The sequence below is a fragment of the Siminovitchia thermophila genome (assembly GCF_016909185.1).
Classification (GTDB): domain Bacteria; phylum Bacillota; class Bacilli; order Bacillales; family Bacillaceae_C; genus Siminovitchia; species Siminovitchia thermophila.
This window is the reverse complement of the sequence record NZ_JAFBFH010000014.1, coordinates 1-55,837: the sequence shown is the minus strand read 5'-3', so window position 1 is coordinate 55,837 and position 55,837 is coordinate 1. Positions and strand designations below refer to the sequence as shown.

The following is a 55,837-nucleotide window of genomic DNA, read 5'->3' as shown; positions in this document are numbered from 1 at the left end:
CAGCATCAGCGTCAGCATCAGCATCGGCGTCGGCATCGGCATCAGCATCGGCGTCAGCATCGGCGTCGGCGTCAGCGTCGGCGTCGGCGTCAGCATCAGCATCGGCGTCAGCATCAGCATCAGCATCGGCATCAGCATCAGCGTCAGCATCAGCATCAGCGTCGGCATCGGCATCAGCATCAGCATCAGCATCGGCATCAGCGTCAGCATCGGCGTCAGCATCGGCGTCAGCATCGGCATCAGCGTCAGCGTCAGCGTCGGCATCGGCATCGGCGTCGGCATCGGCGTCAGCATCGGCGTCAGCATCGGCGTCAGCATCGGCATCGGCGTCAGCATCAGCGTCGGCGTCAGCATCAGCGTCAGCGTCGGCATCAGCATCAGCATCGGCGTCGGCATCGGCATCGGCGTCAGCATCGGCATCAGCATCAGCGTCAGCATCGGCGTCGGCATCAGCGTCAGCGTCGGCATCGGCGTCGGCATCAGCATCAGCATCGGCGTCGGCATCGGCGTCAGCATCGGCGTCAGCATCGGCGTCAGCGTCACCGTCATCTAGACATTCACCAAAATCTAATGTAGTTCCTGTTCCGTGATTAGCAAATAGGTCTAGGTCAATGATTGCATCTTGAACTGCGAGACCTTTTATGTCAACATTTCCACAAACTTTTTCATCAACTTTTACACCGTTTACATTTACCGTCGTACCCGCAATTAATTTTAATGCAGCTACATCATTTACTAAATCAAGTGTTAAATCTGTAACTTGGTCTGCTACATTCGTTATTTCTCCAGTTAAACTACCTACAGTCGTTAATAATTCATTTACTAGGTTTTCGAGTACTCCTGCAACTCCTTCAACTGCAGGACCAAGTAAAGGTTTTAATATGGGATCTAAAATGGGGCCTAATAAACTGCCTAAAGCATCAATTAATTTACCTAAAGGTCCATCACCTAATAAAGGTGCTAATGCATCGCCTAAAAGAGGTAAATTATCTAAGTTTCTGGCAAGATCTAATATATTATCTGTATTGAGTCCGCCCGCTAATATTTTTATTTCCAAATTACCTAATGCTTCTGATAAGTCATTTAACAACTCTACTACAATTGAATCAATTGTTTCCTGTAAATGTTTACCTAAGCCATCATCATATTCAACCGTAATTGTTCCATCAGCATTAATCGTCACTGGAATATCTGCTTCTTTATATGATGTCAATGAATCTAATGAACTTTCTAGATTATTGAGTGCATCAAGTGCTGCAAGAACATCATCCAAACCGTTTACCTGCAGAATTCCAGGTGCGATATTTAATAATTCATTTACAAGTATACCGATTTCATTTGTTAAGTCTGTAACTGTCGTAGTTAATCCACCGACAGCAGAATAAAGTCCAGGCAGATTTTCTTTTGTAATCGGTAAAATATCAACCGTTACATCTGCCGTGCCCCCTTCTATCAAGTTCCCTGCAAGCTCGGGTGCGTAAAATTGCATCACAATGTTCGGATTAATAATTTCTGTATCAGCTAGTCCGCCAGAGGTCATTGTTAATGATAGCTCCGATGGCTGACCTGAAACTACATTAACGGCTCCTGAAAGTTTAACATCTGTTAAAATATTTACATTTGCCAAGTTTTGAGCATAGACAGCATTAGTGTTTAAACCAGGTAAACTTAAGGAATTTGCAAATGTGTTTACTGGTATGGTTAAGATCAGTGATGTCGCAGCAATTGTTGCTACTTTTTTCAACTTTTTCTTTCGATTAATAGCTTTTTTGTAATCAAAATTTCTTTTGCTCAAGAATTTCGTACCTCCTTAAATGTTTAATTTTGGTCCTGTACCCCTTGTGCAATCAATTCCTTATAATCTGCACCTCCGAAAAAATGTCGCTTTCTGTCCTAAAATGTGACATGTCTAATTTCGAAATAACATTACCAAATGCGAATGCTCAGATTTCGAAGAAAAATATAAGCAAAAACTATACAGCAAGCCCGAAATATAAAAAAAAGCGTACCAAAAGGCACGCATAGCGAATAGCAGTCTATTCCTGTTTTTTAACGAATAAAGAACTGCACCCCCATTATCAGGCACAGTTTAAACACTTAGAGGTGCTAAAAATAATAGAGCAGAAAAGGGATGCTGTCTGAAGTGAGAAGATATGTATATGTTGAGGATGAATTTTTTTCTCTGTAACTCAATGCCATTTTCACGATGGCAAGCTTTACGATAACCGAGTTCCTTATGGATGACATGAAAGGGATTTTTTTCTTCATCTTGTTCCCATTTGAATTGAATCAGTTCCGAAGCCTGTTCGTCACCATATCATGTAATCGTTGCTTCCTCGTCATTGATCGAATCCACCGAGACATTAGAAGAGCTTAGAACAGCTCCATCATTACTAATACTGTGGTCTTTCTCTGTTTGTTCGAGATAGAGTCATTGTCACTGGCAATGTATGAGCTAGAATCACACAACACAAAAATATTATGGATAAACAATAACCACAATAGCTTTTGCGTCTTGATTTGAAGAAAGATTAAAATAGGAATGCGATGTATTTGCTTTAAATCTTAGCATTTCATCTTTTTTAATAATGGTAGCAATTTGCTTTGCAGTGATTTCAATCTCGCCTGAAAGAACAAAAACATATTCAAAAAGTGCTTCGGTATGTGCTGGAGATTCATGTTTAATTTGCGGTTTTAGTTCAATCATAAAGGCTTCAAATTTTCTGTTTATATTAAACGGTATATAAGTATAGACCTTATAGCCTTCGTCGGCACTTAATGAATCCACATCTTCTTTTTTGATAACAAATGATTCCTCACTTTCGTCTTCCATCAATGATGAGAAAGATATTTTTAAACCATTTGAAATTTTCCACAGTGTTGTCACTGTCGGTGTAGATTCCCCCCTTTCAATCTGACCAATCATACTTTTACTCACATTGGTTAATTCTGCTACTTGATCCAATGTATATCCCTTCTCGATTCGAAACCTCTTTAAATTTTTTCCAATTATTTTATTAATTTGGTCCATTTTGCCATTCCACCTAATTCTAAAAATATTTGTACGTTATATTGAAATTATATTCATCATAACGCATACGCTATAGTATAATTTAGACAATATATTATATCAAGGAGAGGTACTTATGTCATATATAGCTGCAAATATACTTGAAACGATAGGTTTAACTCCATTAATCAAGCTGAGTCGGTATACAGAAAATGTAGAAGGCAATATTTTTGCCAAATTGGAGTATTTTGCACCCGGACTTAGTAAAAAAGATCGGATGGCTCTTGAAATAATTGAGAGTGCAGAAGAAAAAGGCTTGCTTAAAAAAAAGCAACCTGTCATTGAATTGACAAGTGGCAGTATGGGGACAGGACTTGCGATTGTTTGCAACTTAAAAGGATATCCCTTTATAGCTGTCATGTCTAGGGGGAATTCAATTGAACGTGCACAAATGATGAAAGCTTTCGGTGCTGAAGTTGTTTTAGTGGACCAACATCCAGATTCTGAACCTGGTAAAGTAACAAGCAAAGACTTAGATCTTGTTGAAGAAAAAACGCAAAAGCTGACAAAAAAATATAATGCTTTTAGAATTGACCAATTTACCAATCCAAGCAGTGTTGAAACAGGTGAGAAACGGCTCGGTCCCGAAATTATTGAACAGCTAGGCGATATAAAAATTGACGCTTTTGTTGATTTCATAGGTACAGGAGGGACTTTTATCGGCGTGTCAAAATCACTACAAAAAGCTTTTCCCCACATCAAATGCTATGGTGTTGAGCCGGTAAACGCACCATTTTATAGTTCAATCCAAAAGACAGATGGGAAACATATCATTCAAGGTGGTGGATATAATATTCCATTAAAGTTTATTGAAGAGAATAAAGAACTGATAAATGGATTTATTACGGTCAGTGATTGTGAAGTCACCGAAGCCACTCGATTATTAGCGTTAAAAGAGTGTATCTTTGCGGGGGATTCCAGTGGGGCAAATGCTGCGGCCGCATTGAAACTATTAAAAGGGGACTTGAAAGGGAAAAATGTTTTAATTCATATTCCAGACTCAGGAACTAAATATCTAAGCACTAATTTATGGGATATTTTAGATAAATAGACACGAGTCTTTATGTAATGGGATGAAAAAAAGCTTTTTATCCCTGTTTTATTTTTTTATTACTTTTCAAATTAAATGGACCGATTGTTGAATGATTACTGTATAAAACTTTTTTAAAAATTATCGAACTTTATTCAAAAGGATCATTCTTTAAAATCAATTATCAAACATTATTTCAAAGCAACAATAACTATTTTTATTCATATGGTGCCAGAATAAACAAGGATGCTGTAAACCCTTATATATGACAAGCCTTGCATTATCCCCAGGGGTGTTGGCAAATCTGACAAAGAAAAACATCCTTCACTCCATTTAACGAGTGAAGGATGTTTTTTACATAAAATTGTTTTTATTGCACAAACCCTTATGGTTCAGGGGGTTCGAGAGACGACTACATCATGCCGCCCCTAACATGCTCGCTTATATATATTTCTACTAAACTATATAATCATTGTTAAATCAAGAGTTTGTGATTCTTTAGTAAGGAATACTTATACCATTTTATACTGTTTAATATTTAATATGTTGTTGAAATGTTGTTGCACTTTATTTTTCTTTCTCTGCGTCTAAACAAACCGTCTCTTTTTGTTGGGCCATTCTTAACGCTTCTTCTTCAAATGCCAAATACTCTTCCCATTCAGCGAGCATTTTATCCTTCTTTTCCTGTTCCCATTCTTCCCGTGTTCGGAAACGGACGATATTTGTCAAAGAATACACCTGCTTTTTTATTATGTTAGTTTTCTTTGATTATAGATCATTCGAAACACATTTAATAGGAAAACAGGAAAACAAAGAACGCCCCTTATTATAGTGTGTTTGTCTCACAATGATTTACTTTTCAAAGACCGACCTTTGTCAGAAAATCCACTACATCCCTTTCATTCTTCCGCTCGAAAATCTACTTCTTTTAATTTCTCCGATTTTAACACCCATGTTTCCGGCTTATAATATATATTGGACCGGCTGCCACAAAACGGGCAAAATAATGCAAAATCATCTTCTTTAACAAAGGATTCCTTATCACAGGAATCGCAAGTAACGGTGATAACCCTCACGGCAACCCCCTCCCAACTTTTTTTCTCTTCTTATTTATAGGAACGATTTTTAGGAATAAAGGTTCCTGAAACGAAAAAAACACACCCAAGATCGGCGTGTTATATAACCTTTTCTAACGGTTTTTTCTCTTTTTATGCAATATTAACTCATTGATAATTAGAGCAACTGTTGATGGAGCCATAAAACACAATAAAAGAAAATAAATAATATGATACTCCACAAATTCTTTTTTATTGAGCATGACTAATAAAAAAGTAGAAATAAGAACACCCAACAACATAGGATAAAAATTATTATCTGGTTTCATTTTATCATTCCCTATACGATATTCCCTATTGCATCTGTCATTACAACTTTTTACCTTGTAGGATAAAGTCGTTCCTCACGACGACTATTTATATTGGACCGCCACCCCCTAAAGATAACAGAAGTATAAACATCATTATCAGCAATAAGGTTCTTTTCATATTACACACCCCCTTTTTCATCGAACCGATACCGCAGGCTACAAACGTTTGATTTCAGCTGCCAACCTCTTAGCTTCTTCCAATCTTTCAAGGCATTCAGAATGATATTGCTGACCATCAATTTTATGCCATGAACTTACCCCCTCGTTATTATTAAGGACGAGTTCCACGGTCAAACCATCTTTACTTTCTTTTCGAGCAACTAATCCTTCGACCTCACCAACATACATAATCGTACCGCTACTTTCTGACTCCAATTCCTCTCTTATTTCCTTGAAGTGTGTAATAATCTCTTTCTGATCTTCTGACAATGCAGACTTTGGAATAGCAACTAATGAATCATACACTTTTAATGTATTTGCTATTCTTAGGGCTTCGCTGAATGAGTCAACTTCCAATTCAACGATTTCTTCATTGGCATCCCATCCGGTGGTACAATACACTTGGAGTTTAAAACTTGTTATATTCATATTAATCGTCCTTTCTATTTCCCTACTGTTTAATAATAGGAACGAAGTACATTGGAATAGGTTCCCTTGCAAACAAAAAAACACACCGCAAAAGAGACGGTGTGTAAATGGTAAAATATCTTATTCAGATAAATAATGTTTAGTTGATAGTGAAGTGATTATCATGGTACGTATCCGCATTTCCCCATGAAAAATAGAGCAACTGCATCAGCTGCAATAGGACCTTCCCTGTGGTTAATTGGATTGCTAACACAACTAATCAAGGCTCTATCACAATTAGCACAACGTTTTGTCGAATGCTTTTTGTAACATTCGTCATGAATATAGCAGCAACCATCTACTTTATTTTTAATTGCTCCGCCACCACCCGCAGTACATGTTTTGCAATTACCACATTTTTTCCCACAATATTGATAGCCGCCTGGTAAACAAAAATCTCCAAAGGCTTGCGTACCGATAGTTTGACCTGCCGTTTCTAATTCTTTCAACAATCCATCATTATTATTTCTTTCCATAATACTAGACCAAGCAACAATTTGACTGTCCTCAACTTTTTCATAATTAGTAATTTCAAATGTCTTAGTATCCTGTTTAAATTCAAGTTGCTTAATAATTGATTGCTCTCCTTCTTGTTTAACAAGAAGTGCTTTTGCATAGTCTAAAATTCGTCCATCTTCAAAAGTTAGAACTCCATAAGTTAGGCTAACAAGACTATTAGAATCGTTCAACAGGTGAAGTTCAACTTTGGTTTTATTCTCGATTTCATAGTGAATGCCTTTGTGTTCAGTAAACACAAATTCTTTTTGAATGTAATTTTTTATTGCTACCTTGATCTCTTGGAACAACGACCTTGAATCAATAAAAGACATCCTATTTTCTAACACATCTTGTGACGTAATCCCCATACCAATAATTCCTAGTTCCATATCCATTTATAATCACTCCTTTTCTTTTGGGAAGTGTTATTCACTTCTTATTAGATAAAGTGAAGGATCTTCTTTTAAAGTAAATTTGCCAGTAAAAAGACTCCGCAATTAAACGGAATGATTTGATATAATTTCCTTGATAACAAAATCCTCAACAGCTTAATGATGTTGCAAATATAGCTCAATTCCTTACCCTGATAACGTATGGAATAATCGTGTTACTTAACTGGACGAATTGTAATAATCTCGAAGAGGTTTTTTGGAAAAATGTTCAGTAATACTGCAACAAATAGAAGAGTTAAACGTTATTTTAATGAAAGGGAGGTTTTTAGACTTGGATCTTTTAGTTGTGTATTTTCTTGGATTATTATTGGGAACTGTCGTTTTTGCTTTAACGTTTTACTTTTCCAAAGAAATGGATAACGGTAAGAGAAATGCCATACCATTAGTTATCGGTATATTAGTGATCTTAGGAGGATTATTAATTGGTGGCTTTGAGGGTATGCCCATTAGCTTGATGGGAGCAGGAATTTTTTCACTTTCTCTTTTGTTATTGATTGCGGGTAAAAGAATACTGGTAAGAAAAGCGATTTTTGTATTGGCCGTATTAATTCCATTGGGTGTATTTTCTTATACCACTCTATCATCATTCAATGACACTGAATTCGTCGTAGCTGCAAAGGATGGAAATTTTTCTCCTGACATAAATAAATATTATGATCACTTGCAGGAAAATACAGACATAAAAGGGTTTAAGATATTCAATTCTTATGAAGATGAAAAGGCAATTGTTCTTTCACTAGGGGGAGAGAAAAAAGGCAATAACATAGAGTTAGTGGGGGTAGAAAAAAGAGGAAAAAGAATAGATGTGACTGTTAGAACCTTTGAAAACAAATCGACAGAGAATAATCCAACAATCCTTATTTTCGCAAGCAAATTAAAAAATGACAATGAATTGATAGTTAAAGATACAGATGGCACGGTTTATAAGAGTCTGGAATAAAGGTGTAATATATAGTAGCTTGAATTGGGAGAAGTATTTAAGGAACTATTTTTTGTGCAATATCAGAAAAAACATTGGAGGGAAAAACCAATGAACATAATTGCCAATCAAGACAAAATCGGAACATCAAAGTTTGATCTTTTATTGTTCAAATCGTTTTATCTATTGAGTTTCAAAAAGTCCAAATGGCTGGCAGTAAAGATCGAAGAGATTAAAAAGGATTTAGAAACAATAAAAAAACGAAAAGTGTTTTAATGAAGTCGAAAAGGGACGTTGAATGTCCCTTTTATTCTTTAAACAAAAAACACATCACAATTCCACTTTTTAAAAAACTAACGGATTATTAGTAGTAAATCTATTGAATCAAAATATATTATAAAATAAATACTAAATCCCACACAAAATAGCACCAGAAAGATATGGACAATTTTAAAACCTCTTTGCTTTACTTTAATACCATAAATCAAATTAGCAATTCCCAAAAATACAAATAGAATAATGATCAATGAATTTAATAGATAGCTTACCAATAGTAAACACTCCTTATTCGTTCCGATTTTTAATCAGCTCGATTTCTCATTAGCACAGCAAGCACTTCATCTACCAAAAATGAATCAGTCATTTCTCCGATATGGCCCGCTCGATATGCCTGTGCCAATTCTATTAGCTCTTGCTTCATCACTTCCAACGACTTTGCTTTACTCACTTCATTCATCAGCCAACGAACATCATCCTCAGAAATATACAACATCGGGTTATCGTGGGAGTCGATGTAATCACGTTCCAAAACTTCCTTAAACCAATTCAGTTTTTCTTCCTTGCTTTTGTGAATTTGAGTCACAACCAAAACTCCTTTCCATACATCGATTTTTTAATAGGAACGATAAATAGATTGAAAAGTTCCCTATACAAAAAACACCCCTCAATGAGAAGTGTTTGATTTGTAGATATATTCATCATTATGGAGAATCGAAATTACTTCATATTGATCTTGTTCTTTCATGTATTTAACCGATACTTTATAAATCTTGTTATTGGATTCGATTAAGTTCAATCCATTTTCATATTTTACATAAAAAGCATCTTTGTTTCCTGTTACCTCTCTAACCTTTTTAGTTGCGGCTTTTTCATCGGGCAATAGCCATTCATCGACATTTTTCTCTGTTACTTCATATATCTTTGATTTATCCTTATATATAGCAACGACATACATCCCCTTGTCACTTACTTCAAAGGTGTAATTCCTTCCTTTGGTAATTACATTATAATAGTTGCCATTGCCTTCTGAAATGATAACAAAAGACGAATCTAGTTCATCAATAGCTTTACTGCCTATCATTCTTTGCGTTTCATCTCCTTTGAAACTAACCAAAGTATATGAGGTATAGGCGAAGATACCTGCCACCAAAAAGAGGATAAAAGGCAACAATCTTTCGCCCTTAAACCCTTTAATCACCGTTACTACAAACACAAAAGAAAAAACAACCGCTGAAAAAAATGAAAAAACTCCAATGATCGTTCCGATTAACGCAAGAAACCCTTCGTTATAAATTGAATACCTCAAAGTTCTCCCTCCCATTCCTTTGTCATTGAAATCACCTGATTCTAATGATAGGAACGTCTAATAGAGAATAAAGTTCCTTTCCAAACAAAAAAACACGCCACCGAAGTGACGTGTCTGTGTTGTATTATTGAATTTATATAGATGTTGCAGCTAATTCATCATCACTTGCTTTAAATTGGATCATGGCTTCTGCAACGTCTCTAACGCTCAAATCTAACGCACGGAAAATCTTGTCATAGGTTTCAGTCGAAAGATTGTCAAAGCCGCCTTCCGCACGGGAAATCGTTTTTAAACCGACATCTGCTTTATTGGCAAGTTCCTGTTGAGAATAGCCACATTGTAGACGACGAGCAAAAATGATTTTCGCATACACACGTGACAAACCTTCTAGGGATTCCTTTAAATCAGGATGGCCTTCTTTCAATAAAGAAGTAGTCATATTTAAAAGATTTTTAGCCTTTTTCATTACTCATCAATCCCTTCTAAATAGTGATCAGGATTATCTTTTACCCTTTCATACATTTGATATGTCAAATCCCTCATAACATTGGTTTCATCAACATTTGGAATCCTTGTTTTCACAAAGCATTTTACAAAAACGTAATTGGATTGACCTTTGTGTTCAAAAGGGAAGAACAGAAAACGTAGATGTTCATTGCCGTTCATGGCATAGCGCAACTCGTAAATTGGAACGACCCTTAGTGGCTTCACTAATTGATAAGACTTTGTTCTTTGTTCCCCATTAAACGTAATCGTAATTTCGGTCCGTGAATTGATTAGAGTATCTAATGGTTGTACGCTCAATAGGTTGAATGCACTGTTGAGAAACATTAAATGCAGCTTTGCGTCTTGGGACTCTAATGATTCCTCATAAAGCTGATTCAGAAAATCCCCAACAACGTCCTCCCCATTTTCATCATTGATCATTATTAGATTATGTTCTTTAATATTCATTGTATGCGTATTGTATCATATAAGACTCGAATTTTCTAACAAAATGCGCCTTATATGACTTACTCTTCCCTCCCTTTTATATTTCAAACGCTGTAAAAGCACCTTCGTCCTCAAAATCTGCAATATTTACAACTTTATCGGAAAAAGCATCGACCGATTTTCGGGGATTGCCGATAACAAGCGACAGCACATTGAACTTCTTTTCTTTCTTAGACTTGTTGAACTTATCCAGAAATTCATCACTTACCCTCGCTTCTCCATCAGTTACAAACACCACGTCGGCCTTTTCAAATCGACTTTTGTTAATAGTCGACAATGCTTGTTTCAAAGGTTTTTCAAAGTTCGTCCCACCACCTAAAAAATTGGTAGCGAGCGAAACCATATCATCAATTGAAATTTTTCCCTTTGGATATTCCTCTATATAGACTCTTGTTGAAAATCGGATTAAACAGAAGTCGCGCTTTTGTCGTTTAGCAATCGACATTAACGCAAGAGCAAATCCTTTTGACTGCATATCCAGACCTTCCATGCTTCCTGACTGGTCCAAACAAAGTACAATCGGCCCCTTGCCTAACACTTCATTCCCTTTTTGTTCGTATTGGAGAGTTTCACCTTCCACGAATCGGCGCATAAAATCCTTTTTAGTTTTCGGATTCATATACATGCCAAGTTCTACAGGCAGAAGTCGTTCCACGCTGTTTCCTAACGTTACACCGCTTCGATCTATGGATTCGGTATGTTTGGACTTTTGTTTCTTCCGGGCGATCATCTTCATTCGCCCTGCCCATTCAGCGACCCTCTTGACCCTTATATCGTTTGATAACGCTTCTGCAAGCTTAATTTGATCGCGCAGTGGAACTTTTTTGAGTTCCGCATTTTGATTCCCTGCACTAGCACCGCCTAACAACGACTTTACATCGTTCTTGATGTCGTTGGTCTGTTGCATCGCCTTTGCCATAGCCTGATTGAAGGAATATCCGTTGTTACTGAAAGCGTCTTGAATGTGCTGATTCAATTCAGATATGGCTTGGTTGATATTATCATCCTGTTTGCCATTCTGGTTATTCTGTTGCATCTTCTGAATCTCTTCCATCAGCTTCTGCATTTCCTCGTTCTGCCGCTTTTGTTCCTCAATCCATTCGTAAGTTTCCTCACCGAATTTAACCGTTCCAACTGCCGCTGTCAGATCGTCTAATTTTGTATGAACCCGATGATCCTCGAAATTTTCATCATTCATAATCCGTTCCATGATGGTTTTGTTCTGTTGCAACTTATCTGGAACTTCTTCTTTTAATACAGGATTCATTTTATAAAGACCCGCCCAGATGTCTCCAAGCAATTGTTCAAATCCTGGCATATCAGCTTTCTCATTTAACTGTCGCAATCCTTTCGACATGTCATATAAAGAATTGAAACGTCTTTTGTCAAAAGAGTCCGTATTCAAAACTGACTCATCTTTATAACGACTGAATTTAACCAAAGAAACCACTCCTTATTTTTAAAAAACACAAAGGCATCTGATTAACAAATACCTTTGTGTCTGACTTTATTCGAAATATGCATTAATCTTTTAAGCCATACACGGTTTGCTCTTTGTAAGCTGTAATGGTGCACTTGTTCACCTCTGCAAAATTGAACGCTTTATCTCTGTTCAAAGAAACATAAACAACTTTTCCAGTCTCGTTGTCGGTTACGACATAAACAGTCTTTTTCATAAAAACCCTCCTTTTCTTTATCTGTCAATCATTTGAAAATTAATTAATCGGATCAAGTACACTACTTGCGATTTCCCTATGGATAACTGTAACCCGGTCAATAGCTTCCTGAATCTGAACATTACGGTTTGGATTCTTCGCTTTCAGGTTTTCAAGTTCGCTTAACAGGGCTTTGACTTTCTTCACAGCTTCCAGACTAGCTTCAGTGGAAGGTGCTTGATTTAAGTTCGTCAAAATTTCTTTGGCCTCCTGATCTGCGTTTTCGATAGCTCGCAGCACAGTGTCTTGTGCAAGTGTTCGGACAATATTAGAAGTCAATTCTTTCTGATCCGGTGATTCCCATAGGGAGTTTTCAAGGAATACAATATCATCGGTGATGACATGCTGGCGTTGTGCAATTAACGCCTTCGCCTTTAAGACCGATAATGATTGCTTGAAACGTCTGTCGGAAGGACGAATGCCTTCATCTTTCAGATGGTATCGGATTTCTGCTAATTTCACATAGACTTCATCCGGTACACTCACCATTTCTGTGAAGAATTGCAGATTAACCAATTCCTCCATTGTAAGAGACGGCAACGGTTGATTTTGGCCGTTACCTTTCATCATGGAAATGAAGTTGTTGTCGTCCCCGATATAGTCTACTTCAAAGCGAAGCAGGAACCGGTCAAACAAAGCTTCAAGTCCTTCGCCTTCCTCCGGGTATTCATTACTAGAGCCGACAACGGACATAAGTGGAACTGTAATCGGATGACCATTGTTGTAGAAGACTCGCTCGTTAATCAGCGTTAGCAAGCTGTTTAGAATGGCGCTGTTTGACTTGAAAATCTCATCAAGGAAAGCAATGTGCGCTTCTGGCATCTTATTCGCCGTGTTACGCTTATAAACGCCGTTCTCCAAGTCTTTCAGGCTTAATGCTCCGAATAATTCCTCGGGTGTACTGAAACGAGTGAGCAACCACTGGAAATATCCCATACCTTGTACGATTTTTGCCAAATCCGCCGCCAGTGCCGATTTTGCAGTACCGGGCGATCCGATCATCAGCATGTGTTGTTTTGAAAGAAGTGCAATCAAGATAGCTTCAATTTCTTTCTCCCGTTCGAAATATTTCGCATTAAGCGCATTTTTTATATCTATCAATTTTGAGAAGTTGTTTGTCATTTTCATAAATCTCCCTTATAAATGTATTTTTAAAAAGACAAAAGGAAGTGCTTCATGAACACTCCCTCTTTTAATCAAATCCCTTTTTCTCTTTTTAATTCAGCCAACTCTTGCAATGCCGCGGACTGTTTCTGTTGATACTCAAAAAGTTCTTCTTGCATCGTTGCAAGTTTTTCAACAGCAAAAGTGATTTTCGTCAATGCAACCAATTCAGATGTTTGTTTTAGTTCCATTGATTTTTCCAATAGATCCAGTTCACGTTCTTTCAGGTCATTTGCTCTCTTAACTTCCTCCACCATAGAATCAAGTTTTGAAACGAATTTTGGAAAATCCGCTTCATAAAATTTTCTTCCCAACTTTGTCTGATAGAATTCTGGTCCATTTGACATGTTGATCCTTCCTTTACTTTTTTATTTTTAGCTTACTAACCCCTGCTGTAAAAGGCTTTTAAAGGCTTTTTGCTTACGCATCCTTGGCTTCAACACCGACATTTCTTCCTCGTTATAGCCAACGATAGTTGTATGCTTTCCTACAAGGATCGGGGACTTCAATACGGTTGGATGCTGCCTGAACAGTTCGATCAAACCGCTAATCGTAAGACCCTCGAAATCAAATCCTTGTGTTTCCAACTCTCGGTACGCCTTCGAACGGGTTGCCAAAATCTCTTCCACACCTTTGGTCGTATACCGCAGAATCTCATGCAATTGCTCCTTTGTAAGTGGCTTCCCTGGGAGGTATTGCTCCTTATAGGCAATCCCATTAGATTTCAAATAGTTTTGCACCCTTCTTACATATGGAGTGATCTCCAAGTAATAGAGTCTCGTTTTCATTCGAATCAACTCCTTCATCAAATTTTTAATTGAAAACTCATTCCATGTTTTCGATCAGTTTCGTCACTTCCGATTTAATTAGGAGAATTCTTTCCTCAAATTGATCGGCTTCGTTTTGAACGATGTTTTTATAGTTACGATAGTCTTTAATGACTGCATTCGCTTGATTCACTAAGTCTTTTACTTGTGATTTCCGCAAGTGCTCACTGGAACGACATTCTGATAGAATGTTTTCCAAGTGCTCGCTTAACTTCTTATTGACCATCTGTTGATTGTCATAAGTGTTAACGATTGGCACTTTGAATCCTTCGCTGTTTTCAAGGGAAGACGTGAATTTCACCAATTTGTTCAGTCCTTCGGTATGGGAATCTGGAATGAAATAAATCCCCCCATTTGGACGTACTGGCGTTGGAGCAAGAGATTGCAAGATCTTGCTGACCATGACACGTAATTGTTGAGCCGAATAATAGTCTTTATATACTTGGAACTTTTTTTCAGCTTCCTCGGACAATTCCCTTGCCATGTCATTTGACGTGACGAATGTCAGTGAATCATCTTTCTTATTCAGCGTGATGACGCCCGCTTGACTATCATAGTCCAACCGTTTTCCTGATTGGTCTACTGTTTCGACAACGATGTTGCGCTGTATTTGGTCCTTATCGGAAAACACTTCGCGGATAAGGTAATTTTCAAATACATTGGCTGTCGCCGTAGACTTTTTTGTTTCAATCTCTTTAGTTGCCCTCCTAAACGCATCACTTGAACGTATAGGGTTCGGCATCCAACTTTCTTCTAGGCCCGATTGTGTAAGGGTTGTTAGCAAATCATCCCGTTTGACGAGCTGCTTGCCAACAGAAAACCACATCAGGTGACCAAGAATTTCTTCCTCTCCAACATTTTGAACCGCAGTCACATTACCTAAATCAAGTGCCATATCAAACCATCCTCTCCATAATTAATTTTTAAAAAGAAAAAACGTATCCAAATAGCAATGGGCCATTGAAACACGTTTAATACCAAACCTATTTACCTTTGCATTAGTCAGCTTACATTTTCAGAAGCTCTTCAAAGTCGAGTTCTTCCGGTAGTGGCTGTTCTAAGCGAATGGATTTTAAAATTTCAAACTTGATAAGTTTCTTCAAATGAATAGAAACATCCATATCATCATATTCCGCATTACAAACATCACAGTAATTTTGAGGATAATTGATAATTTGGATTATCTGTTCTTTGCCACAAACAATTTCGGTGTGTTGTTTCGGTTTTTTACGGGTAACGGTTGTTTGTCCATTGCAATAAGAGCAAGTAATAGTAGGAACAATTCCCTGCATGTCGTTGACGGATTGCTTTACCATTTCGTCAATCGAGAGAGCATACAGGCTTGCTTTTAGCTTTGCGATTGTCTTTTCCCGTTCATCTAGTTGCACGACCAAGTATTTTTCTGTCATTGAAACCTTCTCCTTTTGTGTTTTTCTTCCCATCATTCCACGTCTTCGGGATTGCAGAAGCATATCCGCTTGTTGAATCGATCGTTCCATTTCCATGCATGTGACTTCGGATTGTATGCTGTAACGACCACCCAAAGATCATCGCTTACCATATCGAAAACGACATGGAGGGGGCGGAAATTACGACCCACATATCCAAGCAACACTATGGATTTTGACTTTGTTGTCTTGTTTCGTTCGATCACCCAACCGTAAGAAATGATTTCTTTCACATCGATTTCCGAAACGGATCGTTCCAGACTTCTTTTTTGAAAGTGCTTGTCGAAAACGACTTTTGCCTTTCCTTTTTTGATTTTTTCCAGAAACCGATCCAATTCCTTCTGACCGAGAGGACAGAACCGTTGTTGCAATTCTTCCCATCGCTCACGCTTTCGTTTACATTCATGCTGATTGTTGCATTCAATCGTCATTTTGTTCGCCGTATATGCAACACAGAAGGAAGACCCCTCTGTATAAACTGCATACAGAGGGCCTATCCTCCTTTCATGAATTTTGAAAACACAAAAAAGCCGATGAATCCCGAAGGAAACAATCGACTTTTTATATATTGACGCGCCGAAACGCGAAAATATCAAAACTTATTTAGTTTGCAAAAATGCAATTCCCACTCACTAAGAGTCCGCCTTCCATTTCTTTTTTGGAAGAATACAAAGGCGAAAAAATTTGTGTCGAATCTCCTTTTTTAAAAATAACAAAGGTGTGACGACTTCTACAAAACGAGTAGCTTAATGATAATTGTATACATACAGTGTAACAAATACACAGTTTGAATACAAGGGAAATTGAATCAATAAGGCGTGTTTTTTTATTATTACTCCCCCTTCAATAACTTCACATACCAGACATTATCAATATCGTTATCACTTATTTCCTTCAATTCTTCTTCTGAATTAATTTTCCCCCACCAACTGCCTGCTCCGTAAATTATTTCTTTTAGTTCAGGAACAAATATGGCTGGATTATAATGACGATGGATCGCTAACTCTTTAGTAGTCCGATTATGAGAAATTTGTAGACCAATATCAGCATCACCTAAGTAGATTCCTAAATACGTTTTGTTTCCATACTTTTCATTTACGGGTCTTACCTTTACCAGTTGTCCGCATTCGGCAGAAAAGGAATCTGTTCTTATACCTATATTGTCAGGTTGTTTTATTCCGCTTATTTCTAATGGATATTCAATATATTTTGATATAAATTCATCACAATCAATCTGCTTTGCTAATTCTTCATCTAAATTCTCATCAGGAATGGCTTCAAAATTTCTTTTACCTTTTTTACAAATCATCTGTAATCCCGAAAAGCCTAGTAATCTACAACGATCACAATTAATAATCCTAGTCATCTAATCATCCTTTCTATTGCGCCTAATATCCGGAATGTGACCTTATTTTCTTATATTGCCCAACAGCTCACTGTAATTGACTTCTTCTAAACCAATCCTTTGAAACGACCAATTTACAGTGGGTGAAACACCTTGAACAAAAACGATTCTGCTGCCGAATTTTCTATAAAGCCAGTCTTCTGCCCACAATTCATTGCTCCATCTTGCTTCAACAATAAGGTAGCCAATTTTGCTTAAACGTCCAGTTTCAGTCAAGTCAGGTCCGTAGCTAACCTTATAGGCCTTAGTGATGGAAAGTCTCTCTTCATGACCTTTTGCCTCTTCCTCGGTAAAGAATTTTCTTCCATCTTTGGTTATAAAAACTGTCACTTCTTTCTTTTCCACAGTTTTTCCTCCTTCACATATTCTTTCTTCTATGTAACAGGACGCCTTTCCGTAAAATAAGTTCCCAACAAAAAACACCCTTGAATAAACTTTCAAGAGTGTTTCATCTTCGAATTGTCCAGCAAGACTTTCTTGTTATTCCTTAAATGGGCATTGTGCTTGGTAAACTTGAACTATATCACGAAATTCTCTGGCTTTCTCATGAAATCCATCTATTTCAATTTGTTGTCTTTTGATTTTTTCAGCCTGTTTCCGTATAACTACAATTGTGAATGTCAATATAGTTGCTACAACCGTATCAAAAAAATCGGGTTGCACCTCTCCTATGACGACCTTTTCATACCCCTGCCAAATCAGGGTAATAATTGCGAAAATCAATATAGATTCAAAAAACAGTCTTAAATAGTTTTTTATTTTCTCTCGACCCTTTTTCTTTTGACAATCATCACAACACCAAAACGGAGAAGGTTTGTTACATGTTAAACAAATACCATCACCGATTATTCTTTTTTCCAATACAGTTTCATCCTTTCTATTTGGCCTAATAATCGAACTGTTCAATATTTCTGTTGTCGATACGTCATATCCCCCAACTCTTCAAAAGCACATCCCTTTTCAACCATTTCATCGTGACAAGCGCCACAACAGGCCCATTCAACCTCACATAGTTGTCCACCAGTTATTATGTTTTTCGCTTTGTTCAAAGGCTTTCCGCAATTGTCACAACGATTATGCTCACCATATGGTTCAGTTCTCTTGATGCCTTCAACAGTTGTTATATGAACATCAACAGTTAACATTTAAATCTCCTTTTTGCTCACAGTATTTGTCTTATATGCAACAGGACGCCTTTACATCAATTAAGTTCCCAAAAAACACTCCTGAAAACAAGTTCAAGAGTGCTTCAAAACTAGTTCATACTATATAACAATTAGGCAAAAATTGTTGTAAGTACCTGCTCATGCGGATAAACTGATGCGTCTATATCGGATTCCTCTATTCGTAAATTTGAAACATCCTCATCGTGCTGCTCATTAAGTAGTCCTCTTACATTCTTTTGTGTATGAGCAACAACAAGCGATCTAAAAAAGCCACCTGTGGCAATTCCTCCCATACTGTAAATTGCTTCAAATACTTTCATATCTTTACCCCTTTCTTTACTTATCAACTTTTTTTGTAAAAAGAGCAACGATTGCTGCGTTTTATGAGTCGAAATGTGTATCAATCTTCGTAATCAGTTAGGATCGTCAAGCATTCTTCAATTTCATCTTCATCTGCAAAACTAATATTTTCCAATGCTTCAATTACTTCACCCGGTTCATCAGGGAATTTCTTGGATACTTGTATATCGAAACACTTGTTGTCTCCTGTTTTTCCGAACTCGTCAGGAATCATCGTGTATGAGAAGGTTTCCCCTTTGTATGTGAGTTCTTTTTTTACTTCTCCATCAGGTGTATAAGTCAAAACGTATTTTGCCATTTCCATTCTCCTTTTCTATTAAGCATAATGTAACTTATATGTATCAGGACGCCCTTTCACCGATTAGGTTCCCAAATAAAAAAACACTCCAAAAAAACAAATTTGAGAGTGTTTTATTGATCAATATCTTATTACTCGCCACTACTTGAAACCAAAGTGAAACGTCCATCGAAAAATTCACGAGCTGGCCGGGTATGTGGAACATAACATTCGATAACACCGTCATTTGTTTCAACGTAATTTACCGCAATCTCCGCACCACCATCTCTGCTTAAAATACTAAAATGTTCAATCGTATATGTGCCGCCATTTTTATGTCGATATGTGTTCCCTGCAAAACGGTTGTGCAAATTCATTAATCGTTTGGTCAACTCTTCTTTCGTTAATCTTTGTGTGATTACCCAATCATTAACACTCATTTTCCTTAAATCTCCTTTCTGAACAATATTTGTCTACTGGATAACAGATTCGTTATGTTACGTGGCTAATCCACTTTAAAATCCTTTTCCTGTATGTCCATTTCACCTATAAATTGAATTGAATCGACAAAAATCCAACCTTTGTTCCATCCTCGCTCCGTGTAAAGACGGTCTTTAATTAATTGTTCGACAGAAGCTTCGTGCCACACCTGCACGACCATATTTCCAGTAAAAGTTTTCTTTTCAGGAGGGGGCGATAGATACTTGTACGTTGCCTTGTATATTAAATGCCCTTCAGGAATATCCCCGACAATTACTCCAGCTTCCAACAGCTTTACTCTTTCTTTAGCAGCATATTCTTTCAGATTTTCCTTCAAAATATATCCCCCCTTATTTCGCTTTTTGTGTCTACCCTTAACTAATCACAACAAAAAAAGATTATTTCACCATTATTCAATTCATGCTTTATGACATTAAGAAACTTGTTTATCCGTTCTAACATTAGATCATCTAGTTCCAATGTTTCTAATTTACTTTTTGCTCTATGGTAATCGTTCATTTTATAGATTTTAAAGTAATCATTGTTAGTTAAAATAATGTCAAATACTTCCGCGAAATCTACGCCTTTAGGATTTCCCATAGAAAAATTGGTATATGCTAGTAGATAATTCTCGTTTTCAATATCTTCATGTACAATATCAAATAATATATCTTCATTAATATCTTGCTCTTTTAAATCATTCGGAACTTTATATAATGAAATGTCATATGCCATTATCTTTATCCTCCTTGTTTCATAGTTTGATCGTTATGTGAATCATGGATTTTTTATATTTCTCTATTTCTGTTGACCCATTCGATTGCTTCAATAAGAAGGTTATCAAGATCTTTATTTTGATCTTCGTAAATACAACTCGCTTCAATGTCATTTGTGTCGACATCTAAATCAAAAAGTTGTATACACCAATTTTCACTTACTGTATATACGTTAATCTGATGGTATCTTCTTAGAGAACTAATCAGCCCTTCTGATTTAGCTTCTTTTTGTTGACATTTCGTCATACATCCCCAGGCAATTTTAAACGCTTCTTTTTGATAATCTGTCCAATTTCCCCAAGCGAAGCCTGCTTGAATAACTGTTTTTGCTTCTTGAATATTCAACACATCTCCCTCTTTCTTATCATTTAGTAACTTTACATAATTTGTCTTATATACAACAGGACGCCTTTCTATAAATTAAGTTCCCAACATAAAAAACACTCTTGAAAATAATTCAACTGTGTTTCTAAACGAGTTTCATATTATTAATCTTCCATACAATAATTGACTTTCACGCTCTGCCTGAACAGCTCCTTCTTTTTTAATGCGACATAAAAACTTTTCAAATACTTACCAACGACTAAACCGTATTACGTCTCATTTCATCATGTTAAAATTACTTAGAGGTGATAATATGTTTGTATCTCCAATGTTGCTGCATACTATAGAACAGCCTTTTGATGATGAGTCTTGGATAACAGAATTAAAACTTGATGGATTTAGATGTATTTGGACTAAGTTCAACAACAATGTCAAAATCTACACCCGCCACAACAACGAAATTACGTCATTGTTTCCTGAATTAATAGATTTACCAATCCCGGACGGAACAATCTTGGATGGTGAAATCATCGTAACTGACGAGCAAGGAAAACCTGACTTTGAAGCTGTAATGCAACGCTTTAAATCTAAAAAATCTCTTCACCAGATAACGTTTTGCGTATTTGATATTATTTACTGTTCAAATAGAAAACTAACTTGTACGCTGCTGGATCGTAAAGAGATTCTTGAACAAATCATTCCTGAAGACGATGGATTACTTACAAAAGTTAAATGGCTTTTCGGGAATGGAGTTGCTTACTTTGATCAGGTTAAAAATCACGATTTAGAAGGTGTAGTTCTTAAAGCTGCTACCTCTAAATATCAAATCAATAAGCGCTCTAACGACTGGCTAAAAGTCGTTCACTACAAATATGAGTATGTATACATTACAGGTCTGCGTAAAGATAAATTCGGGCTGCTATTAAATTATGAAAATGGCAATTACGCAGGTTTAATGGAGTTCATGCCGACTCCCAATAGAAAAGAATTTTACTCCGTCTACCGTGATTTCATTTCAAGTGAAAGCGATAAATTTATCTATCTCAACACCAAAATCAAAGCTAAAGTTAAATTTCGCAATTATACCAGTAAGGGATTACTTAGAATTCCGAGTTTTGTGGAGTGGGTATCATAACTCCACAAGTACATAAAAGTAATTAGTTATGATAATTTTACATCAGTAATATTTTCTATCGGAATTTGTTCAATATCATCATTAGTTGTTATGTGTAACTTCTTATTGATGATGTCAAATTTATTAATATGGCAATTCTTTTCAGTGATACTTCCGGCATTATATACAGATAAATGTACAGGAACATAATCTTCAATAGCGATTGTCAATAAATCATTTATTTCTATCCATTTCTGTTCATCCAAAATTGGCTTACTTATCAATTTTTTACTGTTGTTATGAGAAATAATCTGCTCCTTATGTTCTGGAAGCATCATTCGGCTTGATTCCCATCTTAAATTAAGTCCTGGAGTTAGCTTGCTGATCCTCATTTATAATGCCCTCCTATTTTAACGGCTCTTTCAGATGCTTGACCTGCTTTAGTTAATGACGAAGCTCTGTATAGTGCAGTACGACCATACTTACCCCAAACGAAATCAAATACTGAATTTAGCTTTTCTTTTTGTAAATAGTTATCAAACAAATCAATTTGGTAAATATTTGATGGTTGTAGGTTAGATAACGAAACACCTAGACTCCTGATCGGTTGTTTATCCCAAAATTGCTTTAGTAATTGAAATGCTGCATTAAAAATATCTAAATCGTAATTAGAAGCCACTGGTAAAGTTGTTTGGCGATGAAATCCTGTCGGGAAATCAAAACTTGCCCCACGCACTCCACATGATACTGTAACACCCATGTATCCCTTTTTCCTGCATCTTCTTGCTACTTCCGTACATAATTCTAATAGAACTATTTTTATCTCATCCATATTAGTGTAATCTCTAGGCAAAGTCATATGATGCCCTATTGCTTTTTGTTGATTGTGAGTTTTAACGGTAACAGGTGAATGATCAATGCCATTTGCTGTTTGCCATAAAACCTCTCCATTAATCCCCCAACGCTTTTTAAGCTGATCAACTGGAAATCTTGCTAGACCACCAATCGTATAAATACCCATTCCTTTCAAATGACGTTCCATTTTATTACCCACACCAAACATATTACCGATTGGCATTTTCCAAAGTTGGTCGATATTACTATGATCTAACCGAAAAATTCCTTCCTTATTTTTCTTTGAAAAATTATCACATGCCATTTTTGCGAGGATTTTATTGGGGCCAATCCCCACTCTTGCATAGACACCAGTGTCTTCCATAATCTTTTCTTGTACTTTTCTAGCGATTTCATATTGATTACCGAATAGTTTCTGACTATGTGTGACATCCATAAACTGTTCATCTATGCTAAAAGGCTCTACCAAATCTGTAAATTGTTCCATGATTTTGCTAATTTGGATTGATACATCAATGTATAACTGCATTCGTGGACGCACTACTTCAACATGTGGACATTTAAGCTTCGCAGAACCCAACGTCTCGGCAGTAGTTATCCCATATTTTTTTGCTAATGGACACGCAGCTAGAACAATCCCACTCCTGCGTTCAGGATCTCCCGCCACAATCACAGGCTTATCCTGTAAGGTTGCATCTCTAACTTTTTCTACAGAAGCATAAAAGCTCTGCATATCGACCAAGAATATTATCTTATCTTGCATCATGCTCCCATCCTTTTGCGTAATACATCTACGGATAGTATGTTATCGAGTCTAAAAGTGCGAATTTGTTTCTTTGTGTAACAGTAAGCTTTGATTAACGAGTCCTCGACTTTTAGCACCCTTATAATACGCTGTGATATATGATTTGATTTATTTATGTAGATAATAGCTAAAGGAGTTTTTAAATTCGCAGATCGCCTAAGTAACCCATTCATTACTATTTCCCTCCGAACATTTGTTTGTACTCATTATACCCAAACGTACGTTTTCTAATCAAGATAGTTTTGATTGGTAATAAATTCTTCTCCCCAATTAGCGTATGATTCGCACCCAAATTAAAAAAAGAAAAAGCAAGAAAAAAATGCCCAGGGTTATTATGCCTGTGCATTTTTTTCTTGTCCTATCCATTGTTCCGCAAACGCGCCCGTTAGTTGAACAAGGTTATCGGTCAACAACTAAAATTTTATTATCTTTAATGGTGTAGATACCATGTGCCATCCCTGAAAGCACAACGGTTTTGACGGCATGTTTTTCATTAGCAAATACCAATAAAAAACGGTCATCTAGATAATCAATTCCACCATTATCCCCTTTAAACTTGATATTCATTGAATCTTCAATTTGTTCATCCGATGTATAAGGTCCAAATAGATTGACTTGCGTCCATTTAAAATTAGTTAACCCTGTTAAATCAATTTGTGTTTCTCCCTTTTCTAAAAGGGAGTCAATTTCTTTAGCTAAATCCGTGTCTTGACTGGCTCGATTACCTAATAAATTTACAGCTAAACCTATAACGGCAATAATAAAAACTACATAAACTATTTTTTTCATAAGCCCTCCTAAACCTAATTTTTACATGCCTTATTTCAAAAGACGATCGATAGAGAGTGTAAGATTCCGAAAACAAGATTGTGGGTTCATTTGAAAACCTTTTTGCACTAAACTGGCCCGTTTGTTGAATAAGCCGTCATCTTATAATCTAATTTAGCACAAAATTCCTTGTTCCTTTCAACGTTTTCAGTGTACCGAACCCGTTAGAATATTTAAAGTACAGGATTTCCAGTTGGACGGTCGTATGGTAAGTGTTCATCTTAAAAAAGACAAATGGCACAATAAACGACTGCAACCAGGAACTATAAAGGCAGTACAAAAATATATCAAAGAATATAGGTTGCAGCCCCAAGATTATTTTGCAGGAAGGCGAAGGAAAGATGGGAAATTTGATGGTGTGAAAATTTCTGAAACCGCTTATCGCAAACAGCCGTGTTAATACATTGCTTAAATGCCAGTTCCTCCTACTCTAGTTTTTATTTTCATAGTAATTATTCCTGATATTACAAAACCTTATATCCTCTATTAAACACAAAATTTCCTCTGGAAGCTTGGTAAACAAAAATGCTTTTAAATCCTGTTCTATTGCCATTCTTGAAACACTTATATACGATTAATTGGTTGTGATTAGTATTTGTGGTAGAAAAAACATTTAATTGCTTATAGCTCTTACTGTGGTCATTAGTCTTTTTTCTTATCTCTTTTATGAATTCGGGATTAAGCGAGCGATTGTTGTCAGTCTCATTCCCGCTTCTTATAGAAAGTGTAGGCAGATGATATTTATTTAATGGAATCTGACTATTTGCGATTTCATAGGTATCAATCAACACCAAATTCAATTCATTGGAGGGATATTCCATATTTCTTTCGGTGACAACAACCGATTGGTCTACTTCCTTGACCGCACTATCTACGATAGACTCTGGAAATATATCATTCAAAAGCAATTTGTATTGTAGATATATTGGCACTCTGACTAAACTAACTTTTCCATAACCAAGTATTTTGCTAGCTAGCCAATAGACCCATAATGGATGATCATTATACTTATCTCCTGTGTTAAACACTTTATTTTTATTAATTCTTCTTATCAAGATATAAATAATTATGGATAAAATCGCACCACATACAATGGAAATAACTGTTTCATTTTTAATGATGCTTTTTATCGATTCATCAAACTTTGATACATCCGCACCCCAGAGAGAAAAAACAGCATACGCTATCTCCTGAAGTGGATAAAAGATTCCTACAATTGCCGGCGACAAAATTAAAAAACATTGAAACAGAACCTTATTCACTATCCATACTCCCTTACCTGAAATATTTTATTCATTATACACGAGGTATTAATTTTCTCCGCTTCTTCATTTGATTCTCTTTCCACTTATCATAAATAAGAGTAAAAATTTCTTTATCAGTTGCATATTCCTTCCTTGTCATAACATCTCTATATTCAACAATTTTTTTATGCAATGAACATTTTGCTACTATGCGGTTACAACCACATGGACATTTCTTTTTATTTCCCCTGTTTGGTTTTTGGCTTAATATATCTAGTAACTCAATGACTTGATTAATATATTTGAGATCAAAAACCTCCAAGTAATCTTGAATTAGTCCTTCTACCCCGTGATATAACTCGCCAAATACAAAGCTCCCTTTGCCTTGAAGTTTAAGTGCGATTGCATAAAAATATGGAATGACACATGAGCAAATAAATCCATCCAACGTGGGGTTATCCTTAATTTGTTTTCTTAGACTCAATGGTGATCCTAAACAAAGGGATGAATCGGAAAAAGTATGGAAATCCAAAGTTTTGGGAAATCTGTTTCCTACTTCATAGACAGTAGGTATTTCTTTTGGAAAACTCTTTGGAATGACAATTCTTATTAAGAACTTGTCCTTTATATTCCCATAAGTGTCATTCTTAATATCTAATGATAAAATACCATTCACAACATATTCGTTGGGATTTGAAGGAGCCAATGACATTTGAGGGTTATTTTCTAAGAACTCTTCTAATTCTTTAATCTTAATATGTATCACCCCAAGGCTTTGGTGGATTTTTAGGTAAACTTGTTGCAACCCGCTGCTTGTCATTGTTTGATTTGTATTTCTTGTTTAATAAACTTTGATCTATTTTCAAAGAGAACTTTTTATCCAAAATTACACTTGCTACTTCATAATCTGTTGTTTTCAATAGGTTGTTAAAATCAACTTTTGCTTGCAACAACCAGTTTTTGAAATTGCCTTCTAAATCTAATTCTTTGCCTTCTGGCGTTTCCCAACGATCTGTAAAATCCTCATTGGGGTTTACGGGATTAGGAACTCTTGGGAAACTTGAGTTGATATATCTCGGCATATTTTCCAAGAGATTTAACATGGCGGTTTCGAGATTTAATTCCCCATTATAAGCCCTTGCTGCCAATGTTGTTATAATAATAGAAATTGGCTTACTATCATTCTCTCCAAACATATTGTCCCGATGTCTTTTTAACAATTGAATACATCTTTGAAGTATAGTTTTTCGACTATACGTAGGAACGGGAGCTATTGAGGAACGATTGTATATTCCATATTCACCTGTTGTCATCCGGCTTTCAAACCATTTTATATATCCCTCTGGGTTACTAATATTCCAGTCTTCTGATATGATAGTGTAATTTTCAAGACGATCATCAGTAATGTTGATAGCAGCATCAACCATGGAAGTATTTAATAACTCATTATAATTATAGGCATCATGCAACTTTTGTTTGTAGTCCGCCTGCTTATCGCTATTTAATGGAATGCAAGGAACTATGTCTAAATGGAATTTAATATCATCCATATACTCCAATCTCCAACAGCGATGTTTTTCTTCTAACTTTTGCTGAATTCCTTTTGCAACTCGATAACTTTCAAGTTCAACACCAACCATTTCTTTTAATTGTTTTTGTGTATATAGTGATTTAAAATTCGGAACGTTAATCTTACAACCCATGTCTAAATCATATTCTTCTTTATCGGTTATAGGTTTAATTGTAGTACCTAATGCAAATGAGCCTTGTGGAAATATATCTATATCGACGTCTTTAAGAGAACTTTTTTCTCGACCGAACCAATCTCCCAACGACTTATATCTATTAACTGTTTTTTCTATAACATAATCGGGCAAATCTAGTTGTTCAATCATTTCTTCCAACACACTTTTTCTGTCCGCTACTATCGACATTTACATTTCCCCCTTCATATTGGTTAATGTTACCATTTTATTATACCACATATAGTATCACAGAATATAAGTTCCCACAATATATAGTTGGTTTTGCCCATAAAAAATACCACTTAATATAAATCTGTAAATATAAAAAACCGCCCGATTATTTTCAGGCGGTTTTCATTTGGATACTTTTGCATAAGTCCAGCAGTATTAAGTGTTACGATAGTACCTCACTTAGTAAAATCCAACTCGAACCTTTAATGTCGTCATTGTATTCATCCATACAAATGAACAACTCATTATTGCTCTTATCTTTACGGACAAAACCACCTTTGAGATTATGTTTGTTCAGATACCTCTTTAGAACCTCAAACTTCTTTGGAGAAAATTTGTCAATGTCCTCACTTTCTCCTGTCCTGCTGAACCCGCCCTTGGTTTCTATAATCCAAATTTCGCCGTCTTTCGACAGAACATAATCCGGGTAAAAGGACTTTTGTTTGCCGAAATTATCTTGGTAGACAATTGAAAAATACTCACTGCCTTTATCTCCGTTTTTGTATAACCACTCTATACTTTCTGCTTCCTCGCAATATTTCTCGAAGGATTTTTCGGAATCGGATCGAACTTCTGCTGATGATAGATAGCCAGAATAAACATTCCTATCGTATTCTCTCTGGACTCTATTCTCCCCGTCATATGTGAACAGGAACTCTTTCGGCAAATGAAATGGCGTTTCGATTATCCCGTTGAGTGAAAGCGTCTCTTGGATGTCCATGCTTGACATGGCTGACTGAATATCTTCTTTTAGTTTGTAGAAGTTGTTAATGACGAAGGCGTATACTTCTCTTGTTTGGAGACGCAGAATCTTTTGATCGTATCGCACATTTTTATCGAACAAACGTCGGATGATCGTGTTCATTTGTTCATATTGTAAATTCAGGCTCAACCCTAAAGCACTTATCCTATTGTGATATTCACGCCCATGTTTATGGGTATTCAAGGGTTCGACCAACTGAACACTTTGAAGGTTCTTAAATTCATCGGAAGTCAATGTGCGAACTTCACCCGTATAGATTTTCTTTACAATTTCCTCCGAGAATATATACCCTTTTGCTTCTAAACGTGTTTTGTTTTCTCCAGTTTTGGTAGTGACTCCGTATTCCATTTGATAGAATCCCAACAGTGATTTTAATGCTTGTATCGCATCTTTTGATATGGATAATGACGATTTTTGTTCACTGATCAAAGTCACATTCCTGTGTTTCTGCTTCAAAAATAACTTTACCGCATCCAATGCCCCTTTTCGTAGGTGTAGCTTAACCCCTTCGGTGAATTTTTCATCGAACGTGTACAGATAGCAGGAATCCAACAGATCATTTTCGTAATGTTTGGCTTCGGGCATCCGTCTGATACGTCCTATTGTCTGGATTTCAAATGTCTCGCTTGTATTTTCACGCAGTTTGACAAGTATTTGGGCTCTTGGACAATCCCACCCCGTAGCGACCGCTTGTTTAATAATCACAGCGATTGGCTTTGCATCAAGATTTTCTATTTCTTCTAGGTTCTGTTTCTTATTATTCAGCCAAACAGCAAGTAGCCCGTTTTCATACGTCACATCTTTACTCGCCAAATAGAGTTCCACTTCGTTCTGCAAGACATCGCTATTATTCGGCAATTGGATGATAATTAAAGGGTTCGTGATCGAATCGTGTTCCTTATAAACCTTTTTGAGTTCTGCCTGTTTTTCTAATGCTTTATCTAACAAGTAGCCTACCTGATTATCTACCGTGATAGAACGACCGAAATCCTCATTTATAATTAACATTTTTTTTATAAGCCCTTCTGCAATCACATCCACTTCATCAACTTCAATCAATGTGGCATTCACCAATTTCTTAGGCGTTGCAGAAGTGCGTATTATCTTTTTCGGTTTGAACAACTGAATGATGTCATCCGCCTTTACGGTATCGTTCTGATGGGATTCATCCACAATGATGATGAATGATAAACCGTTATTATGTGCTTGGGTGATATGCTCTTGAAAATTAGTTTTCTCGCTTTCTTTTAATGCGTTGTTACCCTTTTTGGTCAATTTCTCCCAATTGATAAAGCAAGCATCGTTTTCCTTAAAGCCTTCGGCCATCACGTCCGGTAATAGTTTCGTCTGACTGTTATGAATATACCTGTCCATCTTTTCCTTACTTTGCTCTTCTAAATCACCCTTGCCGGGTGTTAGCCAAACAAAGACATTATCAAACTGCCCTTTTCCATACTCGTCTATGAAATGAGTGAGGATGATGGTCTTTCCCGATCCAGTAGGGCTTTTGAGAATAACCTCCCGCTTATCATCCTCCATGCTTTCGATTAGTTTCCCGATTGTCTGCAACTGAAAATCAGCCAACTGTATCATATCATTAACCCCTCAACTCGTTATAATAGTAATCTGGTATTACATTTACTTGAATGCTATGCTTTTTGAATAACTCTTGCTGCTCTCCGCTTAACAGCACATCATGACCAAGATAGACGGTTTTACAAACAGGATTGTCCTTTGTGTTCTGTACAAACTCTTCTAACTCTTCATCTGTCAACACGATTGTAATTTCTTCCGTTTCAGAGAAATCAATCGCATTCTCCAACTCTACCAACTCTCTTACATGGCAAAGCAGGTCATCCGCATATTCGTAATAGAATCGGTTTTCAATAGGTATGAAATCGACTTTAAAGTATTTCAGGCTTTCCTCATAATTATCCAATTCTATAACCCGCTTGATCCGCTCGTATGTAACGTCACGACAGATTTTGTTTTGATTATTGGTGCAAAGAATAAATTTCCTGTTTTCGCCTTCTTCTTGATTCAGTTTCATCACCGCATGTCCCGTTGTGCCGGACCCTGCGAAAAAGTCCAAAACAATGCTATCGGAATCCGTGGTCGCTCTTATGATTTCCGAAATTAAGTCTATCGGTTTCGGATAGGGGAATTTTTTGGTATCGAATATCTTTTTCAACGCAGATGTGCCTTTTGTGGTATAGAACGCCTTTTCCGTCCAGATAGTAGGAATTTCCGAACCCACCGTCGTATTTTCTCCAAAAACCAAGGTAGGAGCGTCTTTTTCACTTCCCTTCACTTCCAACGTGCCATCTTCAACCTTCTTTATCACACCTGATGGGAGATATTGAATGCTGAATTTATTTGGATGGTTTTTCACTCTGTTTTCGCTCACCTTGATATAGCCTTTTTCCCAATCACTCATTAAACGAGTTGCAATTAAACGCCAAACGCAATCTGCCCTCCTGCTGCTAACTGGAAATACCGCTACCGTTCCTTCTGGTGCTTCGTCATAATCGAAAACAAAGTCCGACAATTCTCCTGTATAGGTTCCGTCTTTGACCCGATCCGCTAAAGAAGGTCCGGTTCCTACTATATGATGCGTTTTCTTATCAATGAAGATTGGATATGTTTGGTTTGGTCGTTGCGTTTTGTCAAACGTACTTAACGTCAAACCTTCAAACGGGCTTCTTGTAACTCCGCCTACAAAAGTCATTCTGTTTGGCTTGAAATCATGGGGAGTAACGAAAACTACATATTCATGTAAATAATCAAATCCACCGGAAGGTTTTCCACCAGACGTTTGAACAGTAATGCACACAACTTGTCGATTTAGGAATAATTCTTCGCATAGCAAGACCAGATTATGAACCTCTTGATAACCAATACTAATCGCAAGGATACCTTTTGCTGTCAGTAGTTTGCTTGCCAACTTCAAACGACGTTCCATAAATGACAGCCATTTACTATGCCGGAAGCCATCTTCCAAATCGACAAATGTATCATCATATACAAAATCCTTGTTTCCCGTATTGTAGGGAGGATCAATATATATCAAATCAATCTTTTCTCTGTGTGTTTTTGTCAGCAATTCTAAAGCCGCAAGATTATCTCCTTCAAGCAAAAAATTCATGTTTCCCTGGTTCTTAATCAATAACTCTGTATCTTCTTTCAAGACGGGCGTGTTTTTCTCCAATATGTCATCAATTGTTTCCTTATGCTCTTCAAACACCAGCCCGAATTTCTTTCCATATAGATCCTTCTCTAACTCTCCGATATAACGTAATAACTTTCTTGTCTCGTCATCAGTGGAATGATTTTCGACAAAAGACTTGATTTGAGTAATCTTTTGTAAAAAATCTTCCCTTTTTTGTTTTGATAAATTTGTGCTCATACAGCTACCTCTCTTTGACTTTCTACTATTATATATGGCCCGAAAATTCGAGTTCCTTCTATTATATAGTCACTTTTTATAATCCATAAATTTATCGACTGTAGCATCCGCTACGTTAAGATAATGTTTATCCAAGGTTTCAAGCGAACGGTGTCCAGTCTGTTTAGCAATGGTAGACAGGTCAGCCCCCGCGGAGTGCATAAAGGCAACCATCGTTTTACGAAAATTATAGGGCGTATAGCCCGTCCATTTTTTCAACTGTTTACGATAAGCAGTTTCTGATATCTTGACCCCTTCAAAATTTCCACCTTTGCTTCGCCTTCCAATAAAGTAATCCTGGGGCTGCAAGCCATACTCTTTGATGTATTCTTGAACAGCTCGTACCGTTCCCGGTTGCAGTCGCTTATTATGCCATTTATCTTGTTTCTGTAAAAAGACGTTCACGATGCGGCCATCCAATTGAAAGTCCTGTATTTTTAAGTTAACCATTTCATTTGGACGGTTGGCGGTATCCAGATTGACAAGGCAAATCGCCTTTGCTCTTGTATCCAATATGTCGATGATATTTAGCAGTTCGTCTAAATCAACTGGCAGCTTCCCTGTTTCCTTCTTTAACCGTTTCCGGTCGTCTTCTTGATACAATTTACGGATGTTAGCGACCGTTTTTCTTATTTCTTCATCGAACGAGATATCGTATGTAACGCTAAAGTATTTTCGTAGGGCGACCACCCGTTTTTCCCACGTGTTCTTTTTCACAGCTTCTTCGGTGATCGACACAAACAAAAAATCCATTAACGATTCAATTGTTTCTAATTGTCTAGTTTCTTTACAGTATTTTTGGTACATACGGATTTCACTTCGATAGCCCGGTGGAATCCTTTTTTCAACTTCTTTTAATTTTTGTTCTTGTTCAGCATGACGTTTCCGATTCTCAAAATCTCTCGTAAAGACGACATTGCCGTTTTTTATCACTGAACCACTCCTTTTCAAAATATTTATGTTCTTTTCTCTCATTCTCCATTTTATCATATAGGTTACGATAACAGAGCAATATCGTAACCTATAATTAATTAGTTATCACACTTTTCAAAACAGGTTTCATTTGATTACTTCTGCAATTTAGAGTATTGTTTGAATTGAATGTCAATTATTACAAGGGGGTATGACAATGAGGACTTTTCGTACACTTGCACAAGCGGAAAAAGATAGAGATAAATTACAAGACTATATCAACCTAATTGAACATTACCAACCCAAGACCCTGACACAATATGTTGTATTCGAATATGCGTTGCAGGGGAATTTACAAAAGGTAGCTGATAACCTTAACAGACGGGGCATTCATGCAGATGCTGAACCGTTAACTCCTGATCTTGTGAAAGAATTCCTAATGACTACGCCGCAGAAGGAAGACGAGTTACATAAACAGGTTAGATCTCTTTATTTAAAAAGGACACGGCCAGCACGAAGGAAAAGTTAAAAACAATAAAAAATCGCCATCCAAATAGGCTTGGCGATTTCTTTTGCTAATCTTCTGTTGTTTCTCCTTTATTTATTGTCAGCAAAGCGCAATTAGAGTTTTCCTTCTTTAAACTTTTTCATATCTTTAAGCATCTTTGTTTCCTCTTTCAGTGATTTAGTTAATATTTCTATTTCCATGTTTTCTTCCAGTTTTTTATTTTGTTCAAGCAGAGCATCCATTTTCATAAAATCAATAAACGCTTCCTGAAGAAGCTCTTTTATCTCCAAATGAATGATTTCGTGAAAGATGAGTTCTTTTTTCTCTGCTTGTTGCAATACGTCACAAAGTGTTCTAAAGGTATGTTCGTATTTATCCATCAATGGATGAAATACATCCATATCTTTTTCAAATAGGTTTATAATAGTATCGATTTTCTTTCCGTTATCGTTGATTAATTTAATATCACTATAGTATTGAAATTTATGAGCGTATGAATTCATCAGGTCTAAAATCTCTACATAACTTTTTCCTAATAACTTTTTGCATTTTTTTGTCCTTCGGTATTCGTTATACATACGATCAAAATCAAAGTCATTATAGGATAGAATTAAGAGAAGATAAAGAACTGCCACACATAAAAAAACAAATACGATTAAAAAAGTTATAAGTACCATATTAATCCCCCTTGATATTATGATTGCTTATTAGGATAGGACGATACAATCTTAAAGAGGTTCCTTCGAAAACACGACATCATTAGTGCGTCGTGTAAACACCATTAGTGAGTCAACTCCTTCTCAACTAGACTACTCATCCTTTTGGCTTCCCGATGAAGTAAAATAGCCAGCATTCTTCTTTCTTCTGACATCGCTTCCTGATCACTTTCCAACTCAACAACATAGGATTCTAATTCGTTTACGGTCGCTGTAAGTTGATCAATCAATGCTTTTTGCTCCCTGATAACACTATCTTTATTGATGATTGCTGATTTAAGGTTGGAAATTTCTTCTGTATAAGTAGCTGTTTGTTCAGAGTGAATTGGCTTGGAAACATCATTTTTTGGACTTGCATTTGAATTTCCTTTCTGCGGATTCATCTGATCGCGGTTTCCTCTTACTCTTGCTAACTCCCAATTTTGACGACGATTTGTAAGCGTCTGAAGACTTACACCGAAGTGATTTGCAATAGCAGTATACGTCATCCCTTTTTCCCTCATTTGATTGACAGCATCTTCGGTAATTTCAATTGAGTGTTTCTTGGTAGACAAGCTTTTCACTTCCTTTGTTTTTTCTTTTTTATATCTCCGATTCTTACTTAGTTTCAATAGTTCTTCTCCTATCTCCCTCATGCGAACGGACGCTGCGCAACAAGTTTCATGTTTGCTTCTTGCTGATGAGCTAGGTTTTTTACAAGATTCACACAGCTGGCTTTTTAAAATATCAAGTTCATGTAATAACTGTATCCTTTTTGCTTTTTCTTGCTTCATAATCTGTTCATTCATCTCACATCCCCCTGTAGCAAGACAAAATAATATTTCCGTTCTTTTGCTTCATAGGACGAATATTAAATTGAAAAGTTCCAGAAATAAAAAAACACGCCACCCTAAAATGAGTGACGTGTTCAACATTTCATTTATACAATTGCCATCACAACATAATTTTCCTTTTGATTAAAGTCCGTCATATAACTGATTCTTTTTCTGATTTCTTTCCCTGTATAAGTTTTTGTTTTTGGATCAAACTCTTTCAGTAGCAAGAAATCACTGACTTGATAATCTCGATCATTCTTACGGATTTCGAATGTTTTGATTCCTTTTTCAACCTCTTCAAAGTATCCAGGAAGAATTTTCAATTCATGAAGTAGGTGTGCAGAATATTTTCCTTTGATCACATCATTAATAGTCAACGATAGATGCGCCATCAATTTACCTCTCAAATATTCTAAATCACAATTTGGTTTGATTTCGACCGACATTCCCCGATAATAGAAAAACACAATTTTCCCCTCTTTTACAGCTTCCATTGCTTCTTCATAACCGATATAATCAATATTTCCCTTCATAATTCCACTCCTTTTAAATTGTTATATATAGGAACGTACTGGAATTCATGAGGTTCCCAAAAGAAAAAAACACGTCACCAGATTCAGCGACGTGCTCACTTATACTTATAGAGTTACTATCTATCATTTCAGCACTTCATAACCATTGAATTCATTACTTCTGGAATGGGTCTTGAAATATAACGGTCCAAAAATCCTTCAATGTCTTGCACTGAACTCGCAAGAATCAAACTTCCGTGACCAATCAGATTGATGGCAACGTTTGTGGTTGTTCGATCTGGGAATATCTTCTGAATTTCTTTTACTTCCTGTAAACCCCCGCACGGAACTGCCACTTCTGTAAATGGCGCATCCTCGATATAGACATGAGAATGAACCATATAGTTCACGTTCTGGTAACTCTCATATAACGCTAATTGAATAGGCGTATCCACACTCGGTTTATACTCACCATAGTAGTAGATTTTACCGTCTTTTCCTTTTTGAACGGGAACAAAACCATCCAATCCCAGGTTTCGCTTATCGATATTTCTTCTGGAAACAAAGATTTTATCTCCGTGGCGGAAACTCGGAAAACCATGCCTGCATCGGAATGAAGCATTTCCTAAGAAACGGGTAACTCCTTCTGCTGGATGGATTAAATCATGGAATCTATCTGACAATTGTTTTACAAGGCTAACAAACTCACTTTCATTCGGAATGGCAATAACCCCTTCCTTGTAACGAGTACCGATTCGCTTCACTGTTTTGAGATAGGCTAAACGCTCAACCAAGCCCTCTACTAACACTTGAATATCATATGTCCGATCTACCCAAACAGCACCTAATGGATCAAACAATCGAGTCTGAAATCTGCCTTCTTCCCCTCTTGAAAATTCAATTACAAGATTAGCTTTCAGACCCAACGCATGATTGACAAGATAATTGAATTTGTACTCATCATGATTTCGTTTGGAAGTGACTAACAGTTTTCTCGGATAATGCTTCTTGATGTCCCGGTACTTCTCAAATTCATTCGGAACATTTGCAAACCACATGATAGCATCGGCATCTTCCATAAGATTTTCGTCATGTAGTTTCCGCAATGTTTCAATGTGTCCACCATTATACAATTGAACATCTGCCACCTGCGCCTGTTCTTTCAACGCCCAATAGATTTTCGCAATTAAACCGGAAGCCTTCCCTCTTTTTTCATCAAATGTTCCACCCACCAAATAGATTTTCATTTTATTTTCCTCCCTTTATTTTATAGACCCATCGCTAAAGCGTAGTAATAGCCAAGAAGGGTTTTCGAATCTTGAATATCCCCTTGCTCAACCATGCGGGCAAACTCACCCATCGTCACCCATATGACCTCTTCGACATCGGCATCTGAAACTTGTTTGTCTGTTTGGTTTCGAACAGACGCAGCAAACAAATTCAGTTTTGTATTCGAAATGCCGATCATCACATAATATTGATGTATTGATTTTAATTCCAAGACATCTTCGGGGCTGATTTCACATTCCTCATATATTTCCTCTAATAGAATGTCTGCATCGCTCATCTCTTTGTCGCACGTTCCAGCAACCAATTCATAGGTGTATCGGTCAACAGTCGGACGATATTGCTTCACCAACCCGAACCTACCGCTCTCGTCTATCAGGATGGCCGCCACTGCATCCGCAGCAATCAACCGTTCCCTTTTGACTACTTTTCCTTTGATGACATCTTTTGTTTCTTCGATTTTCAAATAACCATCATACAATAAACGATCCCTCTTCATTTTTATCAACTTCCTCATGTGTTTTTTGTACAAGCAACTTTCGATTTTTGTGAATTGAAATATTCCTTCTTACCTTACAGGACGTTGCGAAAATCAGTTTGTTTCATATGAACAATGAACATAGAAGAACACGCCACTCGATATGAATGGCGTATCTCAATTTTATAAGGCGTGTACGTGGTATGCCTTTCATTACCCTATATTAAAAGTAAAGATTAACAAGCATAATTCTTTTCCTCGATCACAATGTACTTTTGAATATCTGGTTGATAGAGAAAATAAGCAGAATAATAATAAGGTCCATAGGTATCACAGTCACTACGATAGTGATTAACCTTTACCGAATGAGTTCCGCTAATCTCCGCTCCCGCCACTTCCACCATTTCTAAACGAAAAGATGAAATGTCAGATGGTGAGTATACATCAAAAGTAATCGAAATCACTTCATTCCATTCCATTTCTTCAGAAGAAATATGCTGGAAGGCTTCCTTTAAATAATAATAGTCAAGCCAACTTATATGGTTGACGCTAATATCCTCTTTCCAATCCTCATATTCATCGTAAGCAAATTGAATAACATGAAAATTATTCCTCCTGTTCAACGCAATTTTTTTAATAAATTAGTAGGCGTGTTCTTTATGAGCTGAATAATCAAATTCGATCATTTAAAAGTTCATCCTTCCGTGCTTTATTTTTATATCGTAAGCAAGCCCTATACTCCCCTGAATGTTCAGAAGGATACCCAAACTTACAGGTATCCTTCGTATAGAACAAACAGCTTTTGCATTTCGCTTTTCTATCCTTCTTTAGACCATAGCAGCGAACCATTGGATTCAGATTGGCTTCGCCCCAATCGGTAGAAATCAAGTTCAATTCCAGGAAACAATAGTTATTTCCCATAGAATCACCCTTTCTTTAAACCAGTACAAACGATTCTGTTTTATTTCTAACATTGAACATGGAAATGGCTTTCTTAATCACATTCCCCACAGCTTTTGCTAACTGTACAGGTACGCCATTCGCTATTTGTTGTTGTTTTGATGACAGATTACCTACAAACTCAAAACTGTCTCTCAAACCAAATAGCCTTGCACATTCACGTATTGATAACACTCTGTTTTCGGTAGGATGCAAGATATTGCTTTTACGAACATTTGTGATCGTAATACTCGGCTTATCTTCTTCCAACCTTCTATAAATTGAACTATGCGTGTTTCCCTTTAGCATTTTTGGAGTTTTAAGATTATCCGGTATTGATTTCCAATTTTCGCCTTGACCAATGTATCGCATTCTTTTTTCTGTATCTGGATTAGGCTTCGAATAATCAGTTTGGTTTGGTATGTTCTCATGTAATCCCATAAATGCCTGACCAACCGTTACATATTCATGAGGTTGATAAATTGGTTTTGGCAATTCAATTCGACCGATCTTCGAACCAATAAAAATCGCTCGTGAGCGTTCTTGGGGACAACCATAATCCGCTGAATTTAACACTCCGTATGTGATGTCAAAATCACTTAATGTCTGAATGATTTCGTCTTTAAATTTTCCCTCTCCTGCCGTAAGAATTTGAGGAACGTTTTCCAATACAAAGACTTTGCATTTCGAACTTTCCTTTATAGCTTGAACATATCTTTTCACAAGAGCATTATTCGGATTATCTAAGAAATTCGTTTTTCGATTAGCGGCAGAGAACCCTTGGCAAGGAGGGCCGCCTACAATAACCGGTGCATCTTTCATCAAAGAAAAATCAAAGCGTTGAATATCATCAACAACTATGCAATCTCCGTTATTATGTCGATACGTTTCTGCTGCTTGTTCATCTTTTTCAAGTGCAAACACGATGTCGAATCCTGCTTCTCTAAACCCTTGATCCATTAATCCTGCTCCACTGAAAAAACTTGCAACTTGTAGAGGGATATGGACATTCTCCAAAGACTCTTTGATTTCTTCAAATACACCTTCACTGTATGAAAGGATCGATTCTATATGAAAAGAATGGGATTGACCTGCTACTTGGCGCAATTCTTCTTTTGAAAACGAAACTTCAAATTTCTTTTTCGTTTTAGCAAATTGCGAAATGTCGAATACACTAGCCTTTTTTGTTCTGCCATTCGAACGAATCCTGTTTTGTTTTTTAGCTTTCCCGGAACTTTTTTCCTCTGGTAATTTATCATTTTGGGTTTCAAAGCCTTCTACGATTACAGTATCTTCATAGATATTAACTTGAAGATAATCAGCATCACCGAATACACCATTAGCAATTTGATTCCGTATATCAACTAGTGGTATTTGATTTTTTCCTTTTCGGGATACCGTACCTGAACGGATCAGTGAATTTTCTAAGTCTAATTTCAACTTCTTTGCTTTGGACTTCCAATCCAAAGGTTCACCGTTAGCTTTTTCCGTCTGAAGTAGGATCACTTTGTTGTTTTTCGAATCGACTACATATTTGAATTTGGCGCTTACTTCAAAAAGCTCTTTGTCCGAAAATGTAATGCCACCCCTTGTTTTGCTTCTTTTTGCTATTTTGTTTTTTACAAAATTGAACATGTAATCAAAACCCTTCTATCTTTTTATTTTTAAGAACAGAGAAAGGACACCTATAAAGGCATCCTTTTTTATTAAAAGCATTCAATTTTTCTACCATGCAGACGTTCTAATCGTTCTTGATCAGCTTTTAATAACTCTCTATCTTCATCGGTTAGAGATTCTTCATACTTTTCCATCGACCACCCTTCCGGAAAAAGTAGCGTTTTTCCTTCCCTTACACCTGAACCCATTGAACATCCCATGTAATCAAATATCTCTTTTACTGTTTTTTCATCTGTAGCTTGGCATAAGCAAGCTAAATCAAATTCGGATGGCGTAAAGCCTTTAATATCAACACGTGGCGGCACACCTTTCGAATTCCAATCCCATCTTCCACAGAAGAACTCATGGGAACGGAAAAACTCTTCGATTTCATCCATATCCGTCATCGGGATGACATGCTTAGCAATCAAAGGGATAACGTGTTCTCGCTGCCACTTTGAATCAAGAGACCGCATTTTACTTCCTCTGGAAGAAGGAACGTTCCTAAAATGTTCTAACCCTAAACGCAATGCTGCTTCCTTTGTAATCCGATTCTTTTGACGATAATATTCATCTTTTGTTTCCTTGTCTTTATATCGAATCGGACCATGAAAATTCCGTAAATTAAGGATAGAATTGTACCAACACACGTCTTCCCGTTGCAGAAGTGATTCCATATTCTTACGATACTCACTAACCAATTCTTCCACGGTATAATGTAAGAGTTTTTCTTCCGCTATTTCAAAAGTAGATTCATTGTAATGGGGATTAAATACAATCCATCCCTTTTCTTTAAATCGTTCTATATCCATCCGTAAATGGATGGGTACATCTTTAATTCGAAGGTTATAAGGAAGTTTTCTTTCCTTATGCCATTCTTGTAACTCACGGAAGGATTTTTCCAACTCTTCGTCCGTCTTGGCTTCTTCCGTGAAGTCAAAATCAAACAACGTCATTTCCACTTGAAACACATCCTTTATTTTTATTTTTAAGAGAAAAAGGACGCTTTTTTAAAAAACGTCCTTTTTTATACGAAACCTTTTATTGTTTTTATTATTCCTTTAAGCATTCAAGCAAAATCTCAAAGAGTTCTTTGCTGTTGGCTTGTATCTCCATCTGGACACCATCTGAATAATACCGGATGTTGCCAATGTTACGATAGGACGTGAAACTGTAACTTTTGGGATGTAAAAAACCGAAAGTCCTGAACGCTTCATCGAATTCCTTATATGCTCCTTCCATATCTCCATCGGATAGATGTGTGTTTATAAACCCCTTCCGACCGGATGATCTATAGATGGTACGGGCAACATACTTTTTGGCACTTTTTATTTCCAATTCTTCTTTGGTCATAAACTCTTCATCGGAAAAAAACTGTAATTGATCCACTTCGCAGCACCTCATTTTTTTATACTAGTTTGTTTAACTAGAAAAAAAGACCGCAGCACAGAACAATCTTTGCAACAATCCTTTTTATTTATCACTCTTTAATTCCGCTTAACTCACGGATTTTTTTACGATAAAGATTATAAGCATCGTTAAGATTATCGTAGGAACCTTGAAGAATGTTATTAAACAAGACCCTATACATAATTCGATCCGGTTTATTTTTATCCTCATCTACCAAAATGACTACTTCAATTTCCATTTCATTTTGTTTATCATTTAAGTCAGAACGGATCAAAATGAAATTCGTCGAATCGCACACACTTCGAATTTTGCTGATTTTGACTTGAACTTCTTCATCCTCATTTTCTGCAAGCCAAAAATATAAATCATGACCATAACGATCCAACAAAAACCGTTCCGCAAAAATTTCAATATCGTTTTTTTCTTCTTCATTAAGAATGCCTTTCTGATTTCGCCATAAATCAGCCAATCCCATACAAACTATCAAATTATTTATTTCGTCCGACCAAACAACATCCTTTCGGAACATTTTCTTTTCTTGTAACATCTGAATAACAAATAAAACACTTTTAATATGTTCATTTTCGAGTGTATGTTTTTTCATAATAAATCTCTCCTTTTCAATAATTCAATCCCCAAACACCACGCTCGATAGAAACGAAATCATCATGCATCTGCAATGTCTGACGGATTTTTTCCTTCCAGTGCTTGTTCTTTACAGTTTTCTTGCTACCCTCAATCACTTTGTAAATCTGCTCCAACTTCGCTTGACCGCCCAACCATTCCACAGCTCCTTGTACCAAATCACGCCATGTAATGTTATTGAACTGTCGTAAGTCGAATGTTTTGGTGACAGTGTTTTTCATTTGTACCATCCATACATGGTTTTTCTTGAAAACAAGAAGGTGCTCATGGACGATTGGTACAAAGTTGTTATTGGCATATTGCTTGGAATCTGATAGGCAATTGTGCTGTGCCTTGATGATATGCGACTCCAAACTACCGAACCATGTCATATCCTTAATGATGGAGTAGTAACGCCCTTTTCGCCGGACATCCCCGACCAAAAAAGCATGGCGACCTCCATTCATCAAGGATTGATAGATTTTAGCATTCACCTTGTCCAATTTCTCAATAAATTCCTCATAACTCATGACGTTTGATAGATCGTCAGGATCATAGGAACCCCGTTGAAATTCATATTGTATGATGCTCCAATACGGTGGATGTGAAAAGACAAAATCCGAACCAAATGGAATCTCATCTTTCAAAGCATTCCATCCTGTATTCAAATCCAAATGAACACTATTCGTTATGCCTAATTCCTTTGCAACGTCCTGCCCTGTTCCCCCGCCTGAAAAGACTTCTACGAACCTTTTTGGTATTGTGTTAGGAAAGAATTGTTGCAACAAATCTTTAATAACGTGACCACTACAATTCCCCCGATAGGCAGAATTGCCCCAATGTCCACGTTCTGGATAACTAATTATAGATTTCAAGTTAAACCCCTCCAAATTTTAGTTAAATAAACTCTCGACTGTCTCATCGAAAAAGTCAGCAAGTATTATCGCTTCGGATACGGAGAACGGTGTAATTTCTCGTTCCTTTTGAGAATAGGAAGAGGATGTTATATCAAGCAATTCCGCCATATCCTGTTGCGTTAAACCGTTTAACTTCCGTAACCATTTTATTTTGCTCATATCATCTGGTTTTTGATTTAAATTTTTCTTACGATCCTTTTTTTCTATTTCCAATCGGGAAAGGCGTTGAACTCTTCTTCTCGCGGTTTTAACGGCACTATCTACAGCTTGCCTTGATACGCCTAACTTTTTTGCGACTTCTGCCCCGTTCAATCCTTCCCGTAATAGGAGGATGACTCTTTGCTGACTTGGTGTGCAAAGGTCAATCGGAATGTCGGAATAGCTGGAAATCCTTTCAGAAATCCGTTCTTTGCGTTTTTCCTTCGAAAGGTTATCGTATTCACATTTACTACATATACCGCTTTTGTTACGAGTTCCACTGCCACATTGTTTGCAGGTTTCCAAGTGTCTTCGAGGATCAAACTTTCCTGTTTTGTACATTTTTATAGCACGTTCCTCATGAGTTTCCCAGATGAGGTTATCGAGTGAAATGTTTCCCCTATTTTCGTCTTTGAATGAAACAACTGGTTTTTGTTCAGGGTTCGGGATAAAAGCTTGTGCTAATAAACGATGAACATAAAAATGCTTTTGTGTACCATCTACACTCGCTGAAACCACTTTGTATCCGTTCGAATCATGTACTATACATTCAGAACTCTGACGTGGTGTATGACGAAAGATTCTTCCATTCTCGAAAACCTGAAACAGACCATCTTCGACCATTTGATAAGGAACATCCCTCAATTCATCCGGGATAACAAAAGTAGCTTGATCCGAAATCTGTTTTTGTTTAGCCTGTCCTCTTTTAGGTTTAGAAACTTTAAAAACAGGTTTCTTTTCCTTTCGAATAGCCCTTCTTTTCATAGCATTCTTTCGTACGGTTTCTTTTGCCAAGCATCCGCAACTTTTTTTATTCCCCCATTTCAAATGGGTTGTTGTTGCTTCCGTGAGGCTTGTACACTTACAGCGGCAAAGCCATACTTTTCCTTGCTTTGGATGTCTTTTACCCGTATCTTTTAGAACAGTTAGTCGTTCGAATGTTTTTCCAACTAAATCGTATCCTTTATTGCTGCCCATTTTATATGCCCCTTTCGTATATCCTGCTGCACAGATACAAGAGCCACTAAAGAGAAACTTTATGATGTAACACCGATCACCTTGAACACAAGTTGATCTTTTCGGAGTTGTTCATACAAAGCCTTTTTCGCTTGGGAAACCGACAGTCTCAAGCCCTTCCTTTGTCATGACTTGACGACCGACAAGGAAAGAACCGACTATTTGAATGCCGTTTTTAAATTCAAATACGGGGTTACCGCTCACGAATAAGCCTTCATCGTCTACGACAAGGTCAAGAACCGGGTTGTATTGAATGATGTCGAATGTGCGACAATCAATGGCGTTATAGAAGAACGACAATTTCTCTTCCATTCCTCCGCCTTCAAACAAAACGATTTTTGTATTGACCTCCAAGAACCGCTTGCCTTCCGAACCTCTCACCGCTTCAACCAAAAGATAGAACTCTTTTTTTGAACTCATTTAAACCAATCTCCTTTTTCAGATAAATTTTAAAAAGAAAAAGACCAGAACAACGGTGATACCCGCTGAAACTGATCTTTTTAAGAAAACAATCTGTTGTTATTTCCAATCATAAAACGCATGGATTCCAGACTCATTATTTGGCATTTCATGTATCACACATTTATGCTTTCCGTGAAACTTAACATCAATGTTATCTGCCCCAGGCATGATACAAACGGTCATATACTTCCCGTTCCCGAGATCAATAACAATTGTCTCGTTCTGCTTCGTGTCTGGCCGGAAGACATAGTGTTCGCCCAGATTGAATGTCGGAAGCCCATTTGCTTTAAGTTCCTCCAAAGAAACATGCTGAAAAACTTTCATAGTAGCACACTCTCCTTTTTTATTTACCGTTTCTTGTTTACTTACTGTTTCCTGCCGCAGCATGAAAACCAACTCCTTTTCTATAAGTACTTTTAAACAACAAAAAAGCCGATTATCCCAAAGGAACCAATCAGCTTTTAAATATATTTAACGCACATAGGCGTAAATACCAAACGTAATTAATATGCAATTGCAATTTTTGACTTAAATAGTCTGCCTAGCGTTTCTAAATAAAGAATCCAAAGGCGTTTCAATTTGTGCCGAATCTTCCATGCAACGCACGGATCTGACAGCTTCCGCCATAAACTCATAAAAAATAATGAGGATAGAAAGGCGACTCAAAAACAAAATAGTATACCTGTAGTATAGCAAAGACCCCCTCCTTTATCAACATAATGTGTAACATATAGATAACTATATTCAAAATGTGTTTCATTTTAATTTCAACGAATAAAAAACGACCTACCCCAAAAAGGATAGATCGTTTTATTTCATTCCTCATCATTACGGACATATATGTTATTTTGCTCATCGTAATGGTATCCTAACGTTCCGGCGTACTGATCAACAGCCGCGAATTGGCGTTCGAAATCAAAAACATCCTCCAACTCATCGACATTCAAATCCAGTAGTCCTTTTTGAACCAAAGCATCCGTCATTTCACCAGTTGTCATTTCTTCTTTTAAAAGTGTCAAATCCATCTTCCTTCCAATTTTTATTTTATGACTTCCTGTATAGTTCCCGAACGACATCCATTGACACGCCTACTTCCGAAGCAAGTTCGTAAAGAAGACGTTTGTCATTCCCTGCCAACTTTCCCACAGTAAATTCATCGAGCACGTTATTTGCATAGCGAAGTTTGCCCGGTTCCGAAGCAAAATCGGTCGAACGTTTTGCGTATTCCTTACAAAAGGCAAGGAAAGAAACGGATTTCGCGATAATGTCCTTACGGAAAGATTCTATCCCTTTTTCTGTAATGTACTCATGAGGATCAATACCTTTCGGCAGCAGTGATAACCGAACGTCGATTCCATGCTCTATCAAGGTTTCTCCGATCCTTCTTGCAGATTCCATCCCTGCTTCATCGCCGTCATAACAGACAACAACTCGATCCGTGCATTCGCTTAATTTTTCAATTTGATCGATCGTTAGGGATGTACCCATGACGGATGTGGTGTTTTCCAATTTCCCCTGCACTGCCGCCATTGTATCAAGATAGCCCTCGAACAGGATAGCATAGCCGTGGCTTTTAATTGAAGCTAATGCCGCATTCATATTGAACAGGATTTCTCCTTTTTGGAAAAACGGCGTGTCCGGCGTATTAAGGTATTTTGCAGGGTGCGTATCTCCCGGCAGGACCCGTCCTGAAAAGGCGACGACCTCACCTATTCCGTTTGTTATAGGGAATACAATACGATTATGGAGAAGTCCAGTACGCATTCCATTCCGACGCTTGTCCGGCTTCAACAAACCAAATGCTTCACATTGATCCTTATCATGGCCGTGCGCGAGCAACAACTTTCGCAGCATGTCGCTTTGGTGCGACCAACCAAGATTGAATCGAATGATCGTTTCTTTTGTGAACCCGCGGCCCAACAAGTATTTAAAAGCTCGTTCCCCTTCTTGTGTATTAATCAACATGTGATGATAAAAGGTTGTAACGAAACGATACAGTTCTACATACTGTTTGTATTGTTTTGCTCTTTCTGATTTTCCTTTGAACGATTGTGCAAATTCATCCATTAAAATTTCTCCTTCCAAAAACAAATCGGACGGTCTATATTAACCATCCGATTTTGTCTCATTTTACTTTGAAGCCGATAGTGCATCGGCAATCGCTTCATTTAGTGTTATGTTCAGCTGGAACAAAACACCGGTCAGTGCACTCTTAAATTGCTCTTCACTTAAATCAAGATTTGCTTTCGCAACATGATTTCGCATCACTTTTTCGATTTCATGATCCAATCCGCTTTGGCGGTTGAACGTCAACTGCCACGTTGGATAATGGCCGCTCGTATACCCCTGATCGAGCAACTCCGCAACCATTTCCAAGCCGCTGTCATCCAATGCAGACTGGCAATCTAATTTCCAGTGAAGCCCATCAATCGAACCGTTTGTATAACCTTTCGAAACAAGAAATGCTATGCCCATCTGTTCCTTATCGGTCAATCCCCCGTAATTGATCGTGCCGGAAGGAGTCCAATTCATTGCGTTTGTCATTTTACAAAACCTCTTTCAGTTTGTATTTTTTTAGAGTAAGTGTTAACAGGGCTCTTTAATTGGAGAAGCAAATGTGTTTTCACTTCTACTATCACATCTGTTGCAAAACGTAATCCAATCAGGAAACTCCTCATACATCGGCATCATATAACCACCGCATAAGCACTTTTCATATTCGGATTCCAATTGATCTGTAAATCTATACGTTTCTTCCATATGTTGAAGAAGATAGATGTCAGATAGACTAATTTTGTTTTCAACAAAAGGGATTTTGAATACACCATCAAGGTCGCCCTCTTCATTTTCTTCTGTATAGATTTCAAAAGTCATTTGCAGATTCAAACCAGCAAAAGGATATACAATATCAATATAACCCTCTATTTTCCCGTGGTTATTTTCTCTATTAATGTTTTCTATAAGTCTTAACTCTTTATAAAAAACATTTATCATTTCACCATCAATAAGAAACAAATTTTCGTTTAGTTGGAGAGATTTAACTTCAATAACCATTCAAAACAATCCCTTCATTTTTATATTTTTAAATAGAGCATCAAACCACTACAGCTTGCTTCCAGAATCCTTTCTTTCTTTCACCATCCCGCCGATTCCTTTCCATATACATACAGTAGTTATTCCATCCGTACATATCCATCTTGGCAGCGCGGTCAAAAAGAATCTTTTTAATTAATATATCTCGTTCATCTATTGGTACATAAAAGCGAATGAATCCTTTATGATCTTTTGATGATACCGGATACGGGCAGCACGTCAGGATGTTGTAGCGATAAGACAGGTGTTTTTTTGCCCTTATGGTCGCTTATCCGAACGCTATTTGAAACGCCATAATCCAGTTTTAAGTAAATACTGTTCGTACTGTAGCTATCATAGCGTTGAATGACAATGCCTTTTTTCTTTAAACGTGCAATAATATAGTCAGCCGTTTCTTGCAGCTCTTTTTGGTTTTTTCGGTTGCGGGGCCGTTTCCGTTTAGCCATTGGAAAAGTCCTCCTTACGAAACATTCATTCTTTGATAAAACTCAACAATCAATTCTACATTTTCGTATGCCCATTCCTTGAAGCAATCTTCGTCACAAAAATGGTTCTTGTGCTGCCTATCGTATAGCGCTAGGTTCAAAAAAGTCTGACCGCCGCATCCCTTGCATTCAACTAGCCTTTCATCATTTTCAATATTGAAAAGCACCATATAAACCATCTCCTCTTTTTATTTCGAATAGAACAAAAGACATTCCTAATCTAATCAGAATGTCTTTTGCTTATAGCAATCTAAGAATTAGATGTACCCTTTTTCTTTTAAAGAAATAAACTGGTGGTCCCCGATAATGATGTGATCAAGGAGTTCTACACCCATAATTTTTCCGGCTTCGGAAAGTCGTTCTGTCACATCGATGTCTTCCGGGCTCGGACTTGGGTTTCCACTCGGATGGTTGTGACTTACAATTATTGAAGCAGCAGAATGTTTGATAGCTTCTTTGTAGATTTCCCGTGGATGAACGATACTTGCATTTAGACTTCCAATGAAGATCGTTTTCTTAGCAATAACTTCATTCCTTGTATTGAGTAATAAAGCAACGAAGTGCTCCTGCATTAAGTCCTTCATTTCATCCATTAAGAAATTCGCCGCATCTTCAGGACTACGGATCGTATAACGAGAATCCGCTTTGCCTATAGACCGGAATTTCTTAGCAAGCAGAAATGCCGAGTGTAATTCAAGAGCTTTCAATTCGGTTAGTCCTTCGTTCTTTAATTCTTGAACACTCATTTCAATCAAAGTGCGAATCCCCATTGAAGCAAGATTTCCAGTGAGTTCAGGAGTTGCCTGCCTTCCAAGTAAGACTGCAAGTAATTCCTGTAACTCGACTGTTGAAAGATCGCTCCCCGTCATTGGATACATAGACACGGATTCACGTGCTACTTCGATATATTTCCTGTTTTTCATTATGTTCTCCTTTCCACAAGAAACGGTGCATTGCAGCACCCTGTTTCATGTGCCACAATGTCACTTGCCTTTGTGGAAGGCTTATTTTAGTTTTTATTCATTCAGTGAAAGTCAGATCAACCGTGCAGCCATTCGACATATACGCCATCCTTTACAGGATAGTGAGTAGTATGCAAAAACAAATGTTTATTCGCATACAATTCGAAATCAATATATCCGTACAGTGGATTGTCTTCCGTGATCAAACCGCTTTCTACAGCGATCATCTCGGCAAGTTCCTTGTAGGAGTTGTATCCGCGGATAACGCTGTAAACTGTACCCTCACCGCTTTTGACAACCTCAATGGCTTCTTTAACATGTTCAGCCGTATCGCTGCCAAGGACATTCTGCTCCATCAAGACCCTCACGATTTCCAACTGTTCTTCGCTTAAGTCTTGAATGAGTTCGGCCAGTTCGTTCAACGTTCCTATGCTGGAATAACGGCCAATATTAACGAATGGATGTTTCTCATAATCGAAAATCTCCCATTCCTCGTACTCTGTACCGTCAGCGACACCAATTGTTTGCATGATGTCCGAAACGTCATGAGGAAGAGTAAACCAATCTCCAACAAGTTTACCTTCATTGTATTTTCCAAGATTACCAACCCAGATATTGATTTTATAGTTTGTCATTGCAGACTACCTCTCTCTTAAAATATTTTTAAAAAGACGATCTCTGAAAACTGTGAAATTCCAAGTTTGATTTTTAACGGCAAATGAATGGACCGTAGACCATAGCAAGGAATATTTCCTTCTGCTCTTCTTTTGTTAGTTCTAATTCTCCACCTGATAGATCAAGGGGCTGTTCTGTTGCTATGTCGAACATGTGGTGCACTCGAACTCGCTTTTCTACAGTAGTAGGAGTAAATGCACAGTCATCAGAATGACGAACAGAGTAATAGTGCAAGCCCTCTTGTTTTTCCTTTTCAGGAATACGGGTGGATGATACTAATAAAATCGGACTTTCTTTAAAAATGTTACGATCATCATTGTTGTTTTTCATATGGACAACCTCTTTCACATTTATTTTTAAAAATAAAAAAAGCCGCCACTTACCCTAAAGGATAAACTAAACGACTTTTTTATAAGTTAAACCATCATGAATTACTCGCTTGACGAACGAATCAGCGCTTTGATTTCATCGAATGAATCAGGAAGTGGAAGGATTTCTCTATCCATCCCATTCATCGCACCAATCGAATTAGGATGGTAACTGACATCCTCTCGTTTCTTTCCTGTCTCATAATACAATTGACCTTTTTCCAAATCAAAAGGTTCAAGAGTTAGCAATTTTACAGGCTGTTCCACTATGGAAACTTCCTTATCTTCCATCCAGTAGATTGTCACATACGCCCGGAGTCCGAAAGGGCCATAGATGTCATATGACAAACCAATTTCCTTTGAAAACTTTTCCGCAATTGGTTTTACTAATGATTCCACCCAAGATGGATGTTCCAATTCTAACTTCTTTTTGTTCAAGCGTTCGATGGAACGTTCTGCCCTCGCAATGTCCTCATGGCGTTTTGCGATTTTCTCGTCCAAAGCATTCCTTTCTTCTTGATAAAGATGATAACTTTCTACATACTTGTTTTTAATTGTTTGCAAGTTCTCCAACTCCCTTTTTATGAATGAAATAATCCCTTTATGGCTGTCATGCTATGACCGCATCATCTGAATGCTTCAATCGGTTGCTAGTTTGCTCTGCAATCCAAATTGCTTCTTCTTCGTGTTCCGTGAAGAAATTCGTTTCAGGAGTGAATTGAAGCGGTTTTTTAGTAGCCAAGTCAAACATGTGATTGACCCAGACTGCTTTTTCGATTTCCGCAGGATCGAAACCACAATCGGAATGTCGAACAGAATACCAACAAAGGTTCGGATTGCGTTTCTCTTTCGGTACTCGCCCGCCCGTAATATAAACAATCGGGTTATCCTTAAACATATTGCGATCTTCATGCCACTCTGTCATTTCCATTATTCATCAACTTCTTTCACACTTTTTTATATCGCATTCCAAATTTTTGCGAACAATGCTTTCCTTAATGGCTAATGTCGCAAGGGCTGATTGTTCGGACAGCTTTTGCATCTTGCCATTTTCAATCAGGTAAATACCTTTAATTTCTTTCCTCGAATTGAACAGAATCGCTTCAAAGTGCGCCTTTGCATCCCATACTTCGTTGTCCAAAAACTTTTTGGAATACAAATCAACAAAGTGTGTTCCGTATTCCCGGACTATCCAAAGGAATGGTGCGCCTTCTGTATTCCGATACAAGGAAATATCATGCACATAAAAATCTGCATGATATTTTTTTAAATGCCTTTCGACTAGTTCCATCATAGATTGAAGAATTGCATCATCGCCTTTGCGGATTTTGTTTCGCATGTAACTGATGTACCGCCTTTTCTGCTCATCCGTTTTTTCATAATAAGCAATTGCAATCTGTTTTCTTGCCAACTTCAAAACTCCTTTCATTTGTTTGTTTTTAAACACAAAAAAGCCGATTAGCTTAAAAGAAGCAATCGACTCTTTATATATTCAACGCACTAAGGCGTGAAATATTAAACTGATTTAGTATGCTTACTGCAATTTCAGACGGAATACGTCGTCCCAACCTTTCCTATCAAAGCAGGAATACGAAGGTTGAATAATTTTATGCCGAATCTCCTTTCAAGAATTGAAAAGGTATGACGACTTTCACTGTAAGAGTGACGTTAAAATAATGATATATACTCATAATAGCAAACAAAACATTAATTATCAACAAAATGTGTAACACTAGATCTAATAAAATTCCATCAGATTCTATTCAAATGGAATACATACCGTCTATGTCATTTGATTTGTGTTTTGTTGCATGGCTAGAAATTCCCAAAATCCTGGTGCATTTTCATCTTTGATCAACATATTAACTTTTTCAATTATCTTTAGTTTAATTTCTTGCTCTAAATCATCTCGCTCATGAACAGGCACTTTTAGTAGGTTGTAATTAATCTTAGGTTGAAAATCCATCAAAAGTTCTTCCCAATTCTTATCATCATAGATACTATCTAATTTTTCAGTAGAATAAATTCTACACAACCAAATCACCTACCCCTTTTCAAGTAAGTATTCCTTGATCCGTTGCAACGCTCGTTTATGCAGATTAGATATATTTTGCGGTGTTTCCCCAAAATAATCAGCAACCTCTTTATTAGTGAAACCCCTTACATAAATCATTTCTAAAATCTGTTTTTGCTTGTCTGTTAATTGATTGTAAATCTCATAGAGTTTTTCATTTTCTATTAATTCATTGAAGGATTGAGTGTCATCGTTGAAATAGTCTTGTTCCGTAGAGTTAGATGAAGCACAGTTATTAATTAATATCGTTGAATTTTCGTGGGAATCGTTTGCCTTACCATCTAATATTAAATTAAAACGTTGGTTGCGCTTGTTGATCCGCTTGTCAAAATCAATGGTATAAAAGTATATTAAGTTACTTACGTATTTGATTAACCTAACTTTTAAATAAAACTCACGGAACTTATTATCTAAGGTTTTCGTATTTTCTTCTGTTGGTTCCAGTATGGCTTTCTCTAACAATTGTTGGTTCTCTTTTATTTGGAGAAAACTTTTAACCAAACTATTATTAAGAGTTTTTTCATGCTCTTCATAAAACCTTTCCACTCTGTTATTTTCTCTCATTCTATCCCCCCGTATTATATAGTGTAGCAGGTATATTAATTATCAACTTAAAATATACAAAAATTCTTAATAAGTGAAAATGAGTAGCATCAAACTATAATATGTTTCTAAAACACAATCTATTAAGGAATTAATCGCTTTAGTATATTGCTATTTTTCTCCCCCTGTTCACTTTAATATTTAAAGGGGGAAACATAAATGAAAGAAAAACTGATATTAAGGCCAACTCAAATCATTTCTGTTTTTGAAGCATTATCCACTATTCCTAAAAATCTCGATATTATCAAAGCTAAAGAAATATGGGAGAAGTCGGATCATGGTAAGGGTAACACTGTTGCTATTATAGATACTGGCGTGGAAAAAGAACACCCTAACTTAGTAAGCAATATTATTGGTGGTTATAATTTCACAGATGATGATGGTGGCAACCCGGAGATATTTCGGGATTACCGTGGACATGGGACCCACGTAGCCGGAATAGTGGCGGCATGTGAATGTGAGAATAACGAGGGAATCGTTGGTGTTGCACCAAAAAGTAAGCTATTAATTTTAAAGGCGATAGATCGCAACGGGGTTGGAAGCTATGAAAACCTAGTCAACGCTTTGCTTTATGCAATTAATTGGTCAGGACCAAACGGGGAAAAGGTGAACGTAATAAATATGTCACTTGGAGGACCGACCCATAACGAAGACCTATACAAAGCAATTAAACAGGCACGGGAAAAGGGCATCGTTCTAGTTTCAGCCGCTGGTAACCACGGTGACGGAAACTATCAATCTTTTGAACGCTCATATCCAGGATACTACAAAGAAGTTATTCAAATTGGTTCAGTAACAAAAACTTTAAAGCCATCCGTGTTTTCAAACACTAATGTAAACTTGGATTTTGTTGCACCGGGGGAAAATGTAATTTCAACCCATTTAAACAACAAATTTGTAGAACTAACCGGAACTTCGATGGCAGCACCATACGTCGCAGGTGGAGTTGCTTTGGTTTTGAATCTAATTGATCGTTCTCAACCAGCTATGGTCCCATATCTTATTTATCAATATTTAGTAGAACGTGTCAAAAAGTTGGATTATCCAATAAGCCAAGTCGGTAATGGACTTATACAATTAACTTAAAAATAAAACGCCCTCAATTGTTAAGGGCGTTTACCTATTACAGAAATTCTTTTTCGTATATATCTGGTGAGAAACCGTTCACCGTTGTTTGGTCGTTTGTTTCTTTATTCACAACCACTACTAACGGCACTCCAAATACATTGTAGCCTTCAAATTCTTTTCTGTTCGTTTCATCAGCAATATCTTTATAAATAAATTTCAGTTTGTGTTTTTCTAACCATTCTTTTGCTCTGGAACAATAAATGCAGCTATCACTACCGTATAGAGTGATTTCCTTTTCCATCTTAATCCCCCTTAAATTAGTTTGGAGGCAACACCCGGATTCGAACCGGGAGTCAAGGTTTTGCAGACCTTTGCCTTTCCTTTTTGGCTATGTTGCCCTTTTCATATAGTAAAGAGAGAGATCAGACAAAGAAATCAACCATTTAGTGAACTACCCACCACTTAGCTTTGCTTGAAGTAGGGGCTTCTCGCTTCATTGAGTCGGGCAACCCCGTTCCCTCCACGAAGGTACGTTCCGTACCCTACATTCGTTATCCGGCTTCCAAACCTAATTTCAGGATATTCCTCGCCGCATTTATGTCGCGATGTGCGGTATAACCGCATGGACAGCGATGTAGTCGTTCCGACAGTTTCTTCGGTACAATCAATCCGCAATTCGAACACATCTGACTAGTGTTACGTGGATTCACTACTTTCACTGTCTTATCAGCATATTCTGCTTTATAAGTAGCGAAGGCAATGAGTTGATTCCACGAAACCTCATGGATGGCTTTCGATAGCCTGCGATTTTTTACCATTCCTTTGATATTCAAGTCCTCGAACACGATCAAATCGTATTGATCGACTAATTTCCGGCTCACCTTATGGTTGGTGTCCTTCCTTTGGTTGGCAATCCGTTCATGCTTCCTTGCAAGCAGAAGGACAGCTTTCCTCCGTCGATTGGAACCTTTCTTGCGTCTTGACACGATCCGTTGCAGACGTTTCAGTTGCCGTTCCGATTTCCGAAGGTGTTTAGGGTTATCAAAGAAATCTCCGTCCGATGTAATTGCCAAGTGAGCAATTCCTACATCCACACCCACTTGCTTTCCGGTCACATGAACGACCTGTTCGATTTCACAAGCGAAACAGACATAATATTTGCCGTTCTTTCGGATGATCGTGCAGGTTTTCACCTTCCCCTCCATCTTTCTGTGCAGATGAATACGGACTTCGCCAATCTTGGATAATCGTAATCTATCACCCTCAATTGAAAATCCACTTTGCGGGTAAGTGAAGCTGTCATACCGATTCCTTCCTTGGAAACGTGGAAAGCCCGGCTTTTCTCCGTTCTTCACCCTGCGAAAGAAATTCTGAAATGAAAAATCCAGTCGCTTCAATACATTCTGTAACACTTGCGAATGAATTTTATTGTATTCCGGCATCTCCTTCTTCAATTGCGGCAATTCGTTTTGTTGCTTATTGTACGTCAACGAAACGCCATGCTTTCGGTATGCCACAATCCGCTGTTCCAATGCCGAGTTGTAGAGGAAACGACAATCGTTCAATGTTTGTTCGATTTTTTCCTTTTCTTCTTGACTTGGATATAACCTATATTTGAACGTCTTCAGCATTCTACTCACAACCTTTCCAATCAAGCATTCATCCCCCACCTACTTCGTTGAGGAAGGGGACTTCTGCTTAACTATGTTAAAATATTTGATTGATAATTTTGGCGAGAACATCACTTTCCACTATATAGCCCCCATTTGAATAAGGAGTGAAATTCATGGAAGATAACCATAAACAAATGCTTAATTGCTTAGTCCAAGTTCACCAAACACTATCAATTTGCTCAAAATGCTATGAATGTTGTAATGAAGAAGAGAAAACATTGTACGGAGAATTATCAGAGGATGCTGCCCGAATGATAAAAAAGATAAAAAACCATATGAGTAATCACGAATAAAAGAGGGGCGTTTCCCCTCTTTTATTTTTCATCCTATTATCCACGAGACGGTTCCAATATTTCTAATATTTTCGCCAATCTTCCCACAGCATACAAGGGTACTATTTCAATCAACTTCTCTACCTTTTTAATCAATTCAGCTTCCAATTGTTTGGTATCTTCTAATACTTGTTTTTGTATGTCTGACATCTTTTCATCCATTTTAGTATATTCCATGAATGACTTTGTCCCGGCTACTGCTTGTGCTTGTTTCTTGATCTTCTTAACGTTCTTTTTTATTTGAAATTCGTATTTAAAAACACGGTACACGCAATCTTTGAAATTCCTTTTATTGAAATCAGGATATTTTTTCATCCAATCCATTTCTTCTTCCGGGGGTATCTTCTGCATCTTTTTAAAATCAGAACCACAATTAGGACATACCCCATGCCCATCAAGCTAACAAAGTAAATTACTAGATACGAAATGATCCTTGTTTTAAAACTAGCGAGTGATGGAAAAGTAGGCATGCCAAAGAAGC

General features: G+C 37.2%; 77 protein-coding genes and 1 tRNA gene (1 of these 78 cut by a window edge). 8 read left to right on the top strand and 70 right to left on the bottom strand.

The window, feature by feature from the left end; translation table 11 throughout:
• Together JOC94_RS11300 and JOC94_RS11295 are read right to left on the bottom strand one after the other, a co-directional pair.
• Positions 1 to 1,795, bottom strand: partial view of an LPXTG cell wall anchor domain-containing protein gene (locus JOC94_RS11300; protein ID WP_171973946.1) — the 5' portion only. It extends 857 nt beyond the left edge of the window; 1,795 of the gene's 2,652 nt are visible here — the first part of the coding sequence; it begins with the start codon at positions 1,793 to 1,795; its stop codon lies beyond the left edge, outside the window.
• 684 nt (positions 1,796 to 2,479) lie between these two features.
• A complete protein-coding gene (locus JOC94_RS11295; RefSeq protein ID WP_077112776.1) occupies positions 2,480 to 3,031 on the bottom strand; it encodes a helix-turn-helix domain-containing protein in 552 nt (183 codons plus the stop codon).
• Positions 3,032 to 3,146: 115 nt separating this feature from the next.
• On the opposite strand from JOC94_RS11295, the gene JOC94_RS11290 reads away from it, so the two are divergent.
• Positions 3,147 to 4,121, top strand: a complete 975-nt coding sequence (locus JOC94_RS11290; RefSeq protein ID WP_205179396.1) for a PLP-dependent cysteine synthase family protein — start codon at positions 3,147 to 3,149, stop codon at positions 4,119 to 4,121.
• A gap of 546 nt (positions 4,122 to 4,667) precedes the next feature.
• On the opposite strand, the gene JOC94_RS11285 is transcribed toward JOC94_RS11290, so the two are convergent.
• From JOC94_RS11285 to JOC94_RS11265, 5 genes are all read right to left on the bottom strand, one after another.
• Positions 4,668 to 4,829, bottom strand: coding sequence for a hypothetical protein (locus tag JOC94_RS11285; protein WP_185830587.1), 162 nt, complete (start codon positions 4,827 to 4,829; stop codon positions 4,668 to 4,670).
• Positions 4,830 to 4,999: 170 nt separating this feature from the next.
• Positions 5,000 to 5,176, bottom strand: coding sequence for a hypothetical protein (locus tag JOC94_RS11280; protein ID WP_185830588.1), 177 nt, complete (start codon positions 5,174 to 5,176; stop codon positions 5,000 to 5,002).
• 113 nt (positions 5,177 to 5,289) lie between these two features.
• Positions 5,290 to 5,484 carry a hypothetical protein gene (locus JOC94_RS11275; RefSeq protein ID WP_120117265.1) on the bottom strand — a complete coding sequence of 65 codons (195 nt, stop codon included), beginning with the start codon at positions 5,482 to 5,484 and terminating at the stop codon, positions 5,290 to 5,292.
• A gap of 198 nt (positions 5,485 to 5,682) precedes the next feature.
• Positions 5,683 to 6,114, bottom strand: a complete 432-nt coding sequence (locus JOC94_RS11270; RefSeq protein WP_120117264.1) for a hypothetical protein — start codon at positions 6,112 to 6,114, stop codon at positions 5,683 to 5,685.
• A gap of 161 nt (positions 6,115 to 6,275) precedes the next feature.
• Positions 6,276 to 7,046, bottom strand: coding sequence for a hypothetical protein (locus JOC94_RS11265; RefSeq protein WP_120117263.1), 771 nt, complete (start codon positions 7,044 to 7,046; stop codon positions 6,276 to 6,278).
• 328 nt (positions 7,047 to 7,374) lie between these two features.
• On the opposite strand from JOC94_RS11265, the gene JOC94_RS11260 reads away from it, so the two are divergent.
• A complete protein-coding gene (locus JOC94_RS11260) occupies positions 7,375 to 8,043 on the top strand; it encodes a hypothetical protein (protein WP_205179394.1) in 669 nt (222 codons plus the stop codon).
• A gap of 90 nt (positions 8,044 to 8,133) precedes the next feature.
• A complete protein-coding gene (locus tag JOC94_RS11255) occupies positions 8,134 to 8,298 on the top strand; it encodes a hypothetical protein (protein ID WP_205179393.1) in 165 nt (54 codons plus the stop codon).
• Positions 8,299 to 8,602: 304 nt separating this feature from the next.
• Here the strand turns inward: JOC94_RS11255 and JOC94_RS11250 are convergent, their stop codons facing one another.
• From JOC94_RS11250 to JOC94_RS11145, 22 genes are all read right to left on the bottom strand, one after another.
• Positions 8,603 to 8,884: a hypothetical protein gene (locus JOC94_RS11250; protein ID WP_205179392.1), complete on the bottom strand. Its 282-nt coding sequence runs from the start codon at positions 8,882 to 8,884 to the stop codon at positions 8,603 to 8,605.
• 81 nt (positions 8,885 to 8,965) lie between these two features.
• A complete protein-coding gene (locus JOC94_RS11245; protein WP_205179391.1) occupies positions 8,966 to 9,607 on the bottom strand; it encodes a hypothetical protein in 642 nt (213 codons plus the stop codon).
• Positions 9,608 to 9,740: 133 nt separating this feature from the next.
• Entirely contained in the window at positions 9,741 to 10,073 is a 333-nt protein-coding gene (locus JOC94_RS11240; RefSeq protein WP_205179389.1) for a helix-turn-helix transcriptional regulator, read from the bottom strand.
• Positions 10,073 to 10,561 (bottom strand): hypothetical protein, encoded by a 489-nt coding sequence (locus JOC94_RS11235; RefSeq protein WP_205179387.1) that lies wholly within the window; start codon positions 10,559 to 10,561, stop codon positions 10,073 to 10,075. Before JOC94_RS11235 ends, JOC94_RS11240 begins: the two co-directional genes overlap by 1 nt.
• Positions 10,562 to 10,637: 76 nt before the next feature.
• Positions 10,638 to 12,041, bottom strand: a complete 1,404-nt coding sequence (locus JOC94_RS11230) for a vWA domain-containing protein (protein WP_236017065.1) — start codon at positions 12,039 to 12,041, stop codon at positions 10,638 to 10,640.
• Between the two features lie 82 nt (positions 12,042 to 12,123).
• Positions 12,124 to 12,276, bottom strand: coding sequence for a hypothetical protein (locus tag JOC94_RS11225; protein ID WP_205179386.1), 153 nt, complete (start codon positions 12,274 to 12,276; stop codon positions 12,124 to 12,126).
• A 39-nt stretch (positions 12,277 to 12,315) separates the two neighbouring features.
• Positions 12,316 to 13,437, bottom strand: a complete 1,122-nt coding sequence (locus tag JOC94_RS11220; protein ID WP_205179384.1) for an AAA family ATPase — start codon at positions 13,435 to 13,437, stop codon at positions 12,316 to 12,318.
• A 74-nt stretch (positions 13,438 to 13,511) separates the two neighbouring features.
• Entirely contained in the window at positions 13,512 to 13,826 is a 315-nt protein-coding gene (locus JOC94_RS11215) for a hypothetical protein (protein WP_120117252.1), read from the bottom strand.
• A 27-nt stretch (positions 13,827 to 13,853) separates the two neighbouring features.
• Entirely contained in the window at positions 13,854 to 14,267 is a 414-nt protein-coding gene (locus tag JOC94_RS11210) for a Spx/MgsR family RNA polymerase-binding regulatory protein (RefSeq protein WP_185830589.1), read from the bottom strand.
• A gap of 37 nt (positions 14,268 to 14,304) precedes the next feature.
• Positions 14,305 to 15,201 (bottom strand): DUF6744 family protein, encoded by an 897-nt coding sequence (locus JOC94_RS11205; protein ID WP_205179373.1) that lies wholly within the window; start codon positions 15,199 to 15,201, stop codon positions 14,305 to 14,307.
• 112 nt (positions 15,202 to 15,313) lie between these two features.
• Positions 15,314 to 15,715: a hypothetical protein gene (locus JOC94_RS11200; RefSeq protein ID WP_205179371.1), complete on the bottom strand. Its 402-nt coding sequence runs from the start codon at positions 15,713 to 15,715 to the stop codon at positions 15,314 to 15,316.
• A 32-nt stretch (positions 15,716 to 15,747) separates the two neighbouring features.
• Complete coding sequence (locus JOC94_RS11195) at positions 15,748 to 16,185, bottom strand: DUF4258 domain-containing protein (RefSeq protein ID WP_205179369.1); 438 nt, start codon at positions 16,183 to 16,185, stop codon at positions 15,748 to 15,750.
• A 401-nt stretch (positions 16,186 to 16,586) separates the two neighbouring features.
• Positions 16,587 to 17,120, bottom strand: coding sequence for a hypothetical protein (locus JOC94_RS11190; protein WP_205179367.1), 534 nt, complete (start codon positions 17,118 to 17,120; stop codon positions 16,587 to 16,589).
• 42 nt (positions 17,121 to 17,162) lie between these two features.
• A complete protein-coding gene (locus JOC94_RS11185; RefSeq protein WP_205179365.1) occupies positions 17,163 to 17,504 on the bottom strand; it encodes a hypothetical protein in 342 nt (113 codons plus the stop codon).
• Between the two features lie 135 nt (positions 17,505 to 17,639).
• Positions 17,640 to 18,020 (bottom strand): hypothetical protein, encoded by a 381-nt coding sequence (locus JOC94_RS11180; protein WP_205179363.1) that lies wholly within the window; start codon positions 18,018 to 18,020, stop codon positions 17,640 to 17,642.
• 41 nt (positions 18,021 to 18,061) lie between these two features.
• Positions 18,062 to 18,304: a hypothetical protein gene (locus JOC94_RS11175; RefSeq protein WP_205179361.1), complete on the bottom strand. Its 243-nt coding sequence runs from the start codon at positions 18,302 to 18,304 to the stop codon at positions 18,062 to 18,064.
• 131 nt (positions 18,305 to 18,435) lie between these two features.
• A complete protein-coding gene (locus JOC94_RS11170) occupies positions 18,436 to 18,645 on the bottom strand; it encodes a hypothetical protein (protein WP_205179360.1) in 210 nt (69 codons plus the stop codon).
• Positions 18,646 to 18,725: 80 nt separating this feature from the next.
• Positions 18,726 to 18,983: a hypothetical protein gene (locus tag JOC94_RS11165; protein ID WP_205179359.1), complete on the bottom strand. Its 258-nt coding sequence runs from the start codon at positions 18,981 to 18,983 to the stop codon at positions 18,726 to 18,728.
• A 131-nt stretch (positions 18,984 to 19,114) separates the two neighbouring features.
• Positions 19,115 to 19,402, bottom strand: coding sequence for a hypothetical protein (locus tag JOC94_RS11160; protein ID WP_205179358.1), 288 nt, complete (start codon positions 19,400 to 19,402; stop codon positions 19,115 to 19,117).
• A 65-nt stretch (positions 19,403 to 19,467) separates the two neighbouring features.
• Entirely contained in the window at positions 19,468 to 19,779 is a 312-nt protein-coding gene (locus tag JOC94_RS11155) for a hypothetical protein (RefSeq protein WP_205179357.1), read from the bottom strand.
• 41 nt (positions 19,780 to 19,820) lie between these two features.
• A complete protein-coding gene (locus tag JOC94_RS11150) occupies positions 19,821 to 20,177 on the bottom strand; it encodes a hypothetical protein (protein WP_205179356.1) in 357 nt (118 codons plus the stop codon).
• Between the two features lie 53 nt (positions 20,178 to 20,230).
• A complete protein-coding gene (locus JOC94_RS11145) occupies positions 20,231 to 20,563 on the bottom strand; it encodes a hypothetical protein (RefSeq protein WP_236017064.1) in 333 nt (110 codons plus the stop codon).
• Between the two features lie 292 nt (positions 20,564 to 20,855).
• Here JOC94_RS11145 and JOC94_RS11140 point away from each other — a divergent pair, with 292 nt between their 5' ends.
• On the top strand, positions 20,856 to 21,677 hold the full coding sequence (locus tag JOC94_RS11140) for an ATP-dependent DNA ligase (protein ID WP_205179355.1): 822 nt from the start codon (positions 20,856 to 20,858) through the stop codon (positions 21,675 to 21,677).
• A gap of 26 nt (positions 21,678 to 21,703) precedes the next feature.
• On the opposite strand, the gene JOC94_RS11135 is transcribed toward JOC94_RS11140, so the two are convergent.
• The 3 genes from JOC94_RS11135 to JOC94_RS11125 all read right to left on the bottom strand — a co-directional run bounded on the left by JOC94_RS11135 (position 21,704) and on the right by JOC94_RS11125 (position 24,105).
• Positions 21,704 to 22,048: a YolD-like family protein gene (locus JOC94_RS11135; protein ID WP_205179354.1), complete on the bottom strand. Its 345-nt coding sequence runs from the start codon at positions 22,046 to 22,048 to the stop codon at positions 21,704 to 21,706.
• Positions 22,045 to 23,274, bottom strand: coding sequence for a DNA polymerase IV (locus JOC94_RS11130; protein ID WP_236017071.1), 1,230 nt, complete (start codon positions 23,272 to 23,274; stop codon positions 22,045 to 22,047). Before JOC94_RS11130 ends, JOC94_RS11135 begins: the two co-directional genes overlap by 4 nt.
• A 441-nt stretch (positions 23,275 to 23,715) precedes the next feature.
• A complete protein-coding gene (locus tag JOC94_RS11125; protein WP_205179352.1) occupies positions 23,716 to 24,105 on the bottom strand; it encodes a hypothetical protein in 390 nt (129 codons plus the stop codon).
• Between the two features lie 232 nt (positions 24,106 to 24,337).
• Here JOC94_RS11125 and JOC94_RS11120 point away from each other — a divergent pair, with 232 nt between their 5' ends.
• The gene (locus JOC94_RS11120) at positions 24,338 to 24,544 is read left to right on the top strand and encodes a hypothetical protein (RefSeq protein ID WP_205179351.1); all 207 of its coding nucleotides are present in this window, start codon (positions 24,338 to 24,340) and stop codon (positions 24,542 to 24,544) included.
• 64 nt (positions 24,545 to 24,608) lie between these two features.
• On the opposite strand, the gene JOC94_RS11115 is transcribed toward JOC94_RS11120, so the two are convergent.
• From JOC94_RS11115 to JOC94_RS11090, 6 genes are all read right to left on the bottom strand, one after another.
• Positions 24,609 to 25,406 (bottom strand): hypothetical protein, encoded by a 798-nt coding sequence (locus JOC94_RS11115; protein ID WP_120117232.1) that lies wholly within the window; start codon positions 25,404 to 25,406, stop codon positions 24,609 to 24,611.
• Between the two features lie 34 nt (positions 25,407 to 25,440).
• The gene (locus JOC94_RS11110; protein ID WP_126646536.1) at positions 25,441 to 26,193 is read right to left on the bottom strand and encodes a hypothetical protein; all 753 of its coding nucleotides are present in this window, start codon (positions 26,191 to 26,193) and stop codon (positions 25,441 to 25,443) included.
• A complete protein-coding gene (locus JOC94_RS11105; RefSeq protein WP_120117230.1) occupies positions 26,141 to 27,322 on the bottom strand; it encodes a nucleotidyltransferase domain-containing protein in 1,182 nt (393 codons plus the stop codon). Before JOC94_RS11105 ends, JOC94_RS11110 begins: the two co-directional genes overlap by 53 nt.
• 205 nt (positions 27,323 to 27,527) lie before the next feature.
• Positions 27,528 to 29,720, bottom strand: a complete 2,193-nt coding sequence (locus JOC94_RS11100) for a DEAD/DEAH box helicase (RefSeq protein WP_205179350.1) — start codon at positions 29,718 to 29,720, stop codon at positions 27,528 to 27,530.
• Between the two features lie 4 nt (positions 29,721 to 29,724).
• A complete protein-coding gene (locus tag JOC94_RS11095; protein WP_236017063.1) occupies positions 29,725 to 31,533 on the bottom strand; it encodes a site-specific DNA-methyltransferase in 1,809 nt (602 codons plus the stop codon).
• 69 nt (positions 31,534 to 31,602) lie between these two features.
• Positions 31,603 to 32,505, bottom strand: a complete 903-nt coding sequence (locus JOC94_RS11090; protein WP_245998153.1) for a tyrosine-type recombinase/integrase — start codon at positions 32,503 to 32,505, stop codon at positions 31,603 to 31,605.
• A gap of 196 nt (positions 32,506 to 32,701) precedes the next feature.
• Between JOC94_RS11090 and JOC94_RS11085 the strand changes: the two genes are divergently transcribed.
• The gene (locus tag JOC94_RS11085; RefSeq protein ID WP_120117227.1) at positions 32,702 to 33,013 is read left to right on the top strand and encodes a hypothetical protein; all 312 of its coding nucleotides are present in this window, start codon (positions 32,702 to 32,704) and stop codon (positions 33,011 to 33,013) included.
• 92 nt (positions 33,014 to 33,105) lie between these two features.
• Here JOC94_RS11085 and JOC94_RS11080 read toward each other — a convergent pair whose 3' ends face one another.
• From JOC94_RS11080 to JOC94_RS10945, 28 genes are all read right to left on the bottom strand, one after another.
• Positions 33,106 to 33,669 (bottom strand): hypothetical protein, encoded by a 564-nt coding sequence (locus JOC94_RS11080; RefSeq protein WP_120117226.1) that lies wholly within the window; start codon positions 33,667 to 33,669, stop codon positions 33,106 to 33,108.
• A gap of 104 nt (positions 33,670 to 33,773) precedes the next feature.
• The gene (locus JOC94_RS11075; RefSeq protein ID WP_120117225.1) at positions 33,774 to 34,496 is read right to left on the bottom strand and encodes a hypothetical protein; all 723 of its coding nucleotides are present in this window, start codon (positions 34,494 to 34,496) and stop codon (positions 33,774 to 33,776) included.
• 131 nt (positions 34,497 to 34,627) lie between these two features.
• Positions 34,628 to 35,056, bottom strand: coding sequence for an ASCH/PUA domain-containing protein (locus tag JOC94_RS11070; RefSeq protein WP_318282546.1), 429 nt, complete (start codon positions 35,054 to 35,056; stop codon positions 34,628 to 34,630).
• A 128-nt stretch (positions 35,057 to 35,184) separates the two neighbouring features.
• Complete coding sequence (locus JOC94_RS11065; protein WP_205179349.1) at positions 35,185 to 36,282, bottom strand: class II aldolase/adducin family protein; 1,098 nt, start codon at positions 36,280 to 36,282, stop codon at positions 35,185 to 35,187.
• Between the two features lie 20 nt (positions 36,283 to 36,302).
• Positions 36,303 to 36,821 (bottom strand): NUDIX hydrolase, encoded by a 519-nt coding sequence (locus JOC94_RS11060; protein WP_120117223.1) that lies wholly within the window; start codon positions 36,819 to 36,821, stop codon positions 36,303 to 36,305.
• Positions 36,822 to 37,036: 215 nt separating this feature from the next.
• The gene (locus tag JOC94_RS11055; RefSeq protein ID WP_120117222.1) at positions 37,037 to 37,423 is read right to left on the bottom strand and encodes a hypothetical protein; all 387 of its coding nucleotides are present in this window, start codon (positions 37,421 to 37,423) and stop codon (positions 37,037 to 37,039) included.
• A gap of 313 nt (positions 37,424 to 37,736) precedes the next feature.
• Positions 37,737 to 39,374: a DNA cytosine methyltransferase gene (locus JOC94_RS11050; protein WP_205179347.1), complete on the bottom strand. Its 1,638-nt coding sequence runs from the start codon at positions 39,372 to 39,374 to the stop codon at positions 37,737 to 37,739.
• Positions 39,375 to 39,445: 71 nt separating this feature from the next.
• Positions 39,446 to 40,357 (bottom strand): hypothetical protein, encoded by a 912-nt coding sequence (locus JOC94_RS11045; protein WP_120117219.1) that lies wholly within the window; start codon positions 40,355 to 40,357, stop codon positions 39,446 to 39,448.
• 91 nt (positions 40,358 to 40,448) lie between these two features.
• Entirely contained in the window at positions 40,449 to 40,784 is a 336-nt protein-coding gene (locus JOC94_RS11040) for a hypothetical protein (RefSeq protein ID WP_120117218.1), read from the bottom strand.
• Between the two features lie 91 nt (positions 40,785 to 40,875).
• Positions 40,876 to 41,409: a hypothetical protein gene (locus JOC94_RS11035; RefSeq protein WP_120117217.1), complete on the bottom strand. Its 534-nt coding sequence runs from the start codon at positions 41,407 to 41,409 to the stop codon at positions 40,876 to 40,878.
• 16 nt (positions 41,410 to 41,425) lie between these two features.
• On the bottom strand, positions 41,426 to 42,304 hold the full coding sequence (locus tag JOC94_RS11030) for a hypothetical protein (protein WP_120117216.1): 879 nt from the start codon (positions 42,302 to 42,304) through the stop codon (positions 41,426 to 41,428).
• Between the two features lie 18 nt (positions 42,305 to 42,322).
• Positions 42,323 to 43,339, bottom strand: a complete 1,017-nt coding sequence (locus JOC94_RS11025) for a helix-turn-helix domain-containing protein (RefSeq protein ID WP_205179345.1) — start codon at positions 43,337 to 43,339, stop codon at positions 42,323 to 42,325.
• A gap of 294 nt (positions 43,340 to 43,633) precedes the next feature.
• A complete protein-coding gene (locus JOC94_RS11020) occupies positions 43,634 to 43,981 on the bottom strand; it encodes a hypothetical protein (RefSeq protein ID WP_120117214.1) in 348 nt (115 codons plus the stop codon).
• 99 nt (positions 43,982 to 44,080) lie between these two features.
• Positions 44,081 to 44,410, bottom strand: coding sequence for a hypothetical protein (locus JOC94_RS11015; RefSeq protein WP_120117213.1), 330 nt, complete (start codon positions 44,408 to 44,410; stop codon positions 44,081 to 44,083).
• A 428-nt stretch (positions 44,411 to 44,838) separates the two neighbouring features.
• Positions 44,839 to 45,042 (bottom strand): hypothetical protein, encoded by a 204-nt coding sequence (locus JOC94_RS11010; protein ID WP_144515834.1) that lies wholly within the window; start codon positions 45,040 to 45,042, stop codon positions 44,839 to 44,841.
• A 25-nt stretch (positions 45,043 to 45,067) separates the two neighbouring features.
• Positions 45,068 to 46,090: a DNA primase gene (locus JOC94_RS11005; protein ID WP_120117211.1), complete on the bottom strand. Its 1,023-nt coding sequence runs from the start codon at positions 46,088 to 46,090 to the stop codon at positions 45,068 to 45,070.
• A 63-nt stretch (positions 46,091 to 46,153) separates the two neighbouring features.
• Entirely contained in the window at positions 46,154 to 46,567 is a 414-nt protein-coding gene (locus tag JOC94_RS11000; RefSeq protein ID WP_205179343.1) for a hypothetical protein, read from the bottom strand.
• Between the two features lie 42 nt (positions 46,568 to 46,609).
• A complete protein-coding gene (locus JOC94_RS10995; RefSeq protein ID WP_205179403.1) occupies positions 46,610 to 47,077 on the bottom strand; it encodes a hypothetical protein in 468 nt (155 codons plus the stop codon).
• A gap of 221 nt (positions 47,078 to 47,298) precedes the next feature.
• Complete coding sequence (locus JOC94_RS10990; RefSeq protein ID WP_205179342.1) at positions 47,299 to 47,562, bottom strand: hypothetical protein; 264 nt, start codon at positions 47,560 to 47,562, stop codon at positions 47,299 to 47,301.
• A gap of 14 nt (positions 47,563 to 47,576) precedes the next feature.
• A complete protein-coding gene (locus JOC94_RS10985) occupies positions 47,577 to 47,771 on the bottom strand; it encodes a hypothetical protein (protein WP_205179341.1) in 195 nt (64 codons plus the stop codon).
• Positions 47,772 to 47,858: 87 nt separating this feature from the next.
• Complete coding sequence (gene radC / locus JOC94_RS10980; RefSeq protein ID WP_205179340.1) at positions 47,859 to 48,524, bottom strand: RadC family protein; 666 nt, start codon at positions 48,522 to 48,524, stop codon at positions 47,859 to 47,861.
• A gap of 116 nt (positions 48,525 to 48,640) precedes the next feature.
• Positions 48,641 to 49,198 carry an antirestriction protein ArdA gene (locus JOC94_RS10975; RefSeq protein ID WP_120117207.1) on the bottom strand — a complete coding sequence of 186 codons (558 nt, stop codon included), beginning with the start codon at positions 49,196 to 49,198 and terminating at the stop codon, positions 48,641 to 48,643.
• 73 nt (positions 49,199 to 49,271) lie between these two features.
• Positions 49,272 to 49,568 carry an LPD28 domain-containing protein gene (locus JOC94_RS10970; protein WP_205179339.1) on the bottom strand — a complete coding sequence of 99 codons (297 nt, stop codon included), beginning with the start codon at positions 49,566 to 49,568 and terminating at the stop codon, positions 49,272 to 49,274.
• A gap of 101 nt (positions 49,569 to 49,669) precedes the next feature.
• Complete coding sequence (locus tag JOC94_RS10965) at positions 49,670 to 50,170, bottom strand: hypothetical protein (RefSeq protein WP_205179338.1); 501 nt, start codon at positions 50,168 to 50,170, stop codon at positions 49,670 to 49,672.
• Between the two features lie 46 nt (positions 50,171 to 50,216).
• Complete coding sequence (locus JOC94_RS10960) at positions 50,217 to 50,537, bottom strand: LPD28 domain-containing protein (protein WP_205179337.1); 321 nt, start codon at positions 50,535 to 50,537, stop codon at positions 50,217 to 50,219.
• A gap of 6 nt (positions 50,538 to 50,543) precedes the next feature.
• Complete coding sequence (locus tag JOC94_RS10955; RefSeq protein ID WP_205179335.1) at positions 50,544 to 51,017, bottom strand: hypothetical protein; 474 nt, start codon at positions 51,015 to 51,017, stop codon at positions 50,544 to 50,546.
• 372 nt (positions 51,018 to 51,389) lie between these two features.
• Positions 51,390 to 51,641 (bottom strand): hypothetical protein, encoded by a 252-nt coding sequence (locus JOC94_RS10950; RefSeq protein WP_408021915.1) that lies wholly within the window; start codon positions 51,639 to 51,641, stop codon positions 51,390 to 51,392.
• Positions 51,642 to 51,650: 9 nt separating this feature from the next.
• Entirely contained in the window at positions 51,651 to 52,244 is a 594-nt protein-coding gene (locus tag JOC94_RS10945) for a sigma-70 family RNA polymerase sigma factor (RefSeq protein ID WP_205179333.1), read from the bottom strand.
• A gap of 198 nt (positions 52,245 to 52,442) precedes the next feature.
• Between JOC94_RS10945 and JOC94_RS10940 the strand changes: the two genes are divergently transcribed.
• Complete coding sequence (locus JOC94_RS10940; RefSeq protein WP_205179331.1) at positions 52,443 to 53,369, top strand: S8 family peptidase; 927 nt, start codon at positions 52,443 to 52,445, stop codon at positions 53,367 to 53,369.
• A 37-nt stretch (positions 53,370 to 53,406) separates the two neighbouring features.
• On the opposite strand, the gene JOC94_RS10935 is transcribed toward JOC94_RS10940, so the two are convergent.
• From JOC94_RS10935 to JOC94_RS10925, 3 genes are all read right to left on the bottom strand, one after another.
• Positions 53,407 to 53,652 (bottom strand): glutaredoxin family protein, encoded by a 246-nt coding sequence (locus JOC94_RS10935; protein ID WP_205179329.1) that lies wholly within the window; start codon positions 53,650 to 53,652, stop codon positions 53,407 to 53,409.
• Between the two features lie 22 nt (positions 53,653 to 53,674).
• Positions 53,675 to 53,749, bottom strand: a tRNA-Cys gene (locus JOC94_RS10930).
• Between the two features lie 153 nt (positions 53,750 to 53,902).
• Entirely contained in the window at positions 53,903 to 54,982 is a 1,080-nt protein-coding gene (locus JOC94_RS10925; RefSeq protein WP_205179327.1) for an RNA-guided endonuclease InsQ/TnpB family protein, read from the bottom strand.
• A gap of 155 nt (positions 54,983 to 55,137) precedes the next feature.
• Here JOC94_RS10925 and JOC94_RS10920 point away from each other — a divergent pair, with 155 nt between their 5' ends.
• Positions 55,138 to 55,317, top strand: coding sequence for a hypothetical protein (locus tag JOC94_RS10920; protein ID WP_205179325.1), 180 nt, complete (start codon positions 55,138 to 55,140; stop codon positions 55,315 to 55,317).
• A gap of 36 nt (positions 55,318 to 55,353) precedes the next feature.
• On the opposite strand, the gene JOC94_RS10915 is transcribed toward JOC94_RS10920, so the two are convergent.
• Positions 55,354 to 55,680, bottom strand: a complete 327-nt coding sequence (locus JOC94_RS10915; protein ID WP_205179322.1) for a hypothetical protein — start codon at positions 55,678 to 55,680, stop codon at positions 55,354 to 55,356.
• Positions 55,681 to 55,837: the final 157 nt, after the last annotated feature.

Bases quoted from the DNA above. Each gene is read 5' to 3' on its own strand.
- JOC94_RS11195 (WP_205179369.1), bottom strand. From the start codon at position 16,185: ATGACGATTGAATGCAACAATCAGCATGAATGTAAACGAAAGCGTGAG.
- JOC94_RS11160 (WP_205179358.1), bottom strand. From the start codon at position 19,402: ATGAGTGTTAATGATTGGGTAATCACACAAAGATTAACGAAAGAAGAG.
- JOC94_RS11150 (WP_205179356.1), bottom strand. From the start codon at position 20,177: ATGGCATATGACATTTCATTATATAAAGTTCCGAATGATTTAAAAGAG.
- JOC94_RS11165 (WP_205179359.1), bottom strand. From the start codon at position 18,983: ATGGCAAAATACGTTTTGACTTATACACCTGATGGAGAAGTAAAAAAA.
- JOC94_RS11080 (WP_120117226.1), bottom strand. From the start codon at position 33,669: ATGGTACTTATAACTTTTTTAATCGTATTTGTTTTTTTATGTGTGGCA.
- JOC94_RS10945 (WP_205179333.1), bottom strand. From the start codon at position 52,244: ATGAGAGAAAATAACAGAGTGGAAAGGTTTTATGAAGAGCATGAAAAA.
- JOC94_RS11075 (WP_120117225.1), bottom strand. From the start codon at position 34,496: ATGAATGAACAGATTATGAAGCAAGAAAAAGCAAAAAGGATACAGTTA.
- JOC94_RS10995 (WP_205179403.1), bottom strand. From the start codon at position 47,077: ATGGTTATTGAAGTTAAATCTCTCCAACTAAACGAAAATTTGTTTCTT.
- JOC94_RS11085 (WP_120117227.1), top strand. From the start codon at position 32,702: ATGAGGACTTTTCGTACACTTGCACAAGCGGAAAAAGATAGAGATAAA.
- JOC94_RS11275 (WP_120117265.1), bottom strand. From the start codon at position 5,484: ATGAAACCAGATAATAATTTTTATCCTATGTTGTTGGGTGTTCTTATT.
- JOC94_RS10960 (WP_205179337.1), bottom strand. From the start codon at position 50,537: ATGGAAATGACAGAGTGGCATGAAGATCGCAATATGTTTAAGGATAAC.
- JOC94_RS11095 (WP_236017063.1), bottom strand. From the start codon at position 31,533: ATGAGCACAAATTTATCAAAACAAAAAAGGGAAGATTTTTTACAAAAG.
- JOC94_RS11200 (WP_205179371.1), bottom strand. From the start codon at position 15,715: ATGACAGAAAAATACTTGGTCGTGCAACTAGATGAACGGGAAAAGACA.
- JOC94_RS11000 (WP_205179343.1), bottom strand. From the start codon at position 46,567: ATGACAAACGCAATGAATTGGACTCCTTCCGGCACGATCAATTACGGG.
- JOC94_RS11015 (WP_120117213.1), bottom strand. From the start codon at position 44,410: ATGCTGCGGCAGGAAACAGTAAGTAAACAAGAAACGGTAAATAAAAAA.
- JOC94_RS11100 (WP_205179350.1), bottom strand. From the start codon at position 29,720: ATGATACAGTTGGCTGATTTTCAGTTGCAGACAATCGGGAAACTAATC.
- JOC94_RS11070 (WP_318282546.1), bottom strand. From the start codon at position 35,056: ATGAAGGGAAATATTGATTATATCGGTTATGAAGAAGCAATGGAAGCT.
- JOC94_RS11205 (WP_205179373.1), bottom strand. From the start codon at position 15,201: ATGGCACTTGATTTAGGTAATGTGACTGCGGTTCAAAATGTTGGAGAG.
- JOC94_RS11175 (WP_205179361.1), bottom strand. From the start codon at position 18,304: ATGTTAACTGTTGATGTTCATATAACAACTGTTGAAGGCATCAAGAGA.
- JOC94_RS11255 (WP_205179393.1), top strand. From the start codon at position 8,134: ATGAACATAATTGCCAATCAAGACAAAATCGGAACATCAAAGTTTGAT.
- JOC94_RS11005 (WP_120117211.1), bottom strand. From the start codon at position 46,090: ATGGATGAATTTGCACAATCGTTCAAAGGAAAATCAGAAAGAGCAAAA.
- JOC94_RS11065 (WP_205179349.1), bottom strand. From the start codon at position 36,282: ATGAAAATCTATTTGGTGGGTGGAACATTTGATGAAAAAAGAGGGAAG.
- JOC94_RS11035 (WP_120117217.1), bottom strand. From the start codon at position 41,409: ATGAAAAAACATACACTCGAAAATGAACATATTAAAAGTGTTTTATTT.
- JOC94_RS11265 (WP_120117263.1), bottom strand. From the start codon at position 7,046: ATGGATATGGAACTAGGAATTATTGGTATGGGGATTACGTCACAAGAT.
- JOC94_RS11210 (WP_185830589.1), bottom strand. From the start codon at position 14,267: ATGAAAACGAGACTCTATTACTTGGAGATCACTCCATATGTAAGAAGG.
- JOC94_RS10970 (WP_205179339.1), bottom strand. From the start codon at position 49,568: ATGAAAAACAACAATGATGATCGTAACATTTTTAAAGAAAGTCCGATT.
- JOC94_RS10935 (WP_205179329.1), bottom strand. From the start codon at position 53,652: ATGGAAAAGGAAATCACTCTATACGGTAGTGATAGCTGCATTTATTGT.
- JOC94_RS11225 (WP_205179386.1), bottom strand. From the start codon at position 12,276: ATGAAAAAGACTGTTTATGTCGTAACCGACAACGAGACTGGAAAAGTT.
- JOC94_RS11190 (WP_205179367.1), bottom strand. From the start codon at position 17,120: ATGACTAGGATTATTAATTGTGATCGTTGTAGATTACTAGGCTTTTCG.
- JOC94_RS10990 (WP_205179342.1), bottom strand. From the start codon at position 47,562: ATGGCTAAACGGAAACGGCCCCGCAACCGAAAAAACCAAAAAGAGCTG.
- JOC94_RS11215 (WP_120117252.1), bottom strand. From the start codon at position 13,826: ATGTCAAATGGACCAGAATTCTATCAGACAAAGTTGGGAAGAAAATTT.
- JOC94_RS11130 (WP_236017071.1), bottom strand. From the start codon at position 23,274: ATGCAAGATAAGATAATATTCTTGGTCGATATGCAGAGCTTTTATGCT.
- JOC94_RS11270 (WP_120117264.1), bottom strand. From the start codon at position 6,114: ATGAATATAACAAGTTTTAAACTCCAAGTGTATTGTACCACCGGATGG.
- JOC94_RS10925 (WP_205179327.1), bottom strand. From the start codon at position 54,982: ATGCTGAAGACGTTCAAATATAGGTTATATCCAAGTCAAGAAGAAAAG.
- JOC94_RS10985 (WP_205179341.1), bottom strand. From the start codon at position 47,771: ATGGTGCTTTTCAATATTGAAAATGATGAAAGGCTAGTTGAATGCAAG.
- JOC94_RS11105 (WP_120117230.1), bottom strand. From the start codon at position 27,322: ATGTCGATAGTAGCGGACAGAAAAAGTGTGTTGGAAGAAATGATTGAA.
- JOC94_RS11240 (WP_205179389.1), bottom strand. From the start codon at position 10,073: ATGAAAAAGGCTAAAAATCTTTTAAATATGACTACTTCTTTATTGAAA.
- JOC94_RS11235 (WP_205179387.1), bottom strand. From the start codon at position 10,561: ATGAATATTAAAGAACATAATCTAATAATGATCAATGATGAAAATGGG.
- JOC94_RS11050 (WP_205179347.1), bottom strand. From the start codon at position 39,374: ATGTTCAATTTTGTAAAAAACAAAATAGCAAAAAGAAGCAAAACAAGG.
- JOC94_RS10940 (WP_205179331.1), top strand. From the start codon at position 52,443: ATGAAAGAAAAACTGATATTAAGGCCAACTCAAATCATTTCTGTTTTT.
- JOC94_RS11020 (WP_120117214.1), bottom strand. From the start codon at position 43,981: ATGAGTTCAAAAAAAGAGTTCTATCTTTTGGTTGAAGCGGTGAGAGGT.
- JOC94_RS11060 (WP_120117223.1), bottom strand. From the start codon at position 36,821: ATGAAGAGGGATCGTTTATTGTATGATGGTTATTTGAAAATCGAAGAA.
- radC (WP_205179340.1), bottom strand. From the start codon at position 48,524: ATGAAAAACAGGAAATATATCGAAGTAGCACGTGAATCCGTGTCTATG.
- JOC94_RS11125 (WP_205179352.1), bottom strand. From the start codon at position 24,105: ATGAAAAAAATAGTTTATGTAGTTTTTATTATTGCCGTTATAGGTTTA.
- JOC94_RS10975 (WP_120117207.1), bottom strand. From the start codon at position 49,198: ATGACAAACTATAAAATCAATATCTGGGTTGGTAATCTTGGAAAATAC.
- JOC94_RS10920 (WP_205179325.1), top strand. From the start codon at position 55,138: ATGGAAGATAACCATAAACAAATGCTTAATTGCTTAGTCCAAGTTCAC.
- JOC94_RS11135 (WP_205179354.1), bottom strand. From the start codon at position 22,048: ATGAGGATCAGCAAGCTAACTCCAGGACTTAATTTAAGATGGGAATCA.
- JOC94_RS10915 (WP_205179322.1), bottom strand. From the start codon at position 55,680: ATGGATTGGATGAAAAAATATCCTGATTTCAATAAAAGGAATTTCAAA.
- JOC94_RS11170 (WP_205179360.1), bottom strand. From the start codon at position 18,645: ATGAAAGTATTTGAAGCAATTTACAGTATGGGAGGAATTGCCACAGGT.
- JOC94_RS11140 (WP_205179355.1), top strand. From the start codon at position 20,856: ATGTTTGTATCTCCAATGTTGCTGCATACTATAGAACAGCCTTTTGAT.
- JOC94_RS11220 (WP_205179384.1), bottom strand. From the start codon at position 13,437: ATGACAAACAACTTCTCAAAATTGATAGATATAAAAAATGCGCTTAAT.
- JOC94_RS11290 (WP_205179396.1), top strand. From the start codon at position 3,147: ATGTCATATATAGCTGCAAATATACTTGAAACGATAGGTTTAACTCCA.
- JOC94_RS11295 (WP_077112776.1), bottom strand. From the start codon at position 3,031: ATGGACCAAATTAATAAAATAATTGGAAAAAATTTAAAGAGGTTTCGA.